General features: G+C 48.6%; 49 protein-coding genes (2 of these 49 cut by a window edge). 21 read left to right on the top strand and 28 right to left on the bottom strand.

Annotated elements, in window-relative coordinates; genetic code table 11:
• Positions 1-2,468, bottom strand: the 5' portion of a protein-coding gene (locus NZM05_06595) for a PAS domain S-box protein (GenBank protein ID MCS7013283.1). Its footprint begins 4 nt before the window's first position; the window shows 2,468 of its 2,472 coding nt (coding positions 1-2,468); its start codon is at positions 2,466-2,468; its stop codon lies beyond the left edge, outside the window.
• A gap of 392 nt (positions 2,469-2,860) precedes the next feature.
• Here NZM05_06595 and NZM05_06590 point away from each other — a divergent pair, with 392 nt between their 5' ends.
• On the top strand, positions 2,861-4,312 hold the full coding sequence (locus NZM05_06590) for an alpha-amylase family glycosyl hydrolase (protein ID MCS7013282.1): 1,452 nt from the start codon (positions 2,861-2,863) through the stop codon (positions 4,310-4,312).
• A gap of 62 nt (positions 4,313-4,374) precedes the next feature.
• Here NZM05_06590 and NZM05_06585 read toward each other — a convergent pair whose 3' ends face one another.
• Positions 4,375-5,034 (bottom strand): MBL fold metallo-hydrolase, encoded by a 660-nt coding sequence (locus tag NZM05_06585; GenBank protein ID MCS7013281.1) that lies wholly within the window; start codon positions 5,032-5,034, stop codon positions 4,375-4,377.
• Positions 5,035-5,175: 141 nt separating this feature from the next.
• Between NZM05_06585 and NZM05_06580 the strand changes: the two genes are divergently transcribed.
• Both NZM05_06580 and NZM05_06575 read left to right on the top strand, forming a co-directional pair.
• On the top strand, positions 5,176-5,631 hold the full coding sequence (locus NZM05_06580) for a nuclear transport factor 2 family protein (GenBank protein MCS7013280.1): 456 nt from the start codon (positions 5,176-5,178) through the stop codon (positions 5,629-5,631).
• Between the two features lie 19 nt (positions 5,632-5,650).
• Positions 5,651-6,526, top strand: a complete 876-nt coding sequence (locus NZM05_06575; protein MCS7013279.1) for a hypothetical protein — start codon at positions 5,651-5,653, stop codon at positions 6,524-6,526.
• A gap of 40 nt (positions 6,527-6,566) precedes the next feature.
• Here NZM05_06575 and NZM05_06570 read toward each other — a convergent pair whose 3' ends face one another.
• The 10 genes from NZM05_06570 to NZM05_06525 form a co-directional block, all read right to left on the bottom strand.
• Positions 6,567-7,382 (bottom strand): type III pantothenate kinase, encoded by an 816-nt coding sequence (locus NZM05_06570; protein ID MCS7013278.1) that lies wholly within the window; start codon positions 7,380-7,382, stop codon positions 6,567-6,569.
• Positions 7,348-8,124, bottom strand: a complete 777-nt coding sequence (locus NZM05_06565; GenBank protein ID MCS7013277.1) for a biotin--[acetyl-CoA-carboxylase] ligase — start codon at positions 8,122-8,124, stop codon at positions 7,348-7,350. Before NZM05_06565 ends, NZM05_06570 begins: the two co-directional genes overlap by 35 nt.
• Positions 8,125-8,135: 11 nt before the next feature.
• The gene (locus NZM05_06560; GenBank protein ID MCS7013276.1) at positions 8,136-8,648 is read right to left on the bottom strand and encodes a hypothetical protein; all 513 of its coding nucleotides are present in this window, start codon (positions 8,646-8,648) and stop codon (positions 8,136-8,138) included.
• 21 nt (positions 8,649-8,669) lie between these two features.
• Positions 8,670-10,007 (bottom strand): GWxTD domain-containing protein, encoded by a 1,338-nt coding sequence (locus tag NZM05_06555; protein ID MCS7013275.1) that lies wholly within the window; start codon positions 10,005-10,007, stop codon positions 8,670-8,672.
• Positions 10,008-10,260: 253 nt separating this feature from the next.
• Complete coding sequence (locus tag NZM05_06550; protein ID MCS7013274.1) at positions 10,261-11,064, bottom strand: DUF4397 domain-containing protein; 804 nt, start codon at positions 11,062-11,064, stop codon at positions 10,261-10,263.
• Between the two features lie 91 nt (positions 11,065-11,155).
• A complete protein-coding gene (locus NZM05_06545; protein MCS7013273.1) occupies positions 11,156-13,984 on the bottom strand; it encodes a TonB-dependent receptor in 2,829 nt (942 codons plus the stop codon).
• 220 nt (positions 13,985-14,204) lie between these two features.
• Positions 14,205-15,089 carry an energy transducer TonB gene (locus NZM05_06540; protein MCS7013272.1) on the bottom strand — a complete coding sequence of 295 codons (885 nt, stop codon included), beginning with the start codon at positions 15,087-15,089 and terminating at the stop codon, positions 14,205-14,207.
• A 16-nt stretch (positions 15,090-15,105) separates the two neighbouring features.
• The gene (locus NZM05_06535) at positions 15,106-15,690 is read right to left on the bottom strand and encodes a biopolymer transporter ExbD (protein MCS7013271.1); all 585 of its coding nucleotides are present in this window, start codon (positions 15,688-15,690) and stop codon (positions 15,106-15,108) included.
• Positions 15,691-15,705: 15 nt separating this feature from the next.
• Positions 15,706-16,275 (bottom strand): biopolymer transporter ExbD, encoded by a 570-nt coding sequence (locus NZM05_06530; protein ID MCS7013270.1) that lies wholly within the window; start codon positions 16,273-16,275, stop codon positions 15,706-15,708.
• Between the two features lie 23 nt (positions 16,276-16,298).
• A complete protein-coding gene (locus tag NZM05_06525; protein MCS7013269.1) occupies positions 16,299-17,054 on the bottom strand; it encodes a MotA/TolQ/ExbB proton channel family protein in 756 nt (251 codons plus the stop codon).
• A gap of 213 nt (positions 17,055-17,267) precedes the next feature.
• Between NZM05_06525 and NZM05_06520 the strand changes: the two genes are divergently transcribed.
• Both NZM05_06520 and NZM05_06515 read left to right on the top strand, forming a co-directional pair.
• Positions 17,268-18,470, top strand: a complete 1,203-nt coding sequence (locus tag NZM05_06520) for a response regulator (protein ID MCS7013268.1) — start codon at positions 17,268-17,270, stop codon at positions 18,468-18,470.
• A gap of 39 nt (positions 18,471-18,509) precedes the next feature.
• Positions 18,510-20,198 (top strand): ATP-binding protein, encoded by a 1,689-nt coding sequence (locus tag NZM05_06515; GenBank protein ID MCS7013267.1) that lies wholly within the window; start codon positions 18,510-18,512, stop codon positions 20,196-20,198.
• Between the two features lie 19 nt (positions 20,199-20,217).
• On the opposite strand, the gene NZM05_06510 is transcribed toward NZM05_06515, so the two are convergent.
• Positions 20,218-21,279 (bottom strand): Gfo/Idh/MocA family oxidoreductase, encoded by a 1,062-nt coding sequence (locus tag NZM05_06510; GenBank protein MCS7013266.1) that lies wholly within the window; start codon positions 21,277-21,279, stop codon positions 20,218-20,220.
• Positions 21,280-21,307: 28 nt separating this feature from the next.
• On the bottom strand, positions 21,308-22,888 hold the full coding sequence (locus NZM05_06505; protein ID MCS7013265.1) for a cryptochrome/photolyase family protein: 1,581 nt from the start codon (positions 22,886-22,888) through the stop codon (positions 21,308-21,310).
• Positions 22,889-23,210: 322 nt separating this feature from the next.
• On the opposite strand from NZM05_06505, the gene NZM05_06500 reads away from it, so the two are divergent.
• The 7 genes from NZM05_06500 to NZM05_06470 all read left to right on the top strand — a co-directional run bounded on the left by NZM05_06500 (position 23,211) and on the right by NZM05_06470 (position 36,334).
• Positions 23,211-26,303 (top strand): TonB-dependent receptor, encoded by a 3,093-nt coding sequence (locus tag NZM05_06500; GenBank protein MCS7013264.1) that lies wholly within the window; start codon positions 23,211-23,213, stop codon positions 26,301-26,303.
• A 33-nt stretch (positions 26,304-26,336) separates the two neighbouring features.
• Complete coding sequence (locus NZM05_06495) at positions 26,337-30,440, top strand: hypothetical protein (GenBank protein MCS7013263.1); 4,104 nt, start codon at positions 26,337-26,339, stop codon at positions 30,438-30,440.
• Between the two features lie 10 nt (positions 30,441-30,450).
• The gene (locus tag NZM05_06490) at positions 30,451-31,479 is read left to right on the top strand and encodes a PorV/PorQ family protein (protein MCS7013262.1); all 1,029 of its coding nucleotides are present in this window, start codon (positions 30,451-30,453) and stop codon (positions 31,477-31,479) included.
• 90 nt (positions 31,480-31,569) lie between these two features.
• Complete coding sequence (locus NZM05_06485; GenBank protein MCS7013261.1) at positions 31,570-33,156, top strand: T9SS type A sorting domain-containing protein; 1,587 nt, start codon at positions 31,570-31,572, stop codon at positions 33,154-33,156.
• 64 nt (positions 33,157-33,220) lie between these two features.
• Positions 33,221-34,507, top strand: a complete 1,287-nt coding sequence (locus tag NZM05_06480; GenBank protein MCS7013260.1) for an extracellular solute-binding protein — start codon at positions 33,221-33,223, stop codon at positions 34,505-34,507.
• 4 nt (positions 34,508-34,511) lie between these two features.
• A complete protein-coding gene (locus NZM05_06475; protein MCS7013259.1) occupies positions 34,512-35,471 on the top strand; it encodes a sugar ABC transporter permease in 960 nt (319 codons plus the stop codon).
• Between the two features lie 251 nt (positions 35,472-35,722).
• The gene (locus NZM05_06470) at positions 35,723-36,334 is read left to right on the top strand and encodes a carbohydrate ABC transporter permease (GenBank protein MCS7013258.1); all 612 of its coding nucleotides are present in this window, start codon (positions 35,723-35,725) and stop codon (positions 36,332-36,334) included.
• A 3-nt stretch (positions 36,335-36,337) separates the two neighbouring features.
• Here the strand turns inward: NZM05_06470 and NZM05_06465 are convergent, their stop codons facing one another.
• The 3 genes from NZM05_06465 to recR form a co-directional block, all read right to left on the bottom strand.
• On the bottom strand, positions 36,338-37,255 hold the full coding sequence (locus NZM05_06465) for a DUF5668 domain-containing protein (GenBank protein MCS7013257.1): 918 nt from the start codon (positions 37,253-37,255) through the stop codon (positions 36,338-36,340).
• 20 nt (positions 37,256-37,275) lie between these two features.
• Positions 37,276-37,719 (bottom strand): PspC domain-containing protein, encoded by a 444-nt coding sequence (locus NZM05_06460; GenBank protein ID MCS7013256.1) that lies wholly within the window; start codon positions 37,717-37,719, stop codon positions 37,276-37,278.
• Between the two features lie 66 nt (positions 37,720-37,785).
• Positions 37,786-38,403, bottom strand: a complete 618-nt coding sequence (gene recR, locus NZM05_06455; GenBank protein ID MCS7013255.1) for a recombination mediator RecR — start codon at positions 38,401-38,403, stop codon at positions 37,786-37,788.
• 179 nt (positions 38,404-38,582) lie between these two features.
• Here recR and NZM05_06450 point away from each other — a divergent pair, with 179 nt between their 5' ends.
• On the top strand, positions 38,583-40,694 hold the full coding sequence (locus NZM05_06450) for a helix-hairpin-helix domain-containing protein (protein MCS7013254.1): 2,112 nt from the start codon (positions 38,583-38,585) through the stop codon (positions 40,692-40,694).
• Here the strand turns inward: NZM05_06450 and tig are convergent.
• Positions 40,671-42,026 (bottom strand): trigger factor, encoded by a 1,356-nt coding sequence (gene tig, locus NZM05_06445; protein ID MCS7013253.1) that lies wholly within the window; start codon positions 42,024-42,026, stop codon positions 40,671-40,673. The two genes, NZM05_06450 and tig, sit on opposite strands and share 24 nt — an antisense overlap.
• Before the next feature lie 199 nt (positions 42,027-42,225).
• Between tig and hflX the strand changes: the two genes are divergently transcribed.
• Both hflX and NZM05_06435 read left to right on the top strand, forming a co-directional pair.
• Positions 42,226-43,515 carry a GTPase HflX gene (gene hflX / locus NZM05_06440; GenBank protein ID MCS7013252.1) on the top strand — a complete coding sequence of 430 codons (1,290 nt, stop codon included), beginning with the start codon at positions 42,226-42,228 and terminating at the stop codon, positions 43,513-43,515.
• Between the two features lie 5 nt (positions 43,516-43,520).
• Positions 43,521-44,315, top strand: a complete 795-nt coding sequence (locus NZM05_06435) for an FkbM family methyltransferase (protein ID MCS7013251.1) — start codon at positions 43,521-43,523, stop codon at positions 44,313-44,315.
• Here the strand turns inward: NZM05_06435 and NZM05_06430 are convergent.
• Positions 44,290-45,465, bottom strand: a complete 1,176-nt coding sequence (locus NZM05_06430; protein ID MCS7013250.1) for a glycosyltransferase family 9 protein — start codon at positions 45,463-45,465, stop codon at positions 44,290-44,292. The genes NZM05_06435 and NZM05_06430 overlap by 26 nt on opposite strands.
• 328 nt (positions 45,466-45,793) lie before the next feature.
• Here NZM05_06430 and NZM05_06425 point away from each other — a divergent pair, with 328 nt between their 5' ends.
• From NZM05_06425 to NZM05_06400, 6 genes are all read left to right on the top strand, one after another.
• Complete coding sequence (locus NZM05_06425; protein MCS7013249.1) at positions 45,794-46,321, top strand: hypothetical protein; 528 nt, start codon at positions 45,794-45,796, stop codon at positions 46,319-46,321.
• A gap of 50 nt (positions 46,322-46,371) precedes the next feature.
• Complete coding sequence (locus NZM05_06420) at positions 46,372-46,803, top strand: hypothetical protein (GenBank protein MCS7013248.1); 432 nt, start codon at positions 46,372-46,374, stop codon at positions 46,801-46,803.
• Positions 46,804-46,818: 15 nt separating this feature from the next.
• Entirely contained in the window at positions 46,819-47,307 is a 489-nt protein-coding gene (gene ybeY / locus NZM05_06415; protein MCS7013247.1) for an rRNA maturation RNase YbeY, read from the top strand.
• A 200-nt stretch (positions 47,308-47,507) separates the two neighbouring features.
• Positions 47,508-48,857, top strand: coding sequence for a KamA family radical SAM protein (locus NZM05_06410; GenBank protein ID MCS7013246.1), 1,350 nt, complete (start codon positions 47,508-47,510; stop codon positions 48,855-48,857).
• 72 nt (positions 48,858-48,929) lie between these two features.
• Entirely contained in the window at positions 48,930-49,853 is a 924-nt protein-coding gene (locus tag NZM05_06405) for a hypothetical protein (GenBank protein ID MCS7013245.1), read from the top strand.
• Between the two features lie 189 nt (positions 49,854-50,042).
• Positions 50,043-52,016, top strand: coding sequence for a tetratricopeptide repeat-containing sensor histidine kinase (locus tag NZM05_06400; GenBank protein ID MCS7013244.1), 1,974 nt, complete (start codon positions 50,043-50,045; stop codon positions 52,014-52,016).
• Between the two features lie 14 nt (positions 52,017-52,030).
• On the opposite strand, the gene NZM05_06395 is transcribed toward NZM05_06400, so the two are convergent.
• The 9 genes from NZM05_06395 to NZM05_06355 all read right to left on the bottom strand — a co-directional run.
• Positions 52,031-52,804 (bottom strand): sulfite exporter TauE/SafE family protein, encoded by a 774-nt coding sequence (locus NZM05_06395; protein MCS7013243.1) that lies wholly within the window; start codon positions 52,802-52,804, stop codon positions 52,031-52,033.
• Positions 52,805-52,904: 100 nt separating this feature from the next.
• The gene (locus NZM05_06390; GenBank protein MCS7013242.1) at positions 52,905-53,201 is read right to left on the bottom strand and encodes a DUF2480 family protein; all 297 of its coding nucleotides are present in this window, start codon (positions 53,199-53,201) and stop codon (positions 52,905-52,907) included.
• 194 nt (positions 53,202-53,395) lie between these two features.
• Positions 53,396-53,731, bottom strand: coding sequence for a hypothetical protein (locus NZM05_06385; GenBank protein MCS7013241.1), 336 nt, complete (start codon positions 53,729-53,731; stop codon positions 53,396-53,398).
• Complete coding sequence (locus NZM05_06380; protein MCS7013240.1) at positions 53,731-54,255, bottom strand: Uma2 family endonuclease; 525 nt, start codon at positions 54,253-54,255, stop codon at positions 53,731-53,733. The genes NZM05_06385 and NZM05_06380 overlap by 1 nt, the downstream gene beginning before the upstream one ends.
• A gap of 86 nt (positions 54,256-54,341) precedes the next feature.
• The gene (locus NZM05_06375) at positions 54,342-54,668 is read right to left on the bottom strand and encodes an iron-sulfur cluster assembly accessory protein (protein MCS7013239.1); all 327 of its coding nucleotides are present in this window, start codon (positions 54,666-54,668) and stop codon (positions 54,342-54,344) included.
• Positions 54,669-54,734: 66 nt separating this feature from the next.
• On the bottom strand, positions 54,735-55,160 hold the full coding sequence (gene iscU, locus NZM05_06370; protein ID MCS7013238.1) for a Fe-S cluster assembly scaffold IscU: 426 nt from the start codon (positions 55,158-55,160) through the stop codon (positions 54,735-54,737).
• A 30-nt stretch (positions 55,161-55,190) separates the two neighbouring features.
• Positions 55,191-56,408, bottom strand: coding sequence for an IscS subfamily cysteine desulfurase (locus tag NZM05_06365; protein MCS7013237.1), 1,218 nt, complete (start codon positions 56,406-56,408; stop codon positions 55,191-55,193).
• A 97-nt stretch (positions 56,409-56,505) separates the two neighbouring features.
• Entirely contained in the window at positions 56,506-56,904 is a 399-nt protein-coding gene (locus NZM05_06360) for an Rrf2 family transcriptional regulator (protein ID MCS7013236.1), read from the bottom strand.
• A 207-nt stretch (positions 56,905-57,111) separates the two neighbouring features.
• Positions 57,112-57,671: the 3' end of a tetratricopeptide repeat protein gene (locus tag NZM05_06355; protein MCS7013235.1), read on the bottom strand. It continues 1,327 nt past the right edge of the window; 560 of the gene's 1,887 nt are visible here — the last part of the coding sequence; its start codon lies beyond the right edge, outside the window; it ends in the stop codon at positions 57,112-57,114.

The raw sequence follows: 57,671 nt of genomic DNA, 5'->3' as shown, positions 1-57,671 counted from the left end.
TTGAGTTGGCTTCGTGCTGCCAAGAGTTCAAGCACCGCAGCTGTCAGCTCATCAATGTCGTAGGGTTTGGTGATAATGCGATGCACGCCTTTTTCTTGCAAACGGCTGAGAACCTCTTCATTGGCACATCCTGTGAGGATTATCACGGGCGGTAAGTCAGGGTATTTCAGAAGCTCGTCATACACTGCTTCGCCATCCATCTGAGGCATATTCATATCGAGCAAGATAAGGTCAAATTGTCCGTGGTGTGCGTTGAACTGGTGAAGTCCGTCTTCGCCATTGGTGCCAATGACAACTTCAATGCCAAGTTCGGTAAAGACCTCAGAGAGCATCTCGCGCAGCATCTCTTCGTCTTCAATCACAAGAATCTTATGCTTTTTCTCTGCCATAGTAAGTTTAGGCTGAAAATGGTGAATGGTAGTGGTTGGCGCAGCAGGCTCCTCATCAGCCGCAAGGTCAGTAGGAAAGTAAAGATGAAAAGTTGTGCCAGTGCCAAGTGCAGTTTCAACGGCAATACTGCCGTGATGACTCTTCATTATGCCATAGGCCATTGAAAGCCCTAAGCCTGTGCCTTTGCCTACTTCTTTGGTCGTAAAGAATGGGTCAAAAATGCGCGGCAATACCTCCTCTGGAATACCTGTGCCTGTGTCGGAGATGGAAAAACGAATGTATTTGCGTGAAGGTGAAAGCTCCCATTTCCTTGCATCTGCATCGGTGGGAACATAAAGGGCAGCATGAATACGAATTTCGCCTTTCTTTCGTTCTTTGAGCGTAGCTTGAATTGCATCGACCGCATTAACCAGCACATTGAGAAAAACTTGCTCAATTTGATTTTGGTCGCCAACGATAGGGGGCAAGTGTGGCGCAAAGTGCGTAGAGATATGAATGCGCCGGTCAATAGTGTGAGAAAGAATGTCCAGCACACGCTCCATTGCGTGCACGCCGTTGAAGGCAACAGATTGATATTTGCCCTTGCGGGCAAAACCAAGCAACTGTGAGGTCAATTTTGCCGCACGGTGTGCAGCAGATTCAATGCGGCGTAGCGGAATTTGCAGGTATTCATCGCTCGGATCGGTGCGGCGGTAGAGTAACTTTACGTTGCCCAAGATGCCACCCAAAAGATTGTTAAAATCGTGTGCAATACCGCTTGCCAGCGTGCCAATTGCTTCCATCTTTTGCGATTGCATCAAAGCCTCCTCTGCTTCCTTAAGTCGCTTGGCAGCACGCTTGCGTTCCGTGATGTCTTCAACTGTGGTAACCTTAAATCGCCGACCATCTTCACGAACAAGAAGCCTGGCATTCACATAAATGTCTAGCAAGCGTCCATCTTTGTGCAAAAGTCGCCACTCGCCAGAGGAGTGTGGGTCGCCAGCAATGAAAGCAGAGTGAGTGTTGCTGGCTTTGAGCTTATCCTCGTCAGGGATAACAAGGCTAAAGTGTTTGCCAAGTAGCTCTTCTTCGCTATATCCATATGTGCGGCAATAAGCAGGATTGACAAGCACATACCGCCCCTCTTCATCGGTTACGCAAATGCCGATTGCTGCCGTATCAATAATGGACTCCAAGAGTGCTTTACTTTCTCTGAGCGACTTTTCCAGTTGCTTTCGCTCTGTGATGTTCTGCGCAGTGCCAAAAAGTTTGGTCGGTCGACCAGTTTCATCACGCTCAACTTCACCTGCACCAATGTAGCAAAACGTGCGCCCAGAGTGGTGAGCTTCCAGCTCGAGCCGATAAGGTTCGCCAGTTTGAATGGCACGCTCAACCGCTTGACGAAGACGAGCGGCACTATCAGGCAGATGTGCAGCTAAAAATCGCTCGTAGTCTGGCTCGCCAGACTCGGGCGACAAACCAAACCACTCGAAAATAACAGGCGACCACGAGATTTTCCCAGTGCGCAAATCATACTCCCAAAAGCCGACTTGTGAGAGCTGCTGCAGCTCTAACAACTTTTTCTGAACTTGCAAAAGCTCTTTCTGAAGTGCGGCATGTTCTTGCAATAATTCCGTAATGTCTTCAAAGAGAAAAAGAAAATAAGTGGCATTGCCATCTCTAAGAGCAGCAGCAGTGCAACTGACCCAGCGCTCAATCCCTGTGTGAGAAAGAAGAGCAGTGCGCAGCTTGCAAGGCGAAGCTGCAGTATGAAGTTGAGCAAGTAAGGTATCCAGCTGCTCAGGATTTTTCCAGAAACCTAATTCAGGGAGCGAGTTGCCTAAAAGTGCATCTCGGCTGAAACCGATAAGGGTGCAAAAGGCATCATTGAGGTCAAGGACTAAGGCGGTTTCAGCATGCAAAAGTAGAGCGGGCTGAGGATAGGCTTGCAGGGAAAAGAGCTGAGGTACGGACATGCTGGCATGAGGTGGTGCACTGGTGGAGCGACGTCGATAGGTAGATGCCGACTTTGAAGAGCGAGTTTGATGTGGATTATCTCCTGATGGATGCGCGGCAGACGAACGTGATGACTTCTTCATTGCTTAATACTTAGTGATGTGAGTATATGCCAATTCAAAAATATAGTAATCACCATCGTAACCCCAAACAAGCTTTGACTAAGGCAAAGAAACGCCGAGCAGAAGTGGAAAGCATCTGTGCGTAGTACGGTAATGCAAAATATGGCGCCAACGTTCCACATTAGAATAGGGCGTAACAACTCACCCGATAAGACACACAGATTCCGTAATTTTCATAGCGCCGTAGGAGCCATGTGTGCGCTAACAATGTGGATTGGATAGGTAGGGTGCAGCTCAAAACGGCTCTTTTTCGGAAGGAGGAGGAGTCAGAGGCGAAGTCTAAGAAGGCGTTGCGTCTGGATGGCTTCCGAGCACCAGAGTAGCGGAAGTCGCAATTGAGCAGATTTTTAGGAATGGCAGGCTTAAACAAGTATCCGCTCATCTACGAGCTAAACACACGGGTGTGGCTTCGGGAACTTAGCACCAAAGCAGGGCGTGCGCTTACGCTGGCTGAGGTGCCCGAAGTGGAATTTCAAAAGTGGCAAAATTGGGGCGTGAGAGTACTGTGGCTAATGGGCATCTGGGAAGAAAGTCCCAAAGCCAGAATGATGGCGCGCACGCATTCGGAACTGTGGCGAGCATACCAGCGTGCTTTGCCAGATGTAGGTGAACGAGATATTGTGGCTTCACCCTACGCCATTGCGCGCTACAGTGTGTCAACTGATTTAGGCGGAGAAGCAGCCTTAGCAAAGTTTCGGCATCGCCTCAGTGAGCACGGTATCCGACTGATGTTAGACTTTGTGCCGAATCATCTGGCACTGGACTGCGAGTGGATTGAAACGCACCCCGAATTCTTCATCTCCGTGCCCGCGCACATTGCAGAAAAAATGCCTGATGACTTTGTAGAACACGGTGGACTTTACTATGCCTGTGGCAAAGACCCCTATTTTCCAGCGTGGACAGATACGCTGCAACTGAACTACGCTAATCCTGCTGTGCATGAGGCAATGTGCAGAGTGCTGCGCAAAGTGGCTAATTTGTGCGATGGTGTGCGCTGCAGTATGGCAATGCTGGTCCTGAAAGATACCTTCAATCACACATGGGGGCACTTCGGATTGGAAATGAAAGAAGAGTTTTGGCAGAAAGCAATTTGTGCAGTTAAAGAAAACTTCCCCCACTTTCTTTTCGTGGCAGAAGCCTACTGGGACACAGAATGGGCACTCCAGCAACAGGGGTTTGATTTTGTTTATGACAAACGGCTCTACGACCGCATTCGCAGCCGAGACATTGAGGGCATCAAGGCACATCTGCGTGGAGCGGTGCGGTATCAACAGAAGCTCATTCGTTTCATTGAAAATCACAACGAAGAGCGGGCAGCACAAGCATTTGGCGCCAACCATCGTGCAGCTGCGCTGCTCACCTACACGGCAATCGGGGCACATCTTTTGCACGAAGGTGAACACGATGGACTGCGCACCAGATTGCCTGTTCAGCTTATCCGACGTCCAAATGAAGAAGTTGACTTCAGCACAGTCGATTTTTATCATCGCTTGATGCGGCTGTGCCAAAATGCCTCTATCACTAACGGCGATTTTCATGTGCTGTCAGGCTACAGCGATGCGGGCATCATCGCCTTTGAAAGGCAGAGTGGCGGACATACAGGGCATACGCTGACTTTTGTCAACCTAACCGCAGAACCGTGTGAAAGCTACTTCCCAACCATAGCGCTCAATCACATTCAGGATTACGAACACATTGAAGTCTTCGTAACTGACCCAAGAAAAAGCCCGCAGTTTGAGTTGTGGCAAGGAGGTGTCTCAGTGCGGTTGCGTCCGCACGAGGGACTGGTGTTTGTGGTGCGTTAGGGTTTGAGCTGTCCCATCAAAGCAGATTCGGGTAAAGCAAACGGTGGTGGCGCTCCATCACATTAGTGAAAAGACGGAACCAGTTGACGCACAAACGGATTGAGCTGCCGTTCTCGACCAATGGTGGTGGGTTCGCCGTGCCCGGGATAAACTTTGGTGTCAGCAGGTAAGCGCAAAAGCCGCTCAAGCGATTGAACCAGTTGCTCGAGATTGCCGTCAATAAAGTCCCAGCGACCAACAGAGTCTCGAAAGAGGGTATCACCTGAAAAGAGCACTTTGTGCGTAGGTTCATAAAGGCAAACACCCCCCAAGGTATGCCCAGGCGTGTAGATGACCTCAAACTGCAAAGTGCCAACTGTAATGCGGTCGCCATCGTGCAAATGCGCACTAGCCTCAGTGGGTATGATAGAAAAAGGAATAGGGAAAGGCTCTTTGTAAGGCTCCTTCAGCCGCCACTCGTCGCTGGGGTGAATGTAGATAGGCGCTTGGGTAGCTTGCTGCAATGGATAGTTGTCAGCGGTATGGTCAAAGTGACCATGCGTGTTTAAAATTTTTTGGATGCGGAATCCGCGCCGTTGAGCTTCGCTAAGAATAAGTGGCGTCGAGCCGTAAGAACAGTCAATCACGCAAGCAGTCGCAAAACCATCTTCTCCCATCCGGCCGTCACTAACCAAATAAGCAAGGGTGTAGAGCGGTCCGCACTCAAAGCCTTTGATAAACATCGTGAAGCTTGAGGATGTTTTTTTCTAACGCATAAGGTCGACCAACCGAGTTCGGCACTCTTCGGCGTAGCAATGCCTTTAATTTGGTATGCAAATTTAGCATACTAATCCCTATCTTCGCTGGCTAAAATTTGAAACCCGATGAAACAGTTTGCAATACTGAGTGTGTTCATTGCGCTCTATTCGCTGGCGATGGCGCAAACGGGCGATAGGGAAACAGGTGACAGAGAGGCAATCTTAGCCGTGCTAAATGCGCAAGTTGCAGATTGGAACAGAGGGGATATACGCGGCTTTATGCAAGGCTACAAGCGCTCTGACTCAACAAGGTTTATTTCCTCCAAAGGAATTGAGCAAGGCTACGAGAAAATTTTGCAGCGGTATCTGCGAGCCTACCCTGACCAAGCTGCAATGGGCAGTCTGAGGTTTGAGGGGCTACAGGTGAAACTGCTCTCTGAGCGATACGCAATTGTGAACGGTCAATTCATTCTGGTGCGCAGAACTGTGGCAGGTGAGGCACAAACGCTAAGTGGTTACTTTACCTTGCTATTTGAAAAAACCGCAGAAGGCTGGAAAATCGTGTTAGACCACACTTCCTAAACTCACTCAAGATTGCGCTTTGAGAAGGTCGCTGCAACAAATAGTGGGGCTGGCTTTTGCATTTTCCATTTTAGCTGCCAACACCCTTGCAGCACGGCCCCTCGATACCTTAGACCGAAAGACCATTCGCGATACACTTTACATCTACGAAGTTGAGGACAAGAAAGAAGGTGAGAAAGTCTTGCACGCCGAGCCGCTGTTTATTGACCTGATTCGAGACCTAGGCGCTCGGCAGGGAGAAGCTGAGTGGAACATCGGTTTTGGGCTAACAGATAGGCTGGATTACGACAAATACCTGATGCTAATTGAGTATGAGTTTGCACCGTTCTATCACTTGGGCATGGAGTTTGAAATCCCTGTTACGCTATACTCAGCGCGAGCCGATATTGTAGCCCCCTCAAACCGCATCGAGTCGCTAAAAGCAGCTATGCAATGGAGCTTTTTCGTCTCAGAAGAAATCTCTACCTCGATGGCACTGGGCTACATCAATGAGCTGGAGCTCAGCGACCTTGATATCATTCACAGAGGACCGATTTTCAAAAGCAATCTCTACAACCCCTTCTTTATTGCCGCAAAGCGGTGGGGAAATAATTTTCACACAATGGTCTATGCAGGCATAAGAATTGAGCAGCCGTTTTTCAAAGCTGTGCCAGTTAGCGTGGAGTATGAGTGGCATACGAACATTCACTATATGATTCGTGGGACACGCAATTTCATCGGGCTGGAGATAAACAAATACTTCGATGGAGAGCGTTTTAATGCAGTGTTCCGACCACAAATGCGCTTAGGCATTGCTGACAATGTGCTTATCGGTATTGTAGTAGGGCTGCCGCTTGTGCGCAGTAGTGAGCGACTCAGCATTTTCTTCCGCTTGATTTACGAGCCGCCACACTAAGCACAGAGCAGAGTGCAAAGGCACTTTGACAAATCCAGCGTCATTGGTGAGCAGCAATGATGCGGATCCCAAATAGCACAGCATCTTGTTCAACTGCGTCAATAGCTTTCACAGCCGTAGCAAGCCGCTTTGCATCGCCACCTGTCGCAAGCACTGCAACGTTAGGTTCCTTATAGGTAAGTCGAAGGGCATCTTTAAGCCGTGCAATTAAGCCATCGGTTTGTGCTACAGTGCCCCAGAATGTGCCAGATTGTAAGCATTCAATCGTGCTGCGCCCAATTAAACGAGGCTGATATGGAAGATCGAATGTCGGTAGCTGCGCCGCACGCTGTGAGAGCGCAGTTGCAGCAGTATGCATTCCTGCCAGAATCATTCCGCCAAGATAGTCTCCATTGGCACGCAAAATGTCGTAAGTGATAGCGGTGCCGAAATCAATAGCAATGACAGCTTGCTTGGGAAAATGAAGACGAGCAAACGCCAGTAAAGCGATGCGGTCTGCACCGAGCGTCTCTGGTGTCTTGTAGCAAATCTTAAACGGCAGTTTGAGATGAGCAGAAATGTTTAGAATAGAGGTGCTGAACACCTGTTCTACCGCTGGCAACAGATGGGCGCTGGCTTGGGGCACGACTGAAGCCACGCCAATCTGGCGAATTTGACCAAACTTTGCTAATAGGTCTTGGCTCATTGGTCTGATAAGTTTCTGTGCCTGACGCGCTGAACGCAGTAAGTCGGTTGAAAGGGCTTTGTGCCAGACAATCAGCCCGCGCTGCAAGATCGCAAAGCGAGTGTGCGTATTGCCGATGTCAATTGCAAGCATTACATCAGTATCGGACGTAGCTGATGTCGGTCGGTGCATAGCAAATGCGTTGAGTGTTGGATTCAATCCAAAGGCAGCCTTGCTCATCAATAGCGACCACTTTGCCCGAAAGCTCTGCATTGGCATAGCGAAATGAAACTTCTTTGCCAATAATCTGGCATCGGGCTTTCCAACGCTCTAAAAAAAGTTCTGCTCTGCCTTGAATGAACTCGTCGTAGCGTGCATCGAGGCACTGAAGCAAGTAAGTCAGCACAGCAGCGCGGTCAAGTTCTCTTTGTGCAATCAAGCGCAAAGAAGTGGCGCGCTCGCTCAGCTCACCTTCAAAGGCAGTTTGATTGACATTGAGACCAATGCCAAGTGCAACAGTTGGCGCACGGAGACCTTGCGTGCGGGTTTCTACAAGAACCCCAGCGAGCTTTTTCCCACTAACATACACATCATTGGGATACTTGACCGTCGCTGTGCAAGTTGTGAGAAATTCTGCAGTTTCTGCAATCGCTTCCGATGCCATAATAGAAAGCAAGCCCAGCCACTTGGTCTCGCAAGCTGGGCGAAGCAGCACTGAAAAGAGCAAGTTTTCGCCCATAGGGGAGTGCCACACTTTGCCGGCACGCCCTCTGCCAGCTGTCTGAAATTCGGCAAGGATGACTGCACCTTCTGGTAAGTGCGTGGCACGAAAAATCTCGCTATTTGTGGAGTCTAATTGCTCAAAGTAGTAGAGCACTTTCCCAAGACGCCGAGTCTGGCTAAGTGCTTGCTCAATGCGGTGCGTGTTTAGCACAATTAGCGAAGTTAAATTGAGCGTTCAATCGGGCGCTTGGTTTTTTCAGAGATGCGCTGCAAAAATCGTTCAAAGTCAGGCAAGTTTTCCTTGACACTGATGGAGTCAACGCGGATAGAATCAATAAGCCCAATGATGTGGTAGCTCTTGGGTGGGTTATAGGTGAGAGGCTCGCGGTAGATGCGCTGAATGTCGCTGTAGCGCAATGCTTTACGTTTGCCGCTCCGTGTCTCATAGATGATTTCGTTTTCGCTTAGCACGATTTTGTCGCCCTCATGTCCGTGTTCGGCGTAAAACTTGGTGTTATACATCAAGGGGGCACCGAAAGCAATAGTCGTGGCAAGAATAATCAGCACGGTTTTAACTAAGCAGCCAACGTCGATACCGTATCGGAAATTGCCATATCGAAAGAAAATAGCCCACACGATGGCAAGAAACAACATTGAGAGCAGCCATGTAATCGTAGCATAGTGTTCCAACCAAAGAGAAGGTTGGGTTTGTGGATAGACAAATACTTCAGTCATGGATACTGCAAAAATGTTAGGTTACGGCAGGTCTTCTACGGCAATGCGCTCGTAGTTTCCTGTATTGTTTCGGTCTGCAAAAATAAATCGCTTTTTAATTTCGTTGTAAGTCCAAATTTCCTGCGTAGGGCGGTTAATCGGAAATTCACGCGTGATGCTGGATGGCTCGCCGTAGAGAATGTAAGTTTTGCCGCGATCTGTACGCCAGCCAAATTCACGGGGCGTGTAGAAATTGAAAAAGGCGTAATCGACACGGCGGAAGTATTCAGCCATCAGTTCATTAAACTCTGTCTCTGGTGTCGGGTCTCGCTTTTTCCAGTAGTCCAAAAACTTTTTGCGTTGCTCCTCAGCCGAGCCACTTTGCATTTCGCTTAGCTCTTCTGGCTTCAAAATGTATTCCATTAAGCGAATCGCAAGCGTGATGTCGTAGAGTCCAAAAGGAATATCAATCCAAGCATTTTCAAACTCTTTGGTGGTTTCCGTTACTTCTTTGCCAGCACGTGCTGTAAGTTTAAGCACAAAGCGCGTGTTCGCTAATTTTTCAGCCTGAAAGTCCAGTATCGCAAGGTAGCGCACCGAGCGCTCAAGGCGCGCAGCCGAAAGTGAATACTCTTGTTTCTCATCTGAATTGACATCAAGGCTGCGAACCGCAAAAATTGCCTCTTTGGGCACAGTCTTTTTTTCAATGGACTTTTCTTTCTGACCTTGCTTTTCAAAAAGCTCCCAACTTAGTTCATCAATAGGCTGGGGCGAGATAATTTCAACAAGCCCCACATAATCACGACCAAAAATGCCGTTGCCAGCTGCACCCAAGAGCTTAAAGCGCAGCGGCTCTCTTTTAAGCTCAGGGCGATAAACCATTACTACATCAGACACTTGCACGACTTTCTTAGGCTTCGGCGCAATGCTACGACGGTCAAAGCGAATCTGCTTCTGAATTTCATCGCTGTAAATCTCGGAGAAAAGCTCATACTCACCTGCCTTGAGCGTGAGGTCAAAAGTAGCCTCAACGAAAAGTGAGCGGTCTTTGGTAGTAGCAAAGCTGTCAACCACAATAAGACGCTTGGCGCTACGCCGCGCTACGGAAACTTGGCGAGAAAGTGCCTCAGTGGAGAAGTTAAGTTCTGCACTGAACTTGCCATCAGGGCGCTTCACAAAGAAAGCATTGTCATATGAAATTTTCATATGCACCACCAGTCGCATAGAGTCTGGCGAAGCAGTGGGAAACATTGCGGTCTCTAAGTAAAACTGTGGGCGACCGTAGCGCTGCACAATTTCAACATAGCGGTCTTGTGCCCAAGCACACATAGAAGCCAGCGCCCAAAGCGCAAAAAGTGTCAGAGCTGAAATTCTTGCCATCTTAGGGTGTGTTAGTCAAGTTAAGTTTTGAAAACCTAAGTTACAGAAAAATTTGGCAGTGCATAGCCCCAGAGAAGGTTGCCACTAAGAAATTAAGGGGCATCTTCTCTCTTTTGAAAGAAAAATGAAGGGTGAGGTAAACTCACCCACACACTCAGCTTGACTAATTGCACCGTGTAAGCACACCTAAGAGTAAGCCAAGTAGGAAAAGCTGTGGTGCAGTGCATTGGCTTGCGCCTTGCTTCTTTCTGGCTTAGTTGTCTCTTACGACCGTTACGCCCAAAGCATTCGTGCCTGTAACGCCCACCAGCCCACGAATGTAAATCGTGTAAATAAAGCCAGGTGTCGGAGAAGCAGAGCCTAATGCGGGACCTGGCACAGCTGCACTGAACGATGTAATCGGGGCTTGTGTCGCAGGATTTAAAAGCTGCAAAGTGCCAGAGCCAGCATTGATGAGCAGGTAGCTTGAGGCTTGTCGAAATGAGAGGTCAGAAAAAGTGCGCACGCTATCTGTGCCGCCTGTAATCACACGAAGAACGGGGCGGACAGTCGGCGCATTTGGCGAAAGATGCACAACCCGTACAAGTGAACGCCCAGGTGGAATCGTCTCAAAGGTAGGGGCAACCGAGGTATCACGATAGACCGTAAGCGTGGTGCGCGGAAAAGTATCCGTCAGAGTGACAGTGTAACGCGCCTGATTGCGCTCAGCCTGAATGGTGGTGCTGAGCGACAGCGAAGGTGGATTCGGAATAGCAAAGGTCGGCGCGCTCGTCAAAGAGACCGTAACAGGTCCGGCAGGCACATTGTAGTAGGGGCGGCTGTCCAAGTAGCGAATCGTGTCAGGAAAAGTGGCGCCTGGAGCAACGGTCGGGCGACGACCATTAATTTGCAAATTAACTGCTGGCGCGCCCGGAGAAAAGTGCAAGACGCGCACATTCGCAGTGTTCTCCAAAGGGTCAGGGCTAACGGTCGGCTTCTCACAGCCCAAGAGAGAAAGCATTAAAAGTGTGATGCAAATCAGAAAGGTGTGGCTTAGTGGTAAGCAAGTATGCTTCATATCTTTTTGTGGTTTTGTAGTTCGCAAAATGGCGCAAGTCTATGCAAAAGGATTTTATGAAGGACAAAGACTTGCGCCATACTTCCCCTCATTACAGCGCATATGAAATGCGTGAGTAGAAATGTGCACCATTGAATCCAAATGGCGAAGCGCCAGAGAAGGGCAAAATGCGACCGCTGTTGGCGTTGTTAGGAATCAAAATCGTGCGGTCGGGATAGATGTTGAAAATGTTAGTGCCTCCTACAGCGACGGTCAGCCTATCAAAGAAGCGATAGGAGAGATCAATGTCTGTAATCCAGCGCGCACCAAAGGTCTGGTCAAAGACTGTAATGTCAGGGTAAATGACATTGTTGATGGTAATGGTAGGATTAATTTCGGGTAATTGACCAAATGCAGGAGCTGCAATTTCACCGAAGCGCACTGTGCGAAGCATCAAGGCAAAATCACCATAGTTGTAGTTGAGCATCAGGTTCAAGTTGGTTTGTGGCTGACCGCGCTCAATGCGGAAGCGCTCTACACGGTCAATGAGAGTTTCGTTCAGATTGCCTAATTCAGGCGGTGTCGGTGTGTTGATGTTGATAATCTGGTTTTGTGTGTAGTTGAAACCAACTGTAAAACGAAGCACGCCATACTGACCCAAGTCCTGCACATAGCGTGCGACCACATCTACGCCTTGTGTGCGCGTATCAATCGCATTCGTAAAGAAGCGCCCGCCACCGACACCTGAAAAGCCTCGCTGTGCAAGGAAGTTGCGAATCGCATCGCCAATAAAGTTACCAGAGAGTACAATTCGGTCAGTAACGGTAATGTGGTAGTAGTCGGCGGTAAGAGAAAAATTCGGAGCGGGGTCTAAGGTTAAGCCGCCTGCGAAATTCAGCGTGCGTTCAGGCTTCAATGGCTTTGCGCCAAGCGCACGTGCCACAGGGTCATCGACGGTAAAGGTCTTGATTTCAAACGGCACACCACCGATAAAGTTCGTGGAAACCGTCGAAAACCCGATTTGCTGCATGGAGGGTGCACGGAAACCCGTGCTCACTGAGCCGCGAATCGCATAGCCTTTGAGAAACTCAAATCGGAAAGCTGCTTTACCGTTAATGGTAGAGCCAAAGTCGCTAAAGTTCTCAAAGCGACCTGCAAGGTTCAAAAGAAAAGACTCTGTGAAGTTTTGTTCTGCCTCGACATACAGGGCGACGCTATTGCGTCCAATCTGCTTGGCATCGACAGGCTGAAAGCCGGGGAAAACTTGAATGCCAGCAGCGGCTAAGCCTCCTCGTGTGCCGTTAGCACGCAGAACCAGTGTATCAGGACCCCGACCGCGCATATACGAGGCTGGCTCACCCTCGCGGATGCCATATTGGTCGTTGCGATACTCTGCGCCGAGCGAAAGATTGAGCGGAGCAGCAAGACCCCAGAAAAGCTGTGTGTGGGCATCAGCATTGACAGTAGTTTGGAAAAATGAGATTGTGCCGCAGTAGGCAGAAGTCGGAGTCGGTGCGCCAACAGGTAAGCCTAAAATTGGTGCATCTTGCGGCGAGACAATTGCGCCCAAAGAAGCATTATTGCTATTGACCACATTGAAATCAAAGTAGTTGCGTCCGTGCACGACGCCCACATTCAAGTCCCAGCTTCCCAAGCGACCTTCCAGTCCAGCCGCCGCCGACATATCGTAAATGTTGCTGCGAATCATTGGCAAAAAGCCATCGGGATGCAAGGCAACAATGTTGCCATTTGCATCTCGGGAACGCGCTACACGGTCGTCTTGCGACGGCCGGAAAAAGCCAGTGGCCTCCCCACGCCGGTAACCGAAACCGCCGAAGCTGTAGACGGCAAACGACTCAGAGATAGGCTGTGAAAGATTGAAGAAAAATGTGCCATCAAGCGTGGCGGCATCGCCAAAGCGATGGTTAATGCGGTTGATGGTATTCTCGCGTGGGTCAGGGTTACCATTTACAAGTGAAAAAAGCTGTCGTTCATCGCGCCCTGAGCGGTTAGTAAAGCCACGGTCGCGCAGCTCGCCACTAAGGTTAAGAAAACCGTTTTCGCTCAGGCGAAAACTATGTGAAAAATCAGCCTGCAAAACGCGTCCATCGCCCTCAAGATTTTGCCCAAACTGTGCAGAGACATTAGACGGCGCGTCCTTTTTCAAAATAATGTTAATAACGCCTGAGATGGCATCAGAGCCATATTGTGCCGCAGCGCCGTCACGCAAAATCTCAATGCGCTCTATGGCACTGGCAGGAATCGCATTCAGATCTACAGCTGCCGCACCACGTCCAATTGAGCCGTTAACATTAACCAGCGCGGAGGTATGACGGCGCTTGCCGTTTAGAAGCACCAGCACTTGGTCAGGCCCCATTCCGCGCAGTGTGGCAGGACGCACATGGTCAGTGCCATCAGTAATTGAGGGACGCGGGAAGTTGTAAGACGGGACAAGAAACTGTAGGATTTGGTTTGTCTCTACTTGCCCCATCTGACGAATTTCTTTGGCCGTAATGATGTCAATCGGAGCAGGTGATTCGGTCACCGTGCGGTCGCTGCGGCGTGTGCCTGTAACGACCAGTTCTTGCGCTTGCACGAAGGTCTCGACCAGCACAAAGTCTTTCACGACGGTTTCGCCAGCACCGACTTTGACTTTTGCGATCTGTGGGGCATAGCCGATGCTGGAGACGCGCAAGGTATATTCGCCCGGCGGCACGCGAAAACTGTATCGCCCATCTGTCTGCGACACGGTGCCGAGCTTGGAGTCCACGACTTGAATGCGCACAAAAGGCAAAGGCTCACCAAACTTTGCATCTGTAACCTTGCCTGAAATGGTGCCATATTCCTGAGCAAAAACTGGGTATGAGAAAGAGCAGATCGAAAAGCCTAAGAAGGTGACTGCGATGGCAAAACGCCAACCGTGCGTAAAGACTTTCAGCATAGTCAAACAGTCGTTTTGCGTTTTGTTGAAAGAGTTACTTTGCCGGCAAAACTAAAAAAATGTAGCAAACGTTCAAGCACTCGCAAAAAGCATTGATGCGGTTGGTTCAACGCTAAGCCAAGTCCCATATTGCATTTGAAGAAAGCAAGTAGGTTAAAAGCGAAGAAAAAAGGTAGGCTTACAACTTAGCCTACCTTCTTGTCTCAAAGGCAGTCGAAACTTACTTCGAGCTTAGGGTGAACTTGATGGGCACAGTCAGCCAGCACTTGACAGGTTTGCCGTTCTGAATAGCAGGCGAGTAACTCGATTGCATCACCGACGCAATCGCCGCTTCATCAAAGATATCTGTGCCCGGATTTTTGAGAATTTGTGCCTTTTGTGGCTTGCCGTCTTTATCAATGAGCACGCGCAAGACCACACGGCCTTCAATGCCTGCTTTACGGGCAATTTCAGGATAGACTGGTTTTACCTGATTGATAAATTGTGGCTCCTTTTCGACAGCAACAAAGTCTGGTGGATCGGCGTTGTCGTCGACGGCAACCGCTGGCCCAGAAGGCGCGGCAGGAGCAACTAAGCGAACAGCCTCGGAAAAGCCAGTCGAATCTTCGCCCGTGATAGCGTTTTTCTCAATAGCTTCTTTGAGCTTGTTTTGGTCAGCAATGGTGCGCTTAGGTGGCGCCTCTTCATCTTTGACTTTTTTGATTTCGCCAATGTCAGGTGCTTGCGGCGGCTTAATAGCGGCAGGTGGTGGTGGCGGTGGCGCTTTCTCGTCCATTGGCGGCGGCGGCTGCAGATTGGCGATGTCGATTTTCTGCACAACTACGGGGACGTTCTCCTCCTCATCACCTTTGAGCAAGTTGTGAATAATCCCCCAAGCAATGTAGGTGAAAAGCAAACCTGCGACAAATCCAATAGAGGTGAAGACACCGCGCGCAAGATACTTGTGCGACTCTTTCCGCAAAATGAGGTTGCCGTAGTTGATGTTGCGGAAGCGCTCAGTATCAAGGTAGTCAAGCTTGATGAACCCACTATCGTTGTGGTGACCATTGCTGTATTCAGTATTAGAAGCGGCTGTCTTCGTCTCTTTTTCCAGAATCTCGCTCATTATGTGTATCCTCCTTTCAGGGTTGATTGGCTGGGGCAGCCCCCGCTTGAGTGCCCGACACTTTTTCAATTTCTGCGGCATCTTGCTCCGTGTAGTCCGCAATACTGAAACGCCGATACTGCAAAATGTTGAGTTCATCTAAAACATCTACAAGATTGCGATACTGCGCCTTCTTATCAAACTTCAAGACAATAGCCATCACATCTTCACCAACACGCTGGCGAATTTTCTCACTCTCGGTTTTCAAGATATTGCGAAACTCATTGCTAATGGTAGGCTTTTCGCCGCTTTTGTCATATAGCTCAAACGGTTTCGGTTCATCGAAGCCGATGTTCCAGTAGGCTTTGTCGCCCTCCGTAACCCGGATGGTGAGCACATTCGACTCAGCGACCTTTACTTCACTCATATCTTTGGAAGGCAAGTTCACCTCCATCGTGTTTGGCTTGGCAAAGGTCGTCGTGAGCATAAAGAAGGTAAGAAGCAAGAAAGCGACATCGACCATTGGCGTCATATCCAGTGTAAAGCCAAGACGCTTTCGCTTCTTTTTCTTGCCTTTTTTGCGAGTACTCTGTGATTCTGGTGCCGCAATTCCACCACCCATATTTGTCTCTCTCCTTTAATTTTTAGGTTTTGGTAGAGCTTCAAGACTGGTGATGAGGTTAAAGGTCGGCATATTGGTTTTTCTGAAAATATCCATCGTGAGCTTTACATACTGATAATCGGTCGTTACATCGGCTTTAATAACGGGGCGAAGACGCGGCTCGGCTAAACGTGCTTGGATAATCATTGTCTCTAAGTTGGTCGCAAGCCGTGCCATATCGCTTCCATCGCCGATGAAAAAGCCCTCAGCCAGTCGAAACTTACGCGCCGAGTCCTCAACGGCTGCGGCGCCCATACCTGCTTCGCCCAAACGCTTTGCAATGTAGTTGTTAAAAATGCGGTCACGGGTCGGCTGTGCATCGACGCCCAAGTAGACATCGCCTTTAGCGCCAATCGTAACCGTCAAAATGTCGCGGTCAGGCAACTTGCGTTCTGCCGTCGCATTGGGCAAGTTAATCGGTGTCAGTTCTGGCGGACGAAACTGCGTGGTGAGCATAAAGAAGGTAAGAAGCAAGAAAGCGACATCGACCATTGGCGTCATATCTTGCTTAATACCAGTTCTTGTTGTCTTTTTGACCTTTGCCATACCCAGTGCTGTCAGTTAAGAGTTCAGGCAACTGACTTTTCTTCACGCGTAGAGAGCGTCTCGACAATGTAAAAGGCTGATTCGTCAATCTGGTATGAGAAGCTGTCAACCTGACTGGTGAAGACGTTATATGCTACAATCGCAGCAATGCCGCCAAAAATGCCGCCAGCTGTGTTGAAGAGCGCTTCTGAAATACCAAGCGAAAGCTGGACCGCATCGGGCGCGCCGCCTGTGGCAAGTGCCGTAAAGGCACGAATCATGCCAATCGTCGTGCCAAGCAGTCCGACCATCGTGGAAATTGAGGCAATTGTAGAGAGGGCAACAAGGTTCTTTTCGAGAAGAGGCATTTCGACTGCAGTTGCATCCTCAATTGCCTTTTGCATTTCAGTGCGGCGTTTCTCTGGGTCAGTAACCTTGCGTGCCACCAGCGACTTATACTTGTCTAAACCAGCGCGAATCACAGCAGCCAGTGAGCTTTGATGAGCATCACACTTAGCAATTGCGCCATCAATGCGTCCTGCTTCAATTTCTTCCTTCACCTCGCGAATAAAGTCAGCCATTGAGCCTTTGCCCTTTGCTTTGTTAAGCGCAATTGTGCGTTCAATCACATATGCGAAAATCATAATGATGAAGGCAATCAAGACAGAGACCAGCGGTCCGCCTTCAAAAATGGCGTGGAAGATTGTACCCTTCGGTTGTGCACCGAACCAGATGTAGATAGCAATGCCTACGGCAAGCGCCAGTGTAAGCAATACAATTGTGAACGTGCCCTGCTTCATAGCGTTTGAAGTTCGTTAAAAGATTTTCGTTGAAATGATTGTGTAACCAATAGGAGCAGCTGAGACTGCTTGTTGCTCTGTTGTTCTGGCAAGTATACAAAAAAACAAAATTTCAAAAAACGATTTAAAGTTTTTTAACGAGCTCGAGAGAACGCATAATTTGTGTAACTTCTGAGGTCAAAAGCCTCACCGAAAACTAAATGTGGCAAAAGTATGAAACCGCAAATCTTGTTTGTTGATGATGAACCACAAGTGCTGGAAGCACTGGCGCAACTATTCGACATGCGCTATGAAGTGCACACCGCCTTAGGAGGTGAGGCTGCAATTGCGGCACTAGAGCGCTTGCCCAATTTAGCCGTCATTGTCAGCGATCAACGAATGCCGGGCATAAAAGGCACAGAGGTGCTGGCAGCGGCAGCAGAGCGCGTGCCAAATGCCACACGCATTTTGCTGACAGGCTTTGCTGATGCCGATGCTGTAGTCGACTCAGTGAATCTGGGGTCCGTGTTTCGCTACATTAGAAAACCTTGGAAGGCAAAAGAGCTGGAAGATGTAATTGAGATGGCAGTAGCAGCACACCGAAACGCTGTGGCACAGCAACAGGCACTGCTCGAGCAGAAAGGACAGCAGGAAAAAACTGAGCCAGCAGAAACGAAGAAAACAGAACGACTGACTCAAGATCTTCGAGCATCGCTGGCAGCGCTAAGCAAGCTTTCGCAAAAAGCCGTGCCGCCTGCTACCAAATCTGATATCGCACTGGACACACAGGATTTCGGCATTCACCTAACCGAAGAATCACTCTCTCGCTTAGAGCAGCAGCAAAAGGATGAGGCGGCGTTTTTTGATCGCCTCAGTGAAGCAGCACAGCGTAGCGGCTACGAAAATGCCTTTCGTGGCAAAAGCGGCAAGCCCAAGATACTTGTGGTAGATGACGAAGCGGCAGTGCATACTGCGCTAACAGAGTTGCTTGCAGATGACTACGATGTCATAAGTGCCACAAGTGCAAATGAGGCAATTGACCTTCTGAAACGAGATGCCTTTGTAGCGCTGCTTATCACCGACCAGAGAATGCCGGGCAAAACAGGGGCAGACCTGCTGATTGAGTCACGCAAGTATGCGCCACTAGTGCCAAAAATCTTGATTACAGCCTACACCGATGTGGAGGACATCATTCGCCTAATTAACGAGGGACAAATTTACCGCTACATTCAAAAGCCTTGGAATGCAGAGCGACTGAAGGCACTAATCAGCGAAGCTGTAGAAATGTATATGCTGCAAATTTCGCTTTCAATGAAAGAAAAGAGTAGTGCACCAGTTGAGCCACAAAGTGAGCTCAAAGCGCAGAAAAAAAGTGCAGTCCCATCGCTGGAAGCATTGCAGGCACTTCAAAATTTGCGCAGCAAGCAAGCGAAGTGAGGTCAGAGCCATCACGCAATGCCTTAACCGATAATGAATATGCAACTCGATACGCTGAGAAAATCCGACACGCAAAGCGAGGAACGATACCGTTTGATGTTGGAGCACTCGCCTGTGATGATCTATGAGTTTCTCGTAACGCGCGAGATGGAGTTCTACTTTTGCTACGTCAATCCAGCTTGCGAAACCTTGCTGGCTATGCCTGCGGCAGAGTTGCTGGCTCATCCAGAGCGGCTCTTTGAGCTAATGTTGCGCTCAAGTCAGATGAGATTCTTCAGCGCCGTCAAAGAAGCCGTCAGCAAGCGCACAAACTTTGTGTTTGAAGATTGGCTTTTCTTCCCAAATGGCGCGCAAAAGTTTGTCCAGTGGACTGCAAAGCCACGTCAGCTTGCCGATGGCGGCACGCTCTTTAGCGGCGCAGCGATTGACTCGACAGAAAGAAAAAAACTGGAAGAATCGCTGGCTGCAAACCGCCAGCAGCTACATAATATCGTAAGCAACGTGGTCGGAATGGTCTATTTGGGTCAGAACGACAAGTCTAGAGCAATGGAGTTTGTCAATGAAGGCTGTATGAAGCTGACGGGCTACTCGGCCGAAGAGTTTATGAGCAACAAGGTCAGTTTAGGCGAAGAAGTGATTCACCCTGACGATCGAGACCGGGTTTGGTATGAAATTCAGCAGGCTGTCGAGTTGCGAGAGCCGTTCCAAGTCGAGTATCGCTTGGTTACAAAGCTGGGCGAAACCAAATGGGCGCTGGAGTATGGACGAGCGCTCTTTGACGAGAATGACTTACCAATGGTGCTAGTCGGATTCATCACCGATATCTCAGAACGAAAACGCTTGGAGGCAGAGCTGGCGGCAAAACTCAAAGAGATTCAAGAAACACAAGCGCATCTGATTCAGTCCGAAAAAATGAGCTCGCTTGGGCAAATGGTAGCAGGAATTGCGCACGAGCTAAACACACCAATCGGCTATGTAAGTAACAATGTCGAAATTGCCCAGCGTCGCTTCAAAGAATTAGCAAGGCTCTATGCCAGCGCCTTGCAAGCGCTCGAGGCACTCAACCGTGGAGAAATTGAGCAAGCCGTAAAGGAATTTCAAGCGATTAGCGATTCCAACCTTTCAACGCCAGAAGCCTTGCAGGAAATTGTAGTGCGCACAGAACGGCTTTTTAGTGGAATGACCACAGGCTTAGAGCAGATGGCTGCATTGGTGAAAGGAATGCGAAACTTCGCACGACTCGATGAAGCAGAAATGAAAAAAGCCGACCTCAACGAAGGCATAAAGAGTTGCTTGCTAATTATCGGACATCAATTCAAAGAACAAAACATTCGGCTCACTACTGAGTATGGCAACATTCCAATGGTCGACTGTTACCCAGCGCAGCTTAATCAAGTGTTCCTGAACCTTATTCAGAACGCAGTGCATGCCGTAGAACAAAGTCCAAAGCCACATATTCACATTTCAACTTCATTTCAAGATGGTTATGTAGTCGTAAAAGTGCAAGACAATGGCACAGGCATTCCAAGAGCCATTCAAGCAAAAATTTTTGACCCCTTCTTCACCACAAAGCCAGTTGGCAAAGGAACAGGGCTTGGACTGTCCATCTGCTACAGCATTGTAAAGAAGCATAATGGCGAGCTGTATTTTGAGACTGAAGAAGGGAAAGGCACAAGTTTTTTTGTCAAGATTCCAGCCGTAGACTTTCTCCCACCCACGAAGTTCTAACAGTAAGTGTCTGTCTCTCCTAAGGCGTAGAGGAATGTGCACGTAGGCGGCGAAGGTGATCTTCAATTCGTGTGGTAATGCGAGTAGCAATATCCAATGCACGACGTGCTTCAGATGAACGCACGCAAATTGGTCGGTCGTAGAGCACTGCATCAATAAAACTTTGCTGCTCGGCTTTGAGAGCATTGATTTTGGGCACATCAGGGCTGATGAAATCAATCACACGGCCATTTAGCACACCTTCAAGGTCGCCAAAAAGCGAAAGCACCTTTTGCGTCGCAAATTCTTTGAGCGAGGGGGTTCGCAAAGGTGGGGCATCCAGCAAGCGGAAAATTTCTGACTTACCCGTCATCAAATCAAGCGTAGCATAGCTCTGCGGATTGCGACAAAAGAAGCGCATCTTGCGCACACGTGTGCGGCTAATGCGACTGGCGGTAACGGTGGCTGTCGCACCGTTTTCAAACTCCAAGCGTGCGTTTGCAATATCCAGCTCATTTGAAAAGACTTCCACGCCAGTAGCTGAAATATGCATAATGTCAGAAGGCACCAGAGAGAGAATAAGGTCAATGTCATGAATCATCAAGTCCAAGACTACAGAGACATCTGTGGCGCGTCGGGAAAAGCTGGAGAGCCGCTCCGCCGTAATGAAGACGGGCTCGCCGATGTATTGCGACACAGCCACAAAAGCAGGGTTGAACCGTTCCACATGCCCAACTTGAATCTTTACGCCAGTCTCTTTCTCAAGCCTAAGAAGTTGATCAGCTTCTTCGAGCGTGGCGGTCATTGGCTTTTCAATCAAGAGATGCACGCCGCAGCGCATAAGCGCCGAAGCAACTTCAAAGTGGGCAGAGGTCGTGGTAGCAACAATTGCGGCATCAACGCTCTGGGCACATTCGGCCAGAGAGGCGAAGGCGCGGGTGCCAAATCGTCTTGCAATCTCAGCGGAGCGGGCAGGATTCTTGTCATAGACGCCGACAAACACCACGTCTTTGCGCTCCGAAGAAAGCTCAGAGAGCAATTTGGCGTGCACTTCACCCAGTTTGCCAACGCCTACAATACCCAAACGAAGAGGTTTTTGCATACTAAGCTACATGGCGTGAAAAAATACACTACGTGTAGTAAGAGTTGCCGGGCAGTGAAGCCAGAAAAGCTTCGGCAGACTCACGAATTGCGGCTTTTTCCGCCGCAGATTTTCTATCTAGTGTGCCGTAAATCATACCAATGCGTGGGTTTGGACGCAGTTTGGCTTCGTGCCTCATCAAAAAGTCCCAATAAAGGTAGTTGAACGGACAAGCGTTTGGACCAACTTTGTCCTTTACACGGTAAATGCATGATTTGCAGTAATCACTCATCTTTTCAATGTAAGCGCCACTGGAGCAATAAGGCTTGGTGGCCACAAAGCCGCCGTCTGCAAATTGCGACATTCCCATCACATTTGGCGTAACCACCCAGTCATATGCATCGACATAAAGCTCCCAGAACCATTGATTGAGTTGCTTTGGGCAAACGCCTGCCAGCAGGGCAAAATTACCGAGTATCATCAAACGCTCAATGTGGTGTGTGTAGCCATACTTTAGCACCTTCTTGATGACCTGAGAAAGACAATTGAGCGGAGTGTCGCCAGTCCAATAAAACTGGGGCAGGGGGCGAGTATGGTGAAAGTAGTTTTCTTCGTGGTAATCGGTCTTGGACATTTTAAGCCAGTAGCAGCCATAGATGAACTCACGCCAACCGATAATTTGACGCACAAAGCCTTCAACCGAGTTGAGGGGTGCAAAACCAGCTTCAAATGCGGTTACTGCTTTTTCGACGCACTGCATCGGGCTGAGCAAACCGATGTTGAGAAGAGGCGAAAGAACAGAGTGAAAGAGCACGGGTTCAGATTGAATCATTGTGTCTTCAAACTCGCCGAAATACCTTAGGCGGTGCGTAATGAAGTCATCAAGAAATCGCTCAGCATCTTTGCGTGTAGTGGGTAAAGCAAAATGCGATAGAGAGCCAATGTGGTTTGGGAAAAAAGTCTCTACCATGTCTTGGACTTCTCGGTCAATTGTGTCAAAGGAAGGTTGCCAAAGTGGAGGCACGCAAAGGCGAGCAGCGTAGAAATCTCTTGCTGTGTGACGATTGGCTTTGTCGAAGTTCCACTGCCCACCAATTGGCTTACCATTCTCCATTAACACACGTAGCTTTCGGCGCATCTTGCGGTAGTAATTTTCCATCACAAGGTGCGACTCACCTTGATACTCCGCAATGAACTCGGTGCGTGAGGTAAGAAACATCGTGTTCGGCATGAGGCGAACTGGTATGCCAAGCAATGCAGGCAATGTTTCCGCAAAGCGCACGGTCGCAATTTCGTGTGGTTCCATGACCAGCAGTTCGCAAATACCGTGCTCCGAGACCAGTGCTTGCAAGCCCGATAGAAAATTGTAGCGGCAAGGTAGTTCATAGTAAAAAACAGTATAGCCCAGCGCACGCAGTTCATCACGGAAGTGCCGCATCGCTGAAAAGCAAAGCAGAAGTTTAGCTTTGTGATGATTCATGGCGGTGGCATGCTCGAGTGATTCAATCATTACTACCACATCTTGGTGCTTATCGAGAGCGAGCAAAGCAGCGTTTTGCAGCGAAAGCTGGTCACCTAAAATCCACGCTGCACGGCGAAAAAAAGTATGGGTTGAGCGTGAAGTTTGCATAGAAGGAAGTTTGGCAGGAATAACAAGCGGTAGCTTGAAATTCGTTTTGCTGTGCTCCCAGCTACTAGTAGGCCGTATGCAAGAAAAACGCTGTGATGGCAACGCAAAATTTGCAACTGGGAGAGATTTGTTTTAACTTTCGAAAGTAAAACTTAACGAAAAAAACCTTGCGCAGGTTGCAAATTCAAGGTGTAAGTTGCTCTGCGCAAAGGCTAGCTGTAACCTAAAACCAAGACAATGAGAAGCGGGGAAACAAGGAGTGCGTAGTGCGGTATCGGCACTCTGGAAACCCGTTGCTGTGACAATGAGAAAGGGGAACTCTATGAAGTCAAGCAGTGTAGTCCCACACGCCTTCCCTACCTTGTGTTACCTTTTGCTGCATATTTTGCTTTGTGCACCGACGCTGCTTGCGAGCGAAAGTCCACTGCCACGAGAGCGGTCAGAGTGCGGCAAGTGGCTCGGCACAACAGGGAAGATTGCTGGCAGAGTGGTCGATGCAGAGACCAATGAGCCACTAATTGGAGCCACTGTAGTGGTAGAAGGCACAAAACTGGGTGGCAAAACCAACATTGACGGTGACTATGTCATTCTCAATGTGCCGCCCGGCACCTACACGCTACGTTGTTCATATGTGGGCTACCAAACTGCAACGCTGCGCAACGTCAAGGTTAGTGTGGATATGACGACCCGAGCAGACTTCAAGCTGCGCATTGAGAGCGTGCAGGCACAAGAGGTAGTCATCACGGCTGAACGCCCACTGGTGGTCAAAGATATGACCGCAACTCGTGCCGCCGTCGGAAATGAGGAAATTCTTGCGCTTCCGATTCAGAACCCTGCGCAGGTGCTGGAGATTCAAGCTGGTGTAGTGGGGGGGACCTTCCGCGGCGGACGGCGCGGGGAAGCAGCCTACATTGTCGACGGCTTTATGGTCAATGACGTCTATGACGGTAATCAGGGGCGTGGTATCAACAATTTAGGCGTCGAGTCACAGGCGATTCAAGAGCTGGAACTGCTCACAGGCGGATACAATGCCGAGTACGGTCAAGCAATGTCCGCCATCATCAACATCGTAACCAAAGAAGGGGGCACGAACTACGAAGGCAACCTACAAACCTTCTTCGGTGGGTACCTTACGCCGCGCACCGATTTGTTCCAAAATGTCAATAACATTCGCACAGTAGGCTCTCGCGATATTCAAGGCAGTTTCAGCGGGCCGATTCCGATTGCAGATGCACAGAAAGACTTGCTCACATTCTTTGTCAATGCACGATACTTCGAAGACGAGGGACGCTTCTATGGGCAGCGCATCTTTAACCCGGGTGATATTTTGCCTGCAAGCATTTTCACGGGCAATCGAATCGGTGGTTACATTGGTACGGCACGAAGCGTGCAGGAACGAGACCGACTGGTTGCCGATTACCAACGCCAAAATCCTGACGCACGAGACTTTTTCTTCTATCCTGTTGACCCCAGTGATCCGCCACGAAACGATGCGGAAATTGCGACCAAAGGCATTAGGGTCTATCGCGTGCTAAGTCAAGCGACAGACAATTTCCGACAGTTCGCAACGGGCAACGGAGAGTTTGTGCCAATGAACCCCTATCGAAAGTTTGCTGGGCTGGGCAAGCTTACCTTCCGACCCGGACTATCCAAAATCAGTGCGCAGTTTCAATTCTCTGATGAGCGCTTCCGAGAGTTTGACTTTGACTGGCAGTTCATTCCAGACGGGGTCAGCAATAATTTTCGCCGCTCTTACACCGGGATTGTGAATCTTACGCAGCCCATTTCCGCTGCAACCTACTTCACACTGGGCGCATCGCTGCTCCATGTGAGCGTGAAGAACTACCTCTACGAAGACCCACTGGATAAACGCTATCTCAATTGGGGCATCAATGGGCTGACACCTGCTGGAGCGTATCGTCCTGGACAAGCGGATTTCGGGCAGGAATTTCTCGTAACGGGTGCACAAACAGGGTATTTCGACCGCTCTACAACCACGATTAACATCAAGGGCGATATTGCCTCGCAGGTCAACACGGAAAATCTGGTCAAAGCAGGCTTCGATATCAAGTTTCATCGCTTGCTCTTGGAAAGTGCCAGTCTATTTCTTGATGAAAGCTCTTTGCAAACAGGGGTGATTCGGCTGCGGCGCGCTGAACTGGGGGAAGCAGGCTACGAGTTTTATGACCGCCGACCGATTGAGTTTGCTGCTTACATTCAAGATAAGTTTGAAATCAACCGCTTCATTGTCAACTTTGGGCTGCGCTTAGATGTGTTCTACCCCGATGGCATCGTGCCCAAAGATCCGTCGGACCCAAGTCCATATGACCCGCTCCGTCCTGAAAACTTACCCCGTGATGCAAATGGCAATGTAGTGCCGAACATCCGAGAAAATCTGCCGATTTATGTGCGCAACGGTCAGGAATTGCTCAGTCGCAACTATGAGCGCGCAAGTCTTAAGTGGCAGCTTAGCCCACGCTTGGGGGTAGCCTTTACGATTGCCGAGACCAGCGTGCTGCGCTTTTTCTTCGGGCAAGTCTTTCAAATCCCAAACTTCGAGTTTCTTTATCGCAATCCCTTCTTTCGACGAGACCCTGCTGCCAGTGTCAGCGGTCCATTTGGCAATGCTGACCTGAAACCGCAACGCACTATCAAGGGCGAACTGGGCTTACAGCAACAGTTTGGAGAAGACATCTCCGTCGATGTGGCACTGTATTTTAACGACATTCGCGACCTTAACGGCAGCGCATTCATTAGAGAGTATTTTGACAGAGGCGCCTACACACAATTTGTAAACACCGATTATGCCTTGACGCGAGGTCTAACGATTCGCATCGATAAGCGCTTCTCTCAGCTCTTCAACTTCGGCGTGGATTACACCTTCCAAGTGGCTCAAGGTAATGCATCCGATCCAGCCGCTGCAGCCTTTGCACTGGCTGCAAATGCGCCATTGCCAACGACACTGGTGCCGCTGGACTGGAATCAAACGCACACTTTAAACTTGACAGGCAATTTTGATATTGACGGCTGGATGCTAAGTGCAATTGCACGCTTTGGCAGCGGATTCCCCTACACGCCTGACCTCAATGCGCCGTTCCCAATTCTTGTGCGTGGCAGCCGAGGTGAAATTGTAACCAACTCGCTGACACGGCCGGCAACTTTCACGTTAGATGTGCGCGCACAAAAAACCTTCACACTCGACAAGAGTAAGCTGAGCCTCTATGTGCAGGTCTACAACCTTCTGGATTTTAGCAACCAGTCAGGAAACTATCCTTTTGCGTTGCTGACGCCAGACCTCATTTTCCAAAATACGCGTGTGCGCTCAAGCGTCAATACACCAGAAGAATATCAGCGGCGACCACAACTCTTTGCACCACCGCGTCAGGTGCTGGTGGGTGTAAGTTTTGCTCTGTAACACCTAACCCATGCAAGAAAGCTGTAACTGACGATGAGAAACTCTTTCCCAGCTGCACACTGCGCCAAGCGTCTCCCATACCAACTGGTGTGGCTACTGGCCTTTTGGATACTTGCAGGCGAGAGCATAGACGCAATGGCACAGAACATTCCGCTCAATTTGCGCAGCAGTCGAGCCAATCGGCGTGTGGGATTGCACAATGGCAATCGCGTGCGCACAAAGTTCCAAAATGATGGTCTTATCGGTAGCAAAACTTTTATTGCGCCACTCTTGCCTACCTGTGCTTGGCCGGTTGATGAAAACGAATACATCTACGACCTGAACATCATTCTCGGCGTGGAGCGCGTCTTTCGCGATACTATCATTTACACCAACAACGATACCACTGCTCTGACAGGACGACGCCTGCGCGATAACCAGATTGTAACCATTCCGCGTGGCCGACTCAATACGACGATTCGCAACATTGTGGTAAATGGACAGCGAGCAGCAGATGTAACGGCTGTAGCGCGCTATGTTACGACGCATCAAGGACCGCGAGGAGGAGGATATCGTATCGTCAATGGTCAGTTCGAAGGCTTGCAGCCCGTTGAAGGATTTTTCAATCCCGCCGAAGAATTTCCTGCAATGAGCCACATTCCTTCCTCATGGCCTGACCGCTGGCCAGACCAACCGACTTGGATTAACCCAGCAACAGGCAAAGCGGATTGGAACGGCTACTTCGGGCGTGGAGTCTTCAATGCAGACCAAGAAAGTTACTTCGTCTTCGATGACGCTACAGACCGCCGCTGGTTTGAAGAGTTTGGCTTCCGTCCAACCTCTGACCCAAACCGCTACGGCGTAGGCTTCCAAGTTAAAGCACGTGGCTTACAATGGTCAAGTTTTCTTGCACAAGACAACATTTTCTGGCTCTACGAAATCAAAAACATTAGCGATTACGACTACGACAAGGTAGTGTTTGGCTCAGTAGTCGGTACAGCGGTTGGACGACAGTTTCAGCGCAATGTGTCTGTCTTTGACCAGAGTCGCTCGATTACCTACACATGGAACCCTGTCTCAGAAACTAACTTGCGTCCTGACCCAACAGCCGTCGATGGCGCATGGAATCGCAATTTTCCTGTAGGCTATGTAGGCGTGGCATTCTTAGAAAGCCCAGGCAATCCTTTCGATGGCATTGATAACGATGATGACTGGAACAAAATCGGTAGTGGGCCGTTTGCGATTCCTAATCGAGGGACACCAAGCCAATTTGCGGCAATTCCTGTTGGACAAATCTCGCCGACAGGCTACGACTTTTATGAATTTGTCGCAGATGTGCAGCGAGGTATTTTTCGTGGCGAAAACGCTCCGAGAGTGATCCGTGGCGGCGATATTCTTATCACGATTAATGATACCTTAATTCAAACCCCTGCACGCGTAGCAGCAGGTTATACAGAGCCATATACAGTCTCGTGGCGACGTGCCGTAACAATGCCGGCTTCGGGCAGCATTACCATTACCTCACAGGGCATTACGCGCACCATTTCGGTTGGCGATACATTGCGTGAAATCACAGGCGACCTGATTGATAACAACCTGAACGGTATCATTGACGAAGACTACCGCCTACACTTCCGCCGAACGCGCTTAGAAGCAGACATCGTAACGGGACGCTCACGCATCATTCTTTTGCCGCCCCTGCGCTTTATCAACTACATTCAACTGGCGCGCAATGGGGAGAATTTGAATGACCCCACACGCTTCCCAATGATTGATGAGCGGCGAGACGACGGTTTAGACAACAATGGAAATTGGACACTCTTGGACGATGTTGGCACCGATGGCAGGCCTGGCACAGGTGATAGAGGTGAAAACAACGCCACACCGACGACGGGCGAATCGGCATTTGATGCAACAGATGTGGTAGAAGCAGACCAGATTGGATTAACAAGCTACAAGTTTGACCTGTCTGCCTCGCCACAGATGGGCAACTCTGATGATCTCTGGCGTGTTACGACGCCCGGTGTCTTCGATACGCTGGACCTTGTGCCGAAAGATGGCGACTATACCTACGGCACAGGCTACTTTCCTTTGAAGCGCGGACAAACGGAACGGCTCTCCATTGCACTGGTCTTCGGTCAAACCGCCGATGAAATCTTGACCAATAAAGACATTGTGCAAGAGATTTATGACAATAACTACAACTTTGCTGGACCGCCGCGCCCTGCACCGCGTCTTTCTGCTATTCCAGGTGACCGGCGCGTTACACTCTATTGGACAAGCGAAGCCGAAGACTACTTTGATGTCTTCATCAACCGCCGCATTGTGGGAGCAGAAGGCACACGACGCGACCCAAGAGCCTTTACCTTCGAGGGATACAAAATCTACAAAAGCACAGACCCGCAGTTCAGCGATGCACGGGTGATTTCAGGCGGACAAGGCGAGCAGCGCTTTAGATTAGCGCCAATTGCACAGTTCGACAAAATCAACGGTGTTTTTGGATACTTCCCACTGGTGGGACGCGGTTTGTCAGAGCAATCGCGTGGTGTCGCATTCTATCTTGGCAAAGAAACAGGACTCACGCACACTTTCACCGATACCGATGTTGAGAACGGACGCACTTACTACTATGCGGTGGCAGCATATTCACGGGGCTACATTCCGTTTGATACGCTCTATCGCATCAGCCGTGATTCGGTCATCGTGGTGCCGAACCCTGCAGCCGCGATTCCACCGAGTGAAAATAGCATTGGTGGCTTTATTGACGGCCGTGGTCGATTGTTGCTTAGCCCCAACACTGTAGCGGTTACCCCACGTGCCGAGCAAGCGGGGCTGCGTAACAATAGCCCGTCATCTGATACCTTGCGACCCAGTGCACTAAATCGGGGTTCAGGTCGCGTGATTTATGACCTCATCAACCCACGCAAAATTGACCGAGATAGGCGCATTCAAGTAGAGTTCAGAGATACTAGCAACGACGGTATTGACAATGATGGCGATGGGTTACTTGATGCGGCTGACCCTGACGAAACACTTGAACCACGCACAAGTTTCTTTCGCGTGTTGGATATAACAAATCCCTCGCGTCCTGATACACTGCTTCGGCAGAGCGGTATTATCAACGGCGTCTTTCAGCGCTTCTTGGGGAACCCTGCACTGTATCAGCAAACGCAGGAAGGAGACCTTTTCTACCGCGCCACCGAAGAGACGGCACTAATTGACAAAATCGGCACATTCTTTACGATTGTCAATGTGCCAGAGACGCGGCTCGATCGTGCATTTTGGCGTGTGCCAGGCGTGCGCACGATTTTCGAAGATACTGTGCCGCGGCTCAATGCCTTTACTGCACAACTGCTTGCACCAAGCATTCGTGGCAGAGCGATTCGCAAACCTGCTGAATACGCTATCGTGATGCGTCCGGGGCGATCGAGCCCTGTGAACTTAATCGTCGATGGCGTCCTAACCTCGCTGCCTGCGCGCAACACGAATTTCCAAGTCATTAACCTACTGACTGGGCAACCCGAGCGGTTTTTCTTAGACCCTGCTACAGGCAGCGAAATTGGCGAATTTGGCGTCAATCTCAGTATCTGCGAGCAGCCAGAAGGTTCAGCAATCGATACACTCTTTTCATGGAACATCAACATCTCGCCAGCACGCTACTTCCCGAAGCCGGGTGATACGCTGTTTATTCGCACGAAGCGGCCTATCACAGCGGTTGACCGATTTACAGTCGAACTCAAAGCACAAACTGAAGACCCTGAGCGCGTAAAGAGTGCGTTAGACAATATCAAGGTATTCCCGAATCCTTACATTGTAACCAACACAGCCGAAGGCAATCTGGTGGGTGCCGATACGCGCGGACGCGCGGCACGAAAAATTTTCTTCAAGAATGTGCCGCTGCGCTCTACGATTCGCATCTACACCATTCGTGGCGAACTGATTCGCACGCTCTACGCCGATAACCCCGATGGCAATACCAGTTTCGGCAAGCGTGACCGAGAAAATGAAGGCGTTGGCACGTTTTCCTATCCAACCTCGCAAGTAGAGTGGGACTTGAAAACATCGGAGAATTTAGATGTCGCTTATGGCATCTATCTCTACCATGTCGATGCGCCCGGCATTGGCACAAAAACCGGCAAGTTCGCCGTTATCAAGTAAGGAGGAAAAAATGAAGCAGGGAATTTCAAAGTGGCTCATCATTCTAACGGCGGTTGGGCTGCCGTTCTGTGCAGCACAGGCGCAATCGAAATTTGGCACTACAGCCGCGCCATTTTTAGGTATTGGAATGGGAGCGCGAGCAACGGCACTTGGCGGTGCCTTTGTAGCACTGGCAGACGACATTTCTGCACTCTACTGGAATCCCGCAGGAATTGTGCGGAGCGATAAGATTCGCGTGGGTTTTACGCATACGCAGTGGCTCATTGGCACACAAATCAACTGGGCAGGTGCTACAGTCCCGGCAGGTATTGCAGGCAGTTTCGGCGTGGCAATTACAGCGCTAAACTATGGCAACTTTGAAGTGACGACCATCTCTAACCCAGATGGCACAGGCGAGACCTTTTCTGCCAGTGATTTTGCGGCTCAGCTCTCTTGGGGTAAAAGTCTCACAGACCGCTTCTCCGTTGGCATCACCTTGAAGTTTATCAATCAATCCATCTTCCGCACCGCAGCTAATGCCTTTGCACTCGATATCGGGTTCTACTACGATACGGGTCTTCTGCCAAATGGCTTAAAACTCGGTGCAAGCATCAGCAACTTTGGCACGCAAATGCGCTTGGACGGCGAAGGACTGACGGTGAACTATGACCAAACTGGCGGCACGCAGCGGGGCGTCAATAGCAATGTGCCTGCACGCCTACTCACCGATCAGTTTAACTTGCCACTCATTTACCGAATCGGCGTTAGTTACGATGTCTTGCGTGATGAGACCAATCGGTTCTCGTTTGCCTTAGATACTGCAATTCCGCTCGACAACGGGCAGACGCTGAATCTTGGCGGCGAATATGCGTGGAAAGATATTTTCTTTGTGCGCATCGGCTACAATGCACTCTTCGAGCGAGAAAGTGAAAAAGGCCTGACTTTTGGTGCAGGCCTGCGCTACCCGATTAGTACTGTTGTCCTGCGCTTTGACTACACTTATCAGACTTTTGGGCGACTAAATCCGCCACAGTGGTTCGCATTAAGTCTGGAATTTTGATAAATTTCAAAGTATACGAATTCGTTCTTTATTTGTTTAGTCAAACCAACGTTTGGCACTCTTTTTTAACTAAAACTTAATGGAGCAAATATGTTCAAGAGGTATCACTTGCTTTTACTGTTACTACTGCTGCTATCTTCCACCGATGTGTGGGCGCAGGCGCAAGATGTGGTGCGCTTTTCAGTGAATATCCGACGCTTAAGACAGACAGGTGAAATTCAAGCGGGCGACACGCTCTATGCACTCATTTTTTCAGGTGCAGGAGGTCGCTACTCGCAACCGGGTGACTCAACGCGCATTGGCGTGGTAAGTGCAAATGCAAACGACACTGTCTATACAGGGCCTTTCAGACCACTGGGTGCAGCAAACATCGGCACAATTACCTACAAGTTCACTTACCGCAACCTTGCCGCAGGTCGCCCACTGAGATTTGAGGATGGAGATGACCGCCGAGTTGAATTCCGTCAAGCTGCAGCAGAAACACTTACCGTTTCACGTTACTGGAACGATAACCCATCGCAAGGCTTTCCACGCCGCACTCGCCGTGTGATTTTCCGAGCCGATATGAGTGACCTTTTGGCGTCAGGCTTTGGTGCAGGCGATACGATTGGGGTTACAGGACCTTTCAGAGACTGGACAGGCACGCCACCCGCAATGCGCCGTGTGGGCTTGACTTCAACCTTCGTAGATACAATCAGCATCACTGCAGAAGAAAACAGCACTGTGGAGTGGAAGTTCAAAGCGTATAGTCCAACAGGTGGGCGCTTTACAAACGGTGGCTGGGAAATCGGGGAAAATCGTCGATTCAACTTCGGCACAGGCACTGCTGACCTCGACGCTACGCCAACGCCACTCAAGCCCGTGATTGCAATTCGCGTAAGCCGAAACTTCAATGTGCGTGTCGTGCTAGATACGCGCGGCCGGCGCACGCTGGGCGGCAGAAGCATTGATTCACTGCGTGCGGCGGGGGCGCTGCGTGGCGACCTAAACGGCTTGCGTTACGGTCTCTATATCGCTGGTGAGGGAGTCTTCGGAGCTTGGCCGAACTGGAACGATACCTCACTTTTGCGCAACTCGAACCCACCACCACCTGGTCAGGCTATTCCAGCCGCACAACGATTCATCTTCCTCGATTCCAGCCGCACTGAACCGCCAGGTGTCTTTGAGGCAGTGATTCCAGCAACTTCGACAGCATTTGGGCCATTCAAGTTTTCTATCTTCTACCGTGGCATCTTCGACGATCCATCACCAGCAAATGGACGTTTGGATAATGAAGGCTTGGTGGGGGCAGACTACTTAGTGAACTTCCCAGCAACAATTCCAGTCGGTTCAACAGCAACAGTGCGTGCAGTGTTTGCAGGCGGGAATGCATCACTTAGTGCCCCAGAGCGCGACCTGTCAGCGCCTGTTGCACGTCAGTATCGCTTAGAGCAAAATTATCCGAACCCGTTTAACCCAAGCACGACCATTCGCTTCTCCATTCCAACAGCGGAGAATGTGCAGCTGGATGTCTTTGACGTGTTAGGTCGCAAAGTCGCGACACTGGTTGACCAGCGCTTGGCAGCGGGCACATACACCGTGCAGTTCAACGCAACAAACCTCTCGAGTGGAATGTATTTCTACCGCATCAGCGCCGGCAACTTCAGGCAAACAATGAAGATGATGCTGGTGAAGTAATTGCTGCAAAATCGACAAGGCTCGGCATACTGCCGAGCCTTGTCTTTTAATATTTTTCCGCGGTATGAAGCAGCGCACGAAGCGAAGCGCAAGAATCTTAGAGTCAAAAAAATGGCTTTTAATTGTTGCTGCCTTACTTTGGGGCTGTGCAAATGAACGCGAAAAAGTGATTACGGTTTGGACGCAAATGAATCCCGGTGAGCGGAAGGTGTTAAGTGAAATGTTAGTAAAGTTCGCAGTGGAGCACCCTGATGGCAAATTACTTACAGAAAAAGGATACCGCTTTCGAGAGTTGTATTACGAGACGGAGCAACTTCGGACAAATTTTATGATTGCAGCGTTAGGTGGCTCAGGCCCAGATTTGGTCTACGGTCCAAGCGATATGGTAGGACCGTTTGTAAAGTTGGGGGTTATTCAACCGCTGGAAAACTTGTTTGAGCCAGCCTTTTTAGATAGTTTTATCACAAAGCCTATTCCTGCAAACACTTACTTAGATGGACATTTATACCAAATTGGTGACCAGATTGGTAACCACCTTTGCTTAGTGTATAACAAGGATTTAATTCCAACGCCCCCGAAAACGATGAATGAACTCATTGAGTGGGGGAAGACTTTCACGAAAGATCTCGACGGCGATGGAAAGCCTGACCAATACGCATTGGTATGGAACTACACCGAGCCGTATTTTTTTGTGCCGTTTCTTGGCGGATACGGTGGAATCGTAATGAATGAAAACGCCGAACCAAAATTAAATAGTGAAGCAACTGTGAGAGCGGCTCAGCTAATTAAAGATTTGCGAGACAAGCATAGAATTATTCCACAGGAATGCGATTACAACACAGCGAATACGCTATTCAGAGAAGGAAAAGCAGCAATGATTATCAACGGTCCTTGGGCGTGGGCAGGCTACAAAGAAGCGAGAATTAATTTCGGTGTGGCAAGAATACCGATGATTGATGAAACAGGAAAATACCCTGCACCGATGATTTCGCCACGAGGCTACAGTATTAATGTCAACACGAAAGGGGAAAAATTGGAAGCAACTTGCAAATTGTTAAGGTTTCTCTGCAGCCCAGAGGTGATGCTAGAATACACACGTCGAGCAGGCACTATTCCTGCGCGTGTGGAAGCCTACCGTGACCCTATCCTGCAGGAAGACGAAATTTTGCGAGGGTCGTTTGAACAACTAAGCGTTGGAGTGGCAATGCCTGTTGTGAGCGAAATGCGTGTAATCTGGGATTCAATGCGACCGGCTTATCAATCGGTTATTAATGGCAGCAAGTCGCCGACCGAAGCAGCTAAAGAAATGCAAGACTTAGCTGTCAAACTCATTAAAGAAATGAGAGAATAGTAGTATGCAAGTAGCCACGAAATTGGAGAGGACGAGCGTTGCACAGCAAAGTGCAACGACGCAAGATGGTCAGACGCACGAACCAGCAGGGAAGAAATTTAATCCTGTGCCTTACCTTTATGCGCTACCTGCTCTAATTGTGATGGCAGCGGTGGTGCTTTACCCATTTATTTACAATGTGGTGGTAAGCTTTAGCAATATGAACTTAGAGCATTTCCAAGATTGGCGCTTCAAAGGTTTTTCAAACTATATCAGTGTGCTGACCGATTCGAAGTTCTGGTGGTTTTTATTCAAAACAATACTTTGGACAGCAACAAATGTTTTCTTTCATGTAACAATCGGTGTATTTTTGGCGATTTTATTGGATAAAAATATTCGGGCAAAAAACCTGTTTCGTGTTATCTTGATTTTACCTTGGGCAGTGCCCCAATATATTACGGCGCTGAACTGGCGCGGTCTGTTTAATTCGGAATACGGTGCAGTAAATCAAGTGTTGGCAGTACTAGGGTTAGAGCGTGTGCAGTGGCTCAGCACCGAGTGGGGAGCATTTGCCGCTTGCTTAATTGCAAATATCTGGTTAGGGTTTCCGTTTATGATGGTAGTAGCACTAGGAGGCCTGCAGTCTATCCCTGATGCACTATATGAGGCTGCAGAGATCGATGGAGCGAACTGGTATCATAAGTTGCGACACATTACAATTCCGCTCCTAAAGCCAGTAATGATACCTGCTATCACACTAGGCACAATTTGGACTTTTAATAACTTCAACGTAGTGTGGCTAGTAAGCAATGGTGGTGAGCCATCTGACCAAACACACATTCTCGTAAGTTGGGTCTATAAGGTGGGTTTGAACTACTTCCGAATTGGTTATGCAGCTGCGTTTTCAATGATTATCTTTGTGATGCTGCTTGTGTTTAGTTGGAATTTCATTAAGAGAACAAAGGCAACGCAAAGCGTTTACTAAAACAAAAAGTTGGTTTGAAAATGAGAAATCCAAGAGATGTTTCACCAATCACAAAGATAGGAATTTACGCGATACTTGTTTTGTTTTGCCTTTTTTCACTCTTCCCAATTGTTGAAGTCTTCAAGATTTCACTAAGACCGAGTAATAACCTCTTTTCATCAAAGCTAGAGTTAATTCCAGAAGGCGCAACATTTCAGAACTATGTCGATATCTTTACAAAACATCCTTTTTTGAAGTGGGCATTTAATAGTATGTTGGTGTCGTTGGTGGTAACGCTGGTTTCAGTTGGACTGGCATCCACGGCTGGCTATGCATTTAGCCGATACAAGTTTATCGGGCGCGACCCTGCGATGATTTTACTGATTGCAACTCAAATGTTCCCTGTTACGATGCTGCTGCTGCCACTTTTCATCATGCTAATTAAGCTAGAAATTTATGATTCCTATTCAGGTTTAATTGTGGCTTACACAGCAACTGCACTGCCTTTTTGTGTCTGGCAAATGAAAGGATTTTATGATACCATTCCACGCAGCTTGGAAGAAGCGGCAAGAATTGACGGATGCACAGAAATCCAAACATTTTGGAAAATTATTTTTCCACTAGCAAAGCCAGCGCTGGCAATCACTGCACTCTTTTCCTTTATGACTGCTTGGAGCGAATATCTGGTAGCTGCTGTCTTGATCCAAGATCCCAGTTTATTTACGCTGCCGATGGGGCTAAAAGCCTTCCAAAGCGATTTAGAGGTAGCGTGGGGGCTGTATTCAGCAGCTGCTATCGTGGTAAGCGTGCCAGTCGTCGTGTTGTTTGTCAGCCTTTCGCGCTACCTCATCAGTGGCTTGACTTTGGGAAGCGTAAAGGAGTAAAACTTAGTAGCGATGAATGGAAATGCTCGAGACACCTGAATCAATATCAATGTAAATTTTCTTGGCACTGGACTCAAAATTCTCAGTGTAGTAGTCTCTGCCTTTTCGCATAAAGCCCTCAAAATCATGGCTCGCAAGTGCACCACGACTTTCAATCTTGCAACCAACGCTTTTGGGAAGAGAGATATCCAGCGACGCAGCGCCAGCGTCAATTCGAACAAAAAGCTCCTTTGCTAAATCGCCTAACTTTAAATCTACTGATGAAGCACCAGCACCAATACTAAGTTTCTCGACTTTCAATTTACTAAGGTCAAAATCAACAGAGGAAGCGCCTGCATCAAGTTCTAACTCCCAGATTGGGTTGGGATTAAGTTGAAGTGTAACACGGTTTTTCAGGGAAATCCCCCAGCCAAAAGAAACGGACTCGGGTTTGATTTTAAGTGATAGTTCATCGTATCCTTGATGGCGCTCTCGCTTCAAGGCATAATCTCCAAAGTTCGTATAGGCTTCTGCAAGGATAAGATAGCCAGTGGTAGTGTCAGCAAGTGTGTATTCACCAACACCGGCATCAATTTTGAGCTTGACGCGCTGAGTGGTGGAGTCGAAATCTTCGGAGAGAAAGTAAGATTTTGCAGATTTTGGAAATCCAGAAATTTCCGTAACTCGAGATTTCCAAAAACCTTTGAAATTGAAGATGGAAGACCAGAGGACAAGTGCCAGCACGGCGGCAGCGCCACCTGTCAAAATACCTTTGAGCAGTTGGTTCTCAATCAGCAAGCTGCCACCAATGAGAATTAGGATCACTGCCCAGTATCGAGATGCATATCCAAGTTCAAGTGGAAAAAGGTCGAGGTTACGTAGAAAAAAGATAATGCCAGATACAACTAAAAATGAACCCAGAAAAATCTTACGCTGCTTCATAGTTCGTTAAAGTGAGTTAATTACTGGAGCGACTGAGAATCTGATTTTGAAAAAGCCTGCCAGAGAAGCACGCCACCGATGGCAATTAAAACAAGTGGCACCGCATATTCTGGAATAAGTCTATCAAGCAAAATTAAAATCCCGAGCACAATTAGAATAATACCTGCAATGGTAGTACGCTGCTTTCTTTTTGCTTCCAGCTCCCGAGGTGAAGGTGTAAGAACTGAGCTGACTACACCAGTCGTGACTGTGCCTGTGCTTTCGGTCGAATTGGCAAGAAGTGAAGGGCGCTTCGGCATAATAATCCAGAGCACGAGGTAGAGAAGCAAGCCAAGACCACTGAGAAAAGCAAGAAGCACAAACAGGACGCGGGTAAAGACAGGGTCAACATCGAAGTATTCGCCGATACCCGCAGCGACGCCGCCAATAATGCGGTCTTCCGAAGAGCGGTAGAGCCTTTTCATTGCTGAAAGAGATTGGTTCAACTAAAGAGTAGCAAGCTATGCGATAAAGCACAAAGAAAGTTGCACTCAAGGTTTAATCTCAGAACGGCCCTCCAGTGCGCGTGTAAGTGTCGCTTCATCAGTGTATTCCAGCTCACTGCCGATTGGCACGCCACGAGCAATTCTGGAGAGCCGCACTTTCAAAGGTGAGAGCAATTTCGTAAGATAAAGCACCGTGGTTTCACCTTCTACCGTAGGGTTCAAGGCTAAAATCACTTCGGCGTTTTCAAGGTTCATTGTGGATAGGCGCGCCAGTAGCTCCTTGATTTTAAGGTCGTCAGGCCCGATGCCTTCCAGTGGCGAAATCGTGCCATGAAGCACGTGGTAAAGACCATTATACTGATTCGTTTTCTCAAAAGCAATCACATCGCTAGGCGACTCTACCACGCAAATGAGCGAGCGATTGCGCTTCGGGCTGGAGCAAATCGGGCAAGGGTCTTGGTGTGCATCTGTCATATTTTGACAGACCGAGCAGTAAATCACTTGCTCTTTGGCAGCCATCAGAGCTTTTGCAAGCAGTTCAACATTCTCTTTTTTTTCGCGCAAAATGTGCAGGGCCAGTCGTTGCGCCGTCTTCCGTCCAATGCCCGGCAACTTGGCAAATTCTTCAATGAGCGTTTCAATCGCTTGTGAAGTATATCGCATAGTGTTGGGCTGAATTGATGGTTGTGCTACCTTGAAAAATACATCTTTGGCACCATTCCCTTTACAGAAGCCAGTGAAAAGTTGCGCTAAGGAATAAGGATATTTTTCATCTGGTCCTGCCAGATAAAACGGAGCGATAGAACCAAGTAAAATCAGAGCGAGGAATTCTACTACTGCAAATGCAACACTGGATTTATGCGGTTTCAGCAAGGGTGACTGGTGCGTGTGCTCTACTGCTGCTGGTATGTGTATGCACCATGCGGCTCTTTGCACAATCCGGCAACATCCCAGCAGATAGCATTGAGACGCTGCGTCGCCAAACCTTAGACCGCCTACTTGACCTCTCCGAAGAACAAAGTGGAAACAGCGAACTTTTGGAGCAATTTAACTGGCTGCGCCGCCAAAAAGTGAATCTGAATACTGCAGGCTTAGCCAAGTTGCTTTCGATGCCATTTCTCACCGCACTTGACGTGGAAAGAATTTTAGCTTACCGCAGAACGCACGGTGGATTTAAGGCGGTTGCCGAACTGCGCGCACTCATTGATGAAGATACCTACGAGCTTATCCGTGACTTTTTGACTGTTGGACGCATCAGACCCGACCAGCTCGAGGAACCTTCATTTTTGGATGATCTACGGCGTGGAGTGCTTTGGCAGCGTGCCTCACTGGAATACATCGGTCGCTCACTTTTCGAAACGCCAAACCGTGTCGGATTCCAGAATGGAGCGTATCAAGGCTCGCCGCCACGCCTCTATAGCCGCATTCAGGGTTTTCTCTCGGATAACTTTATGGTCTCTGTGTTAGCCGAAAAAGATGTAGGCGAGGTCTCGCTCTCAGACTTTGCATCAGCGACATTGCTGGTGCGGGACCTCTATGCGCTGAAGACACTCGTGATTGGCGATTACAACCTTTCGTTTGGACAAGGTCTGGCGATTCAAAGCGGAAGGGCATTTTTCAAAAGCCCAGAAGCCGTAGCCAGCGTCAAACAGTCGCTGAGGCAGGTGCGACCCTACACCTCTACGTCCGAGCAAAACTACTTTCGTGGCGTTGCCACCGAAATAGAACTGGGCATACTCACCTTGATTGGGTTTTACTCGCGCAACAAAATCAGTGGCACAACTAATGATACGGCCTTCTCAAGCCTTAACTTGGACGGGATTTTCCGCACAGAGTCACAGATTGCGCGCAAACACAACATCGACGAGCAGGTATTTGGCGCAAGAGCACAGCTGAACACGGAACTACTGGAGAATTTAATAAGCATCGGGGCATCATTTTATCAAACACGTTACGACCGACCTTTTATCCCGCAAGATGAACTGTTTAACCGAATGCGCTTTCGAGGTGAGCAGTCAAATGTCATATCGCTGGATTGGGATTATCTCTTCTATCAGTTCAATCTGTTTGGCGAGGCAGCATATTCGGTGGAGCAGCGGAGTCTCTCGTGGATGCTGGGTATGCAAACGGAATTCGCAAAAGGTGTAAAAGGCGTGATACATGTGCGAAACTATGCACCCGCATACTACTCGTCCAGAGCCAATGCATTTTCAGAGACGAGTGGAGGAGCACAGGGGCGCAATGAGCGTGGCATCTACCTAGGCGCAGAATTGCGAGTGTTGCCAGATTTGAAATTGCGGGCGTATTACGACTACTACCAATTTCCTTTTATCGCATCTAACACGGTTTTGCCATCGGCAGGAAACGACATGCTCCTGCAAGTCTCCTACAAGCCGCGCCGCGACATCCTAATTGAGACACTCCTGCAAACCAAGACGCGTGAGGAGGCCCTGACACAAGTAGATGCTTCGGGGCGGGAATACCGAATTGCCACGCCGCAGCGCGCCGAGCGCATTCGCACCGACTTTGTCTATGAGCTGTCGCCGCAAGTGCGACTGCGCACCCGCATGGAAGTAAAACACTTTACGCAAGAGCTGGTAGAGGGCACACGACGCAATTTAGGCTGGCTAATTGCACAAGATATAAATTTGGACTTATTTGACCAGCGCCTTTCAATTGATGCGCGCCTTGCCTTCTTCCAGACCGATTCGTTTGATGCAGCAATCTATGCTTTTGAGAACGACTTGCCACTAACCTTTACAGTATATGCGCATAATGGCAGAGGGCAGCGTGCTTTTGTCAATCTGCGCTACCAAATTTTGGCACAAGTAGAACTGGCAGCGCGGTTCGCCAATGTCTTTCGTGATGATGTGGCAAGCATAGGCAGTGGCAACGAAGCTTTTCCGAGCAATACTCTCAACACCCTAAGCCTAGGGTTGCGTGTTCGATTCTGAGGAGAGAGTGGATTGAGAGGGCTCAGTAGGCTGGCTAGCCGCTGCATTTTTTAGGCTGGAAAGTGGCCGCTTTTCCAACACAATTTTCACTTTGGTTTTGAGAAAGTCATAAATCTTGTCGCGCAAGATACGGTCGTAGATAAATTCTCGCATCGAGTCGCCAGAATATGCCTGCAGAAGGCGACCAGCGTCCAGACCCAGTGCCGCAGAAGTTTTCTCAGCCTCAGCCCTAAAATCGTCAGCTGTAACCTGAATGTTATACTGCGAAGCCAGCTTGTAGCGAATGAGTGCCCAACGAGCTTGTAATTCAGCGCTGGGGTGGATGTCTCGCCGGAAGGCTTCCTCACTAAAACCACGTGGAAATTTGCCACCTAAGCGCTGACGGGCATTATCAACCAAGAGATTTTCAAACGAGCGCGCAAGAGAAGGGGGAACTGCGACGGGATTGTCCTTCACGAAACGCTGTGCAATCTCCTCGAGCAAATCGTCTTCAGATTTTTCTTCATAGTATTGCTCCAAAGTGCGGCGGATGTCTTGGCGAAGTTCAGCTGTGGTTTGGCACTTGCCGCCAGAGAGTTCTTTGGCAAGCTCATCGGTCAGCTCAGGCAAGTCCAGTCGCTTGACGTCTTTAATGGAGACTTTAAAGCGCACAAGCTCTGAGCTGCCGTCTTCTTTTCTAAGCTCCACATCTACGAAGCGCTCGTCGCCAGCCTTAGTGCCAAGAAGTGCTTTTTTCATTGAGCTGTCACTGGGCATATTGGCAAGCACGAATTCTTGCTGCTCATAACGCCCACCGATAATCGCAAGCCCAGAGCTGTCAAGCTTTTGCATATCAGCAATAACCAAGTCGTTTGCCTCTGCTGCGCCGTCCTTGCTCACCCAAACGCCTTGCTCAGCAAGCAACTGCTTGATTTCCTGCTCGACATCCTCGTCGGAAATTTCATACTGAATTTTGGTGAAGGTGTAATCTTCAAAAGGTTTAAGCTCAAACTCGGGCTGCACTTCATACTGCATATAAATAGTGAGTTTCTCATTAGGCACATACTCAAAGTGCCGAAGGCGCGCTTTGCCGATAAGTTTGAGTTTCTTTTCCTCGACAACTTGTGAGAAAAACTTGCTGGCAAGCTGCTCAATTGCATCCGCTTCAATTTCCTTGCCCATTAGGCGACGAATCATCTCCATCGGGGCTTTGCCTTTGCGGAAGCCTTTGATTTGCACATTTGCTTGAACTTCTTTGAAGCGTTGCTCAATAGTTGGTGCAAATTCTGACGGTTCTAAGGTGAGCATCATTTCTTGCTCGGTGTCGCTCAGCGGTGTAATCGTGTTGTTCAAGGCTCGAAAGGTTTAGTGGTTAAAGGAAACGAAAACAAAAGATACAAAATCGCAAGCAATTTAGAAGCACTGCAGAAGTAAGCTAAACCAATGTTTGCTCCTCGTAAGCAGGCAGTATGTGAGAAAGCCGTTGCGCAAAAGCGGTTTTTTCTTAAATTCAGGCGCTAAAAAGAAGTTTTGCGAACCAAACAAGCCCACATTGGATACAAAAGTCGCTCGCGAGAAAGCCGTTTTGGTTGGGGTGAGCCGCCCACCTGAGGTGCTGAAAGCGCAAGTGCAAGACTACCTCAATGAACTCGAGCAACTGGCGGACACAGCTGGTGCAATCGTTCTCCACAAGATTATCCAAGAGCGAACTGAGTTAGACCCTGCGTTCTACATTGGCAAAGGCAAAGTCAGTGAGCTGGCATCCTTTGTCAAGGCGCAACAGGTTGACGTTGTCATTTTTGACGAAGACCTCTCGCCTGTGCAGGTGCGCAACTTGGAGCGCACACTCGAGTGCAAGATTCTGGATCGAACTGCGCTAATTCTGCAGATTTTCGCTGTGCATGCGAAGTCTGCCCAAGCCAAGTTGCAAGTTGAGTTAGCGCAGCTTGAATACTTTCTGCCACGTCTCACACGACAGTGGACGCACCTCTCAAAGCAAAAAGGGGGTATCGGCACAAAGGGTCCTGGAGAGACGCAGATTGAAACTGACCGGCGGTTGGTCTGGCAGCGCATCGCTACACTGCGGCGGAAATTGCGGGAGTTCGACAGACAGCATCAGACGCAAACAAAGTGGCGTGAAAACGCCATGCGCATTGCCCTAGTAGGTTATACCAACGCTGGCAAAACCACTCTAATGAATGCACTCTGCCCAAGAGCGAATGTCAGAGGTGAAAATCAACTGTTTGCGACGTTAGATACCACCACGCGGCAACTGGTGTTGCCTCCAAATAAGCAAGTGCTGCTCTCCGATACGGTGGGCTTCATTCGCAAGCTGCCACATAAGTTGGTGGAGAGTTTCAAATCTACGCTGCAAGAGGTGCGTGATGCGGATATTCTCTTGCACGTGGTTGATGCCAGTCACCCGAATTACGGGGAACAAATTGCGGTCGTAGAGCAAACGCTGGCAGAGATTCAAGCCATAAACAAAGTGATTATCACGGTCTTCAACAAATTGGATAAATTGCCCGCTGACTTTGATTTTGCGCATGCAAGAGAGTGCTATCCAAATGCCGTGTTTGTCTCCGCAGAGCGAGGAATTGGAATTCAGCAGCTAAAATCTTGCATTACCAGCATTATCAGTGCAGAGTTTCAGGAAAGACAGGTAAGGGTGCATGTGTCGCACTACAAATTCATTAGCTTCTTGCACGACAAAGCAGAAGTGCTTGAGAAGCACTACGATGGAGAGTACATCGAGGTGCGTTTTCGAGCGCCAAAGAAAATGCTCGCTCAAATTGACGCAACGCTTCGAAAGCTAAACGACTATGCAGCAGAAACACAGTGAAAGTTATGGCACTTTCCGATAAGCTCGATGGCTTGAAATCAATTTGGAAGTTTGATAACCGCTGGCAACTTCTGCTTTCTCGTCTCTTGTTCCGCAAAAATGGACTGAATGTGTATTGCTTGGATGAAATGAAAATCCTGATTGATCATTCTGCTGGTGATGAAAGTGGCACACGCCACGTGCTGGTATCTCCAATGTATCAGCAATTTCTTGCAAAAATGACCTTTCCAAACAGTATCAATGTCTTGGACTTGGGGGGAAATGGAGGAGGCTTTGCATTGATGCTGCAGCATCGCAAGATTCCACTCAAAAAAGTAGTGGCAGTAGAATTCAACCCCTACACTCATTCCAGAATGACGTTCAACTTGCGTCAGAACTTAGAGTGTGAATTTGTGGCATTGAACGCCGCCGTGTGCGGTGAAGCAAAATCACTGTGTTTGCAGCTGGGCAGAGGTGGTACGTCAGATAACATCTACAATCCAGTCAATAGGCGGCAAGGCAAGGTAATGATGATACAAGGAATAACTATCGACGAGCTCTATGAAACTTACTTTAGAGGTGAGACGATTGACCTATGCAAAATGGATATTGAAGGTGCTGAGCATGAAGTGTTTGCCTACCCGCATCATAATGCAATGAGACACGTTCGATATCTCCTTGTGGAGATTCATGGTAACGACCCTGAAAAGAACACAGCGATACTCCATCGCTTAAATCAGCTTGGTTTTGTCGAAGAAAAGGGAGAGCAAGTTGATGGACAAGACGTGCGCTTCTTCAGAAATCTGATAATGACGCGTTAGCATTGCGCAACTTTGTTAGATGATACCGTGCAGCCTCAAATACCTCATCCACCTCGATAAGTCGCATACATTCCTTTGTGCCCAAAGGACAGACCTCAGCACGGCAATATTTACAACTGACTTCTTTGCGTAGAACGATAACCCGCTCCGAAGGCTGAATCCAGAAATTTTCATAATCAATCGCACTCGCCAGAACCACCATTGGCGTATCGGTGCAGTTACCGATATGCATTGGGCCTGTGTCCACCGTCAAAAAGAGGTCAGCCAGCGCAATAAACTCTTTAAGGATGTGAATCGAAGTTTTACCAACAAGTGAAAAAACGCGGTCTGATCTCTTAAGCTGCAAGACAATTGCGTCAACTTGTGCACGCTCACGTTCAGCACCCGTGAAGACAAGTTTAGTCTCAGGCAGCGTAAGTAAGCGCTGCGACAAAGCAACCCAGCGTTCACTAAACCACTGCTTCGAGGACCAATTGCTGCCTTGATGAATCACAATGACCTTGTCAGAGGAAGAGGATTTAATAGACTGCATCAGTTGAGCGGCCGAAAGCCTATCTTGTTCGGAGGTAACAAGCCAGAGCTTAGAAGAAGGACGCGTAAGGCCCAAAAAGGAAAGAAGGGCGAGGTTTCGCTCAACCAGATTGAGGTGGTGCTGATAGGAGATGCGGATGTTGTTTAGAAAACCGCGCTGGTGTTGATCAATACCTAAGCGATAGCGAGCCCCTGTCAGGTAGGTAATCGTGGGATACTTGAGCGCAACACAAGTGGCATCCAAAATAGCAAGGTCATATTGCTCTTTGCGAATCTTGGCCAGTAGCTTTAGGAGAGGGAGCAATCGCCGCTCCCCTTTCCCCCAATACCAAGTGTGATCAACATAGAATCGCCGAATCTGGGGCACGTTCTTGTAGACTTCATACCCGACAGAGTTGACCAGCATATCAATTTGCAAGTGCCCCAATTGCTCCACAATCGCTCTAAGTGTGGGGGTAAAGACAAGGTTATCACCTAGCTGCTGGAGCGCCACGATGAGAATCTTTTGAATCTCACCTTGCTGAATCTTCTGGGAAAGAAAACTTGGCTGGCTCATATCGGAGGAGTGCCGCACCAGCCGTGAGCCGATATACGCAGCAACATTATACAGTTTCTGCATCAAGGCTGCAATCAGAGTGTTGAAGTCAGTATGTAACTGACAAAAAGTTGCTTTTGCAAGTTTAATTCTACGCACTAAGCAATAACAGGCTTCACAGCATAAGGAGACTGCACAAAGAATCCCAGATTTGAGAAGCAGCTTAACAGAAAGTTACGCATCTCTAACCCCTTTCTTGCAAAAGCCTGACCTTCAAGCAAAAGTGCAGTTTTTCAGGAAACCATGCAAGAGATAGTGCTCGAAATTTAGTGTTCTTTAGGCTTCCAACCGCAGCCTGAGTTAGCAAGCCTGTAAAGGCTTTTGTATATTCTGAAAAACATAGGCAAGACAAATGCAATGGCAACATGCTGCAGTAGCAGTGCTGTTTTTGCTGCCACTGAGGCTCTTTGCGCAAGAGAATGCATGGAGAGACCCGTGTAAGGATTCACTTTTTCTAAGACTAAGACAAGTACCGAAGGCTATTCTTACGGCGTCAGAGCGGAAGTATCTGGAGCAAAAAGAGAAGGAGTGTGCCGAGTTCTCTGCAAGCAAAGCCCGAAAAGAGGAGAGCGTAAGTGGTGATTCATTGACTTCACAAGCTGCATGGATGCAGCAAACAAAGGAACAAACCTCTAAGCAGCAGCCCAGAGTAAAGAGTGAAGAAGACGCAGTGCCGCAGACGGCAAAAGGGGAGCAGGAGAAGATAGTGTCAGGTGAATCGCTGCCAGCAGTGCTCGCACCGCCCGACTCGCTGCGCATAACGACGGCTGAGCTTGAGCCGATTTTTACACCACGAAATTTCGGTATCTTCGCTGCAGTTGTAGCTGCTTTGGTTGGACTTGCAATTGCATTAGGGCAAGTAACACCGTCACCATTTTGAAACACCAGTTACCTAAGAAATCCTTGACCAACGCCTAAACGAATCGGGAGATGAGCTACAAGTTTACCAAGAAAGATATTCGGAAAATTGCGAAAGCGCTAAAGGCGAAAGAACCAGCGGTCGAGCATAATCACATGCGCATAGAGGTGGAAGACCTGACTAGCAGGCGAAAGGTGGCGCTGGAAATCTACCCTGAGCTTGAGATAGGAAACCGCATTGGTAACCTAGTTCAGGTCTACACGCCACTAGGCCTTCTGCAACTGCACTTTTGCACCGGCTATGTAGTCAGTGAAGAACTCGGTGAAGTGATTTTGTTTGCAGAAAATGGCACTAAAATCTCTGGTCTGATTGTAAGCAAAGATGCGGGCGTAACTTACTACGCTAATGTGGACAAAGACCTGCTCTCAAAAGACCTACTTAAACTTGCAGGGGAAGTCATCGGCTGTGCTGTGCAGCTTGCTTTAACGGAGCATATGCTTTAACGGAGCATAAGCTTGCTGAAATTAGATAATTCCACTGTTGAGATTTTCAACACAACAAGGCAGTGGTTGCCAAAGAAAGCCCTAAAAAGTGCAATTGCAGCCGTGCTGTATGAAGAGCAGCACACACCCCTAATGATTTCTGCAGTCTATTGTGGCGACCGATTTATCAAAAAGATAAACCAGCAGTATCTCCAACACGACTACGCTACCGACACCATTTCTTTTCGCCTTAATGAAGGCAGCGCTGTAGAGGGCGAGTTTTACATTTCGCTCGATACAGTGCGGCGCAATGCACGCCGATACAGGCAGAGTTTTATAGCTGAGTTGCTGCGTGTTACAATTCACTCCACTTTGCATCTTGTCGGGTATAACGACGAGACAGATTCACAAAGGTCGCTAATGACAGAGAAAGAGGACTACTACCTTGCTTTGCTCTGCACAACATCGCTCAAAAGGTATGCAAAAAGCATCACTGCAGGCATGGAGCACGTCAAAGTGAAATGATTTAAGCAAAAAAGTTTGGTTGTGCTTCTCATTGTGAGAATATGCACTGAGCAGTGCAAAGCATAAAAAACAGCCTGCCTAAAGCCCCTTGATTGTACAAGCCTCGAGAGACGCCCTCAAAGCAAGGAAGGCGAGAAAAATTGGCATTAGAGTTGACTAAGAAAGGGCAAAGGTTTGACGAAAACTAAACGCCACTTTCTATGTCGACTCGCCAAAATCTGACCGTTACGAAAGAGACACTTGCAGAAGAGGTAACGCTGGTAACGGCTCCAACTCATCGCGTAAGAAAGTCTCGCACCTTAGTGAAGAAGTCTTTGGAGCAGAAGTTGCTAACACTTCACACTGAGCAGCCGCCCAAAGAAGAAGATGAGGACACAGTTTGGAAAACGCTCTTAGCTAAGAGCATTGAAACGCCAGAAGAGGTACATCGCATCTGGGGAGAAGACCTCGAGACGATGAAGGAGCTGGAAAAAGAATTTAACATCCGCATCAACCCCTATTACGCCTCGCTAATCAAAGAAAAGGGGGACCCGATTTATAGGCAGGTCGTGCCCAGCCGAGACGAGCTGATTAAAGGTTGTGGTGTAGATGACCCACTTAATGAGGAGCGCGATTCGCCCGTGCCTAGTATCACGCATCGTTATCCTGACCGTGTGCTCTTCCTTGTTGCCCACGAGTGTGCCGTGTATTGCCGCTTTTGCACGCGCAAGCGGAAGGTTTCAGATGCGTCAAAAATTAGCTTGAAGTATCTCCAAGCTGGTCTAGATTACATCAAGGCACATCCAGAAATTCGTGATGTGGTGCTCTCGGGCGGTGACCCGCTGACACTCTCCGACCGACGCATTGAATTCATCCTAAAGTCACTGCGCGAAATTCCGCATGTGGAAATTATCCGCATTGGCACAAAAATCCCTTGTGTATTGCCTCAGCGCATTACCAAGCGTCTGGTGAATATCATCAAGAAGTATCACCCTGTCTATGTAAACACGCACTTCAATCACCCAAGAGAACTCACGCCAGAAGCCAAACTGGCTTGTGAGCGCTTGGTGGATGCAGGTATTCCAGTTGGCAATCAGGCAGTGCTGCTGAAAGGGGTCAATGATGACCCAGAGACGATGAAAGAGCTAATGAAAGGGCTGCTGAAAATGCGTGTGCGACCTTACTATATCTACCAAGCTGACATTGTGCGTGGCACAGAGCATTTCCGCACGCGTGTCGAGAAAGGGCTGGAAATTATTCAAGCCTTGCGCGGGCATATTTCTGGCTTAGGGGTGCCGCACTTTGTGATTGACTCGCCCGGCGGTGGCGGCAAAATTCCACTCTTGCCACACTACATCCAAAAGATGGATGACAAGGAAGTCGTGATGAAAAACTACAAGGGCGACACCTACATCTACCCACAAGTGCAGGAGCACATACTGACCCAGCCCAACGCGCCCTGTGGGAATGGACAAACATTCAGTAGTGCGTCCCTGAATGGGCACAATGCAAGTGAAGACAACAGGGCGTCAGAATTTAAGGTTGGTATTGAGATTCAGGATTACTTCTGAAAGAGTAAGGAAATTGGGCTTGATAGCCATGCAGTAGGGCGTTATCTTTGCGGCGAATTCTTGACGCAAAGAATGGGGATACTGAGCCGACTTGCAACCTCGTTTGTGCTGCTATGCGTGCCAGTTGTGCTGGGTGCGCAAGTGCGCTTAGCAGCAAGAGTGGAGCCCCAGCCTTTAGGGCGTTCATACTTTCAGTTTGAGTCTCTCTTCCTTGACGGTAGCGATGAATTTGCTGAAGATGGATTTCGCCGCCCGCTGTTTTCAGGAGAGCGACTGAGCGATGGACGATTCTCAGAACGGCTCATTGCCTTCCACTACGAATATGGACTGGCGGAACGGTTGACAGTGGTTGCACGGCTCGGCTATCGCTTCATTCAGTTTACCTATATTGACAATCTCAACCCACGTCTGTTGCCAGCTGAGCGGCTCTTTCGAGTAGAAGCAAGCGGCTTTGATGATTCATGGCTGGCAGCACGATACGCAATTATTCGCCCTATCCTGAGTAGCGAAGGCATCAGTTTGTCGGCACAGCTGGGCATCAAATTTCCAACCGGTGATGTAACATTGCGTGTGCCAACAGGCACAGGTTATTTGGATTATGAGCTGCGTGCGCTACTTGGTATACAGCAAAAAATTGGCAGCGCACCCAGTTCCTTCACGATGGATGTGGGATTTCGGTTACGAGGAGGGGAGTTTGGCGACCAAGTGCCTTTCAGAGCTGAGTTTGGTATTGCTGCAGCAAAGGAACTAATGCTGCGTGCTTCACTGAACGGTGTCATAACACTGGATTTTCAAAGCCCTGTTGGCATCATTGAGAATTTTCAGCGCGATCGACCAATTCGTCTTGTCGGTGACGAATCCTACTTGCAACTCTCCATTGGTTTTGAATTCTTCGCATCACCTACCCTTAGCTTTTATTTCGATTACCACAATCGTGCCTTTGGACGCACTACCATTTCGCCTAACATCTTGCAATTTGGCATTGTTATGCGTTGAGAGAAATGAAACAGCCCAAATAGGTTCAAGGCTTGAAAAACATCTGATGCAGCTTTGTAGCAACCTCTCGCGTTTCAAGAGATTTGCCGTATCTTCCCGATAGATTCCGAACCGAGCGTTGCAGTCGCATAGCTCAGGCTTAGCCATGCATCAAAAAACCCTAACGAGAAAGGAGGCGCAGGTAGGTGTATGGAGCAACAAGCAAAGACACACGAATTGTGGAGCTGCATTCGACAGATTGATGAGCTAAATGAACGGAGCTGGGCGAAGCGATTTCAAAACCCAAAGCAAGCGTTGCAAGATGCAAGGGCTGCACAGCAGTTATCCGAGCAAAACGGCTATCAGAGAGGGTTAGCATATAGCTTGCTTCATCAAGGTGTGGCACAGTGGGTGCTCTCCAGCTTCGGGGAAGCCTACCAATGCTTGGGAGAAGCTCGCAAGAAAATGGTTGAACTGGGTGATAAACTCGGTGAAGCAAAAGCAATTAACTGGCTCGGAAACACGCTGGAGCGACTGGGAAAAAATGTTGAAGCACTGAATTGCCACTTGCGCGCTGTTGAGCTGCGCAAGCAGCTGGGCGACAAAGAGGGTATCGCAATTAGCCTAAATAACATCGGTAACTTATACCTGCGCTTGGAAGATTATCCTACAGCGCTCTCCTACTACCTGAATGCCCTGCAAATCCGAGAAGAAATTGGAGACAAGGAAGGTCAAGCGGCAACTTTCACAAACATTGGTATTATCTATTACCGAACAGGTAAGTATAAGGAGGCTAAGGAGTACGCTCAGAAGGGTTTAGATGGATTTTGCGAGCATCTGAATCTGCAAGGTTATGCACACGCGCTCAGTAATCTTGGGCTAGTTTATGTTGAGTTAGGAGAAGAGGCAGAGGCAGAACGCTGCTATCAAGAAAGCCAGAAAATCTATGCCGAACTTGGTGATAAGCAAGGCGAAGCCAACGCTCTGAACAACTTAGGTTTGCTCTGGGCGAAAAGAGGGGAGTATGAGAAAGCTTTGCAGTGCTATGAAAAAAGTTTGAGCCTGACTCGTCAAGCGGGTGATACATTCTTTGAGGTAGAAACGTTGCTCAACATCGGCAATCTATACGCCAAACAAAAGCACGATGCAGATGCAAGGCAGAGTGCCTTAAGATATCTTCTACAAACCAAAAGCCTTGCGGCACAAATTGGCTCGAAGCGGTATGTGGCAGAGGCGTGCAAGGCAATATCGGAATGCTACGAAACGCAAGGCGATGTCAAGCAAGCATTTGAATATTTCAAACTCTATGAGCATATAAATGTGCAGTTGCTCAAAGAGCGCTCCGAAGAGCGAATTCATACGCTATCAGTGCAGTATGAGGTCGAAAAAGCCCAGCAGGAAGCAGAGATTTATCGACTAAGAAATATTGAGTTAGTTGAGGCAAACGAAAAACTGGCAGATGCTAACCAGAAGCTTCGAGAAGCCAATCAGCTTAAAAGCGAGCTGCTGGCGATTGCAGCGCACGACCTCAAAAATCCATTGGCTGCCATCTTGGAATTGGTGCAAATTGCCTTGCAAACTGCTGACCTTGAGCGACAAACGCGCATCCTGTGCTTTATTCGTGACTCGGCAGAACGAATGCTGAGCATTGTGCAGCAGGTTTTGGAAATGAGCGTGCTGGATAGCGGAAACCTTCAACTAAAACGCAAGCGCATCAATTTGAGCCAGCTAACGCAGCATATCGTAGCAAGTTATGAGCCGTGTGCCGTAAAGAAACGCATTCAACTAAAAGAAAATATTGAAGAAGGTATTACAGTATCGGTCGATGAAAGTCGCCTAAGTGAAGTGATAGAAAACTTGATTTCTAACGCTATCAAGTATTCCTACCCTGAAAAAGAAATATGGGTGCATCTAAGGCGGCAAGAAAGAGGGGAAAAACTCAATCTACCTGTCGTGCAAATTGTAGTTCAAGATGAAGGGCAAGGCTTAACGGAAGAAGATATGCAAAAGCTGTTTAAGCGCTTTCAAAGACTTTCTGCAAAACCAACAGGCGGAGAGTCTTCAACAGGCTTAGGTCTTTCTATTGCCAAACAGCTGGTCGAGCTACACGGTGGCACAATTTGGGCGCACTCTGAAGGAAAAAACAAAGGCACAACTTTTACTGTTGAATTGCCGCTGTCGTAAGGAGCTGTGCCAACTCAAATAAGACCCGCCATCAGAAGCAGTGCAAAAACAATTAACATCGCCGCTACAGTGCGTTGAATGGCTTTCATCGTTACCTTCTCGAGAAGACGTGTGCCGATGGTGACGCCTAAAAACGCAGATAAAATCGAGCAGCCAATTGCAAGCAGATTTTCGGAAAGTAGAGTAGTAGAAAACCGATGTTGATAAACCGTAAGGCGTGATATGTCAATCAAGCAAGCAATCGCAATGCCTGAAGCAAGGAAGGCTTTTTTCTCCAAGTTGCATCGCAGAAGAAACATCGTGCGCAAAGCCCCTTGATGACCAGACAAGCCTCCAAAAAAACCACTCAGAATCCCACCAAGCAGCAGGTATCGGCGGTCGAAGCTGAAGCGGTGCTCACGATCGGAAAACTCAATCAAGGCAAAGACCAGCATCACAGGACCAAGAACCAGCTTGAGAGGCGAGATCTCTCCACCAATACCCAGTGCGGTATAGCGAAACAGAGGTGGAATGTCTGAAAGAAGAGAGAGAAGCTGTGCGCCCAAAAATGCAGCGGCAATCGCAGGCAGACCAAATTTCAAGACAACCTCTTTGTCCGCAAATCTCCCTAAGAAAGCAAGCTTGAAGAGATTGTTGAGAAAATGCACCACAGCAGTAGTGGCAACAGCAAGTTCAGCGGGGAAAAAAAGTGCAAAAGCTGGAAAGAGCAGTGTGCCCAGCCCAAAGCCAGAGAAAAGTGTGAGAAGTGAGGCAACAAATGAGACGAAAGCAGGCAGCGCAATTTCCATGTGGCTTTTTAAAAAACAAGAAGGCAGAAATTACCGACCTTGCATCGCAAATCGGTCTTAGAGCACACGAATGAGCAAGTAGTGAAAAAGTTGTAGACAGTTAAGTGGTGGAATTGATATCGGTCGTAGCGCTAGCTTTGGTGCGCCTAAATATCGGCACGGCGGAGCAGGCTTCACCATACATCACTTTTTCAGCGTGCTGAACAAGATAGGCTGTAACGACCATATACGCCCAAGTTGGAATAGGTGTCGAGCCGCAGCCTTTGATAATTACCTTACGGTTATCATACTGCGACCAATCGTGTTCTTCCAGTTTCTTGCGAAATTCAGACTCTTTGAGGATACCGTTCCAGAGAAAATCCTGAATGTCGAATTCCATCAAGCCCTTGTTATCCATTGTTGTGTGCTTAGTTTAAGTTAGGTTGGGCGTGATCGCCGAAAAGCTCATAGAACTGAGACTGCTGGTAGAGTGCTTGGATTTTTTCCGCAGCAATGCTCAGAAAGTTCGACATAATTTCTCGTGGAAAACCGAGAAAAAGCGACAAAAACAATGCAGCACCGCTGCAAGCAGAGAGCATATCCATAAACATTTCAAGATGAAGTTTCTTTGTAAAGCTTGTAATGATACTCGCCTAATTTTTCGAGGCAAATGATGTCGCCAACTTTCAAGCCTGACTCCACAACCCACTTGCCTGTGCCTGGCATAGATTTGGACTTTTTGCGAAAGCAAAACTTCCCGTGCTCAATGTCTGTCTCAAATGACCAGCCTAAATCTGTCTCAATTATGAGCGTTTTTCCCGGCGTGCCATCTTTCTTGCCAATTGCATCGAAGGGGAAAAACTCCAAAATATCAAAGAGGTTGATCTGCTTTTCAAAGAACCAGAGTTCTTCCTGTGTTCGGACAGGAATTCTTCGCACTTCGCCCATTACATTTTTCTGTCTTTCAAGGCTTCTTTAAGTGTTGGGATTTTTTCTCCGTTGCGATAGACCCGAATGAGACCATCTTCAAATGCCAGCTCAGCATCAAGCTCTCTGAGCCAGAGACGCCCTGGTGAATTGGGCAGGATTTGTTCATACTCACCGTCGCTGTTCAAGCGATAAGCATAAAGCACCTCATCTCGGGTCAGCTCGGCATATTCCGTTTCTTGCAAAATGTTTTGATAGATGGCAAACTTGCGATGGCGCTCGGCTTCATCGTTTTGGTTTGACCAAATCTCACACACAAAGCGCAAGTCAATTGGAGTTTCCCAGATTTTGAACGCATCAGGTTCATCGCCCACAAAGCCTTTGATGACAAAGGCATCGGGTAGAGCGGCTTTCTTCAGATTGCCTTTCTCGTAGTAAATAAACCTGTCACCACCGACAATAATGTCATTTCTGCCATTGAAAAGAATATGCAGGAACGACAGCAGCTCAGTGAACCGAAGCTCATGTTTTTCCCCTGTCCCAATTTCTCCTCCACAGGATAATCTGGCTCATGAAGCTCACGATGAGGAGCTGGGACAGCGGCAGTAGCAGTCAGCATAGCGACTTGGGTTTAGACTGAAAACGACTCCCCACACCCACAGGTGCGAGTAGCATTCGGGTTGATGAAATGAAACCCCTTACCATTGAGACCATCCGAGAAGTCAAGCTGAGTGCCCGCAAGGTAAAGGAAGCTCTTCATATCGACGAAGAGCTTGATACCCTTGTCTTCAAAAATTTGATCGCCTTTACGTTCCTCGTTCTCAAAGTCTAACCCATATGAAAGCCCAGAGCAACCGCCACCTTTGACACTAATGCGGATGCCGTATTCTGGCCCCAAATTTTGCTGTGCCTTCAGGCGTTCAATTTGCTGGCGAGCTTTTTCGCTAACCGTAATCATTGGTTCACCTCCTTTTGAGTAGGTCAGAAAGTTAGAGCGCAGCAACTAACTTTCCGACCAAATTGGTTAAGTATTAGCAGAGAGCGCTTCTTGTGCTTTTTGGCGCTTGGCTTCTTGCTTGCGCTTAAAGTCAGCAATTGCGGCTTTGATAGCATCTTCTGCCAGCACCGAGCAGTGAATCTTGACAGGTGGCAGATTAAGTTCCTGTACGATTTGTGTATTCTTGATGGCAAACGCCTCTTCAATAGTCTTGCCTTTAAGCAGTTCTGTGGCTAGCGAGGAAGAAGCAATTGCAGAACCGCATCCAAAGGTCTTGAACTTTGCATCTTCAATGATGCCAGTTTCTTCATTGACCTTGATTTGGAGCTTCATCACATCGCCGCACTCGGGTGCACCGACTAAGCCTGTGCCTACAGTTTCATCGTTGGGGTCAAGGCTTCCGACATTGCGTGGATTGTTGTAGTGGTCAATGACCTTTTCTGAGTAAGCCATTTTGTCCTCCGTATAAGGTTGAAGTTAAAGTTAATGATGATTCCATTGCACAGATTTCAGGTCAATGCCTGCTTTTGCCATTTCATAGAGTGGCGACATTTCACGCAGGCGATTGACTGCTTCTACTGTGACTTTAATAGCGTAGTCAACTTCTTCTTCGGTGTTGAAGCGACCTAGTCCGTAGCGAATTGAAGAGTGGGCCAGTTCGTCGCCAACACCTAAGGCTTTGAGCACATGCGATGGCTCCAGCGAAGCAGAAGTGCAAGCTGAACCGCTGGAGACGGCTAATCCCTTTAAGCCCATCAGAAGGGCTTCGCCTTCCACGTATGCAAAGCTCATATTGAGATTGCCCGGCAAGCGGCTTTCCATTGAGCCATTGACATAGACATCCTCGAGCTGAGAGAGAATGCCATCTTTAAGCTTATTGCGCAAGTATGTCAAGCGCTTCATTTCCGTAGGCATCTCCTCAATGCAAAGCTCAAGGGCTTTAGCCAAACCGACTATGCCGGGCACATTCAGCGTGCCACTGCGCATTCCGCGCTCTTGACCGCCGCCGTCAATAATTCCAGCAAGCTTGACGCGGGGATTCTTGCGGCGCACATAGAGTGCACCAATACCCTTCGGACCGTAAATCTTGTGCCCAGAAATTGAGAGAATATCAATCTTCATGTCATTGACATCAACGGGCACCTTGCCGACCGCTTGCACCGCATCGGTAAAGAAGAGCACCCCGTGCTTGCGACAAATTTCGCCGATTTCTTTCATCGGCTGAATGACGCCAATTTCATTGTTGGCCATCATAATAGCGACCATAATGGTCTTGTCGGTGATAGCGGCTTCAAGCTGGTCAAGGTCAACAAGTCCGTCGGGCTTCGGTGGAAGGTAAGTAACTTTAGCTTTACCCTCACGTTCCAAGCGGCGGCAGGTGTCTAACACGGCTTTGTGTTCCGTCTGCATCGTAACGATATGGTTGCCTTTCTCGGCATACATCTCGACTGCGCCTTTTATCGCAATGTTATCTGACTCCGTTGCGCCGCTGGTGAAAATAATTTCCTTTGCATCTGCGCCGATGGCTTTTGCTACTTGCTCACGGGCTTTCTCAACCGCCTCCTCGGCTTCCCAGCCGTAGCTATGGTTACGAGAAGCAGCGTTGCCAAACTTTTCAGTAAAGTATGGGAGCATAGCCTCCAGAACGCGAGGATCCATTCGCGTCGTGGCATTGTTGTCCATATAAATCGGTCGGCTCAGGTCAAGTGCCATAATCAGTATCTCCTTTGAATTTAAGGTTTTATGGTATGTGTCAATTCCTCAGCAAGTAGCGATACTAAAAATTTTAAGGCTTATCTTAAAGAATTTCTGCAACTTTGGCTTCGCTGAAAATTTCTCGGAATCGTTTCTGAATCTTGCTAAGCGGCTTTTTAACCGCGCAGCCCGAAAAGGCTTCACAACCCTCTGGATTGGTTTCGCAATCAATGAGCTGAATCGGCTCACCAATTGCCTCAGCGATTTCTGAGAAGGAAATCTCAGAAGCTGGTTTGTTGAGCTTATAGCCACCTTTGACGCCTTGAACAGAGGTAATAATGCCAGACTTCGCCATCTGCTGCAGGGTCTTGGCAACCAGCTCATATGGAATGTTTGTCTTTTCTGCAATTTCCTTTGCGGTCGCAACATCGCCATTTTGAGTAGTGGCAATGTAGCGCACTGCCAAAAGCCCATATTCAAATTTTTTCGTTAACCGCAGCATCCGAGTAACCCTCTCCTTTTCACAGTTTCCAGTGAGCTAAATAAGACTATTTTAGTCGGATTTTTGGAGACAAAACTTCTCAAATTTTCGCTGGTTTTAACGCTTTTCTTGGCACAAAGGTTTCTCTGATGTTTGAAAAATCCGACAAATTTTATCGGAATTAAGATAGCGAGAATTTTGCTTTCTGCAAAAAATTTTCTGCCTGTGCTACTGAGAGGGAGCCGTGAGCTGTTCGTAGAATGCGCGTGCAGGGGCATAGTTAGGTGAGAGTGCCAAGCAGCGCTGCAAGGCTTGAAGGGCTTTTTCAAGTTGATTAGCTTGATAGTATGCGCCTGCTAAGTTGTAGTAAAGTTGGCTATCGCTCTGCCCGCCTAATGAAAGACTGCGCTCCAGATACGCAATCGCTTCGGGAATTTTGTGCTGGTAGAGCAAAATTTGTCCAATCCATTTGGTGCTGTAGAGCGTCGGCGAAAGGCGGTAGGCTTCAAGAAGGTAGGGCAGGGCACGGTCGAACAGTTGATATTTGATGAAAAGTTGCCCTGCCTTGCGATAGGGCAGTTCAAGAAAGGGCAGTTTGGAAATAAAAGATTGCAGCTCGCTCTGTGCAGAGAGCGTATCGCGCTGTGCAAGGAAGTAGTCCGCAGCAGCGTAGTGCGCTTCCTCAATCGTCAGCTCTTCACTCACAACACGCATAGCCAGCGTATCGACAAGGGTTTGGGGGCGGAAAGATAGCAGCAACCGATTGGGTTCACCTTTCGGGACAAACG

It is taken from the genome of Chloroherpetonaceae bacterium, assembly GCA_025056565.1.
Lineage (GTDB): Bacteria > Bacteroidota > Chlorobiia > Chlorobiales > Thermochlorobacteraceae > Thermochlorobacter.
The sequence above is the reverse complement of the archived record's forward strand: the minus strand, read 5'-3'. Positions and strand labels throughout refer to the sequence as shown.

Coding starts and splice junctions, on each gene's coding strand:
- NZM05_06590 (MCS7013282.1), top strand. CDS start 2,861: ATGGCAGGCTTAAACAAGTATCCGCTCATCTACGAGCTAAACACACGG.
- NZM05_06585 (MCS7013281.1), bottom strand. CDS start 5,034: ATGTTTATCAAAGGCTTTGAGTGCGGACCGCTCTACACCCTTGCTTAT.
- NZM05_06580 (MCS7013280.1), top strand. CDS start 5,176: ATGAAACAGTTTGCAATACTGAGTGTGTTCATTGCGCTCTATTCGCTG.
- NZM05_06570 (MCS7013278.1), bottom strand. CDS start 7,382: ATGCACCGACCGACATCAGCTACGTCCGATACTGATGTAATGCTTGCA.
- NZM05_06560 (MCS7013276.1), bottom strand. CDS start 8,648: ATGACTGAAGTATTTGTCTATCCACAAACCCAACCTTCTCTTTGGTTG.
- NZM05_06555 (MCS7013275.1), bottom strand. CDS start 10,007: ATGGCAAGAATTTCAGCTCTGACACTTTTTGCGCTTTGGGCGCTGGCT.
- NZM05_06550 (MCS7013274.1), bottom strand. CDS start 11,064: ATGAAGCATACTTGCTTACCACTAAGCCACACCTTTCTGATTTGCATC.
- NZM05_06545 (MCS7013273.1), bottom strand. CDS start 13,984: ATGCTGAAAGTCTTTACGCACGGTTGGCGTTTTGCCATCGCAGTCACC.
- NZM05_06540 (MCS7013272.1), bottom strand. CDS start 15,089: ATGAGCGAGATTCTGGAAAAAGAGACGAAGACAGCCGCTTCTAATACT.
- NZM05_06535 (MCS7013271.1), bottom strand. CDS start 15,690: ATGGGTGGTGGAATTGCGGCACCAGAATCACAGAGTACTCGCAAAAAA.
- NZM05_06530 (MCS7013270.1), bottom strand. CDS start 16,275: ATGGCAAAGGTCAAAAAGACAACAAGAACTGGTATTAAGCAAGATATG.
- NZM05_06525 (MCS7013269.1), bottom strand. CDS start 17,054: ATGAAGCAGGGCACGTTCACAATTGTATTGCTTACACTGGCGCTTGCC.
- NZM05_06520 (MCS7013268.1), top strand. CDS start 17,268: ATGAAACCGCAAATCTTGTTTGTTGATGATGAACCACAAGTGCTGGAA.
- NZM05_06515 (MCS7013267.1), top strand. CDS start 18,510: ATGCAACTCGATACGCTGAGAAAATCCGACACGCAAAGCGAGGAACGA.
- NZM05_06510 (MCS7013266.1), bottom strand. CDS start 21,279: ATGCAAAAACCTCTTCGTTTGGGTATTGTAGGCGTTGGCAAACTGGGT.
- NZM05_06505 (MCS7013265.1), bottom strand. CDS start 22,888: ATGCAAACTTCACGCTCAACCCATACTTTTTTTCGCCGTGCAGCGTGG.
- NZM05_06500 (MCS7013264.1), top strand. CDS start 23,211: ATGAAGTCAAGCAGTGTAGTCCCACACGCCTTCCCTACCTTGTGTTAC.
- NZM05_06495 (MCS7013263.1), top strand. CDS start 26,337: ATGAGAAACTCTTTCCCAGCTGCACACTGCGCCAAGCGTCTCCCATAC.
- NZM05_06490 (MCS7013262.1), top strand. CDS start 30,451: ATGAAGCAGGGAATTTCAAAGTGGCTCATCATTCTAACGGCGGTTGGG.
- NZM05_06485 (MCS7013261.1), top strand. CDS start 31,570: ATGTTCAAGAGGTATCACTTGCTTTTACTGTTACTACTGCTGCTATCT.
- NZM05_06480 (MCS7013260.1), top strand. CDS start 33,221: ATGAAGCAGCGCACGAAGCGAAGCGCAAGAATCTTAGAGTCAAAAAAA.
- NZM05_06475 (MCS7013259.1), top strand. CDS start 34,512: ATGCAAGTAGCCACGAAATTGGAGAGGACGAGCGTTGCACAGCAAAGT.
- NZM05_06470 (MCS7013258.1), top strand. CDS start 35,723: ATGTTGGTGTCGTTGGTGGTAACGCTGGTTTCAGTTGGACTGGCATCC.
- NZM05_06465 (MCS7013257.1), bottom strand. CDS start 37,255: ATGAAGCAGCGTAAGATTTTTCTGGGTTCATTTTTAGTTGTATCTGGC.
- NZM05_06460 (MCS7013256.1), bottom strand. CDS start 37,719: ATGAAAAGGCTCTACCGCTCTTCGGAAGACCGCATTATTGGCGGCGTC.
- recR (MCS7013255.1), bottom strand. CDS start 38,403: ATGCGATATACTTCACAAGCGATTGAAACGCTCATTGAAGAATTTGCC.
- NZM05_06450 (MCS7013254.1), top strand. CDS start 38,583: ATGCAACACTGGATTTATGCGGTTTCAGCAAGGGTGACTGGTGCGTGT.
- NZM05_06435 (MCS7013251.1), top strand. CDS start 43,521: ATGGCACTTTCCGATAAGCTCGATGGCTTGAAATCAATTTGGAAGTTT.
- NZM05_06430 (MCS7013250.1), bottom strand. CDS start 45,465: ATGCAGAAACTGTATAATGTTGCTGCGTATATCGGCTCACGGCTGGTG.
- NZM05_06425 (MCS7013249.1), top strand. CDS start 45,794: ATGCAATGGCAACATGCTGCAGTAGCAGTGCTGTTTTTGCTGCCACTG.
- NZM05_06420 (MCS7013248.1), top strand. CDS start 46,372: ATGAGCTACAAGTTTACCAAGAAAGATATTCGGAAAATTGCGAAAGCG.
- NZM05_06410 (MCS7013246.1), top strand. CDS start 47,508: ATGTCGACTCGCCAAAATCTGACCGTTACGAAAGAGACACTTGCAGAA.
- NZM05_06405 (MCS7013245.1), top strand. CDS start 48,930: ATGGGGATACTGAGCCGACTTGCAACCTCGTTTGTGCTGCTATGCGTG.
- NZM05_06400 (MCS7013244.1), top strand. CDS start 50,043: ATGGAGCAACAAGCAAAGACACACGAATTGTGGAGCTGCATTCGACAG.
- NZM05_06395 (MCS7013243.1), bottom strand. CDS start 52,804: ATGGAAATTGCGCTGCCTGCTTTCGTCTCATTTGTTGCCTCACTTCTC.
- NZM05_06390 (MCS7013242.1), bottom strand. CDS start 53,201: ATGGATAACAAGGGCTTGATGGAATTCGACATTCAGGATTTTCTCTGG.
- NZM05_06385 (MCS7013241.1), bottom strand. CDS start 53,731: ATGGGCGAAGTGCGAAGAATTCCTGTCCGAACACAGGAAGAACTCTGG.
- NZM05_06375 (MCS7013239.1), bottom strand. CDS start 54,668: ATGATTACGGTTAGCGAAAAAGCTCGCCAGCAAATTGAACGCCTGAAG.
- iscU (MCS7013238.1), bottom strand. CDS start 55,160: ATGGCTTACTCAGAAAAGGTCATTGACCACTACAACAATCCACGCAAT.
- NZM05_06360 (MCS7013236.1), bottom strand. CDS start 56,904: ATGCTGCGGTTAACGAAAAAATTTGAATATGGGCTTTTGGCAGTGCGC.